At 60.0% G+C, this 57,671-nt stretch carries 44 protein-coding genes and 2 pseudogenes (1 of these 46 running past the window's edge); 21 read left to right on the forward strand and 25 right to left on the reverse strand.

The window, feature by feature from the left end; genetic code table 11:
* Positions 1-284: 284 nt before the first annotated feature.
* From DJ74_RS17440 to DJ74_RS17450, 3 genes are all read left to right on the forward strand, one after another.
* A complete protein-coding gene (locus tag DJ74_RS17440) occupies positions 285-815 on the forward strand; it encodes a DUF5817 domain-containing protein (RefSeq protein ID WP_094525061.1) in 531 nt (176 codons plus the stop codon).
* Between the two features lie 83 nt (positions 816-898).
* Positions 899-1,912, forward strand: coding sequence for a PGF-CTERM sorting domain-containing protein (locus DJ74_RS17445; RefSeq protein ID WP_094528068.1), 1,014 nt, complete (start codon positions 899-901; stop codon positions 1,910-1,912).
* Positions 1,909-2,355, forward strand: coding sequence for a hypothetical protein (locus DJ74_RS17450; protein ID WP_094528069.1), 447 nt, complete (start codon positions 1,909-1,911; stop codon positions 2,353-2,355). The genes DJ74_RS17445 and DJ74_RS17450 overlap by 4 nt, the downstream gene beginning before the upstream one ends.
* A 49-nt stretch (positions 2,356-2,404) precedes the next feature.
* On the opposite strand, the gene DJ74_RS17455 is transcribed toward DJ74_RS17450, so the two are convergent.
* The gene (locus DJ74_RS17455) at positions 2,405-2,776 is read right to left on the reverse strand and encodes a hypothetical protein (protein WP_094525064.1); all 372 of its coding nucleotides are present in this window, start codon (positions 2,774-2,776) and stop codon (positions 2,405-2,407) included.
* Positions 2,777-2,884: 108 nt separating this feature from the next.
* Positions 2,885-3,727, reverse strand: a complete 843-nt coding sequence (locus tag DJ74_RS17460) for a cytochrome B (RefSeq protein ID WP_094528070.1) — start codon at positions 3,725-3,727, stop codon at positions 2,885-2,887.
* Positions 3,728-3,981: 254 nt separating this feature from the next.
* Between DJ74_RS17460 and ppc the strand changes: the two genes are divergently transcribed.
* Positions 3,982-6,684, forward strand: a complete 2,703-nt coding sequence (gene ppc / locus DJ74_RS17465) for a phosphoenolpyruvate carboxylase (protein WP_094528071.1) — start codon at positions 3,982-3,984, stop codon at positions 6,682-6,684.
* A gap of 86 nt (positions 6,685-6,770) precedes the next feature.
* Here the strand turns inward: ppc and DJ74_RS17470 are convergent, their stop codons facing one another.
* Entirely contained in the window at positions 6,771-7,631 is an 861-nt protein-coding gene (locus tag DJ74_RS17470; RefSeq protein ID WP_094528072.1) for a hypothetical protein, read from the reverse strand.
* Positions 7,632-7,798: 167 nt separating this feature from the next.
* Here DJ74_RS17470 and DJ74_RS17475 point away from each other — a divergent pair, with 167 nt between their 5' ends.
* Both DJ74_RS17475 and DJ74_RS17480 read left to right on the forward strand, forming a co-directional pair.
* Positions 7,799-8,218, forward strand: a complete 420-nt coding sequence (locus DJ74_RS17475) for a hypothetical protein (protein ID WP_094528073.1) — start codon at positions 7,799-7,801, stop codon at positions 8,216-8,218.
* Positions 8,219-8,251: 33 nt separating this feature from the next.
* Positions 8,252-8,794 carry a hypothetical protein gene (locus tag DJ74_RS17480; RefSeq protein ID WP_094528074.1) on the forward strand — a complete coding sequence of 181 codons (543 nt, stop codon included), beginning with the start codon at positions 8,252-8,254 and terminating at the stop codon, positions 8,792-8,794.
* 122 nt (positions 8,795-8,916) lie between these two features.
* Here the strand turns inward: DJ74_RS17480 and DJ74_RS17485 are convergent, their stop codons facing one another.
* Positions 8,917-9,333, reverse strand: a complete 417-nt coding sequence (locus DJ74_RS17485; protein WP_094528075.1) for a hypothetical protein — start codon at positions 9,331-9,333, stop codon at positions 8,917-8,919.
* Between the two features lie 496 nt (positions 9,334-9,829).
* Between DJ74_RS17485 and rfbC the strand changes: the two genes are divergently transcribed.
* Positions 9,830-10,387 carry a dTDP-4-dehydrorhamnose 3,5-epimerase gene (gene rfbC, locus DJ74_RS17490; RefSeq protein ID WP_094528128.1) on the forward strand — a complete coding sequence of 186 codons (558 nt, stop codon included), beginning with the start codon at positions 9,830-9,832 and terminating at the stop codon, positions 10,385-10,387.
* A 71-nt stretch (positions 10,388-10,458) separates the two neighbouring features.
* On the opposite strand, the gene rfbB is transcribed toward rfbC, so the two are convergent.
* From rfbB to DJ74_RS19790, 3 genes are all read right to left on the reverse strand, one after another.
* Positions 10,459-11,388, reverse strand: a complete 930-nt coding sequence (rfbB, locus tag DJ74_RS17495; protein WP_094528076.1) for a dTDP-glucose 4,6-dehydratase — start codon at positions 11,386-11,388, stop codon at positions 10,459-10,461.
* 542 nt (positions 11,389-11,930) lie between these two features.
* Positions 11,931-12,902 carry a DUF1616 domain-containing protein gene (locus DJ74_RS17500; protein ID WP_094528077.1) on the reverse strand — a complete coding sequence of 324 codons (972 nt, stop codon included), beginning with the start codon at positions 12,900-12,902 and terminating at the stop codon, positions 11,931-11,933.
* Between the two features lie 239 nt (positions 12,903-13,141).
* Positions 13,142-14,158 carry a hypothetical protein gene (locus DJ74_RS19790; RefSeq protein WP_094528078.1) on the reverse strand — a complete coding sequence of 339 codons (1,017 nt, stop codon included), beginning with the start codon at positions 14,156-14,158 and terminating at the stop codon, positions 13,142-13,144.
* A 903-nt stretch (positions 14,159-15,061) separates the two neighbouring features.
* Between DJ74_RS19790 and DJ74_RS17510 the strand changes: the two genes are divergently transcribed.
* Entirely contained in the window at positions 15,062-16,357 is a 1,296-nt protein-coding gene (locus DJ74_RS17510; protein WP_094528079.1) for a DUF563 domain-containing protein, read from the forward strand.
* A gap of 136 nt (positions 16,358-16,493) precedes the next feature.
* Here the strand turns inward: DJ74_RS17510 and DJ74_RS17515 are convergent, their stop codons facing one another.
* Entirely contained in the window at positions 16,494-17,501 is a 1,008-nt protein-coding gene (locus tag DJ74_RS17515) for a sulfatase-like hydrolase/transferase (RefSeq protein ID WP_217900356.1), read from the reverse strand.
* A gap of 898 nt (positions 17,502-18,399) precedes the next feature.
* Here DJ74_RS17515 and DJ74_RS17520 point away from each other — a divergent pair.
* Positions 18,400-19,662, forward strand: a complete 1,263-nt coding sequence (locus DJ74_RS17520; protein ID WP_254922197.1) for a glycosyltransferase family 4 protein — start codon at positions 18,400-18,402, stop codon at positions 19,660-19,662.
* A 122-nt stretch (positions 19,663-19,784) separates the two neighbouring features.
* Positions 19,785-21,515 (forward strand): alginate lyase family protein, encoded by a 1,731-nt coding sequence (locus DJ74_RS17525; protein ID WP_141212749.1) that lies wholly within the window; start codon positions 19,785-19,787, stop codon positions 21,513-21,515.
* 66 nt (positions 21,516-21,581) lie between these two features.
* Here DJ74_RS17525 and DJ74_RS17530 read toward each other — a convergent pair whose 3' ends face one another.
* A complete protein-coding gene (locus DJ74_RS17530) occupies positions 21,582-21,863 on the reverse strand; it encodes a hypothetical protein (protein ID WP_141212750.1) in 282 nt (93 codons plus the stop codon).
* A gap of 269 nt (positions 21,864-22,132) precedes the next feature.
* On the opposite strand from DJ74_RS17530, the gene DJ74_RS17535 reads away from it, so the two are divergent.
* Complete coding sequence (locus DJ74_RS17535) at positions 22,133-23,929, forward strand: hypothetical protein (RefSeq protein WP_094528087.1); 1,797 nt, start codon at positions 22,133-22,135, stop codon at positions 23,927-23,929.
* Between the two features lie 332 nt (positions 23,930-24,261).
* On the opposite strand, the gene DJ74_RS17540 is transcribed toward DJ74_RS17535, so the two are convergent.
* From DJ74_RS17540 to DJ74_RS17555, 4 genes are all read right to left on the reverse strand, one after another.
* A complete protein-coding gene (locus DJ74_RS17540) occupies positions 24,262-25,416 on the reverse strand; it encodes an NAD-dependent epimerase/dehydratase family protein (RefSeq protein WP_321166860.1) in 1,155 nt (384 codons plus the stop codon).
* A gap of 120 nt (positions 25,417-25,536) precedes the next feature.
* Positions 25,537-26,748 (reverse strand): glycosyltransferase family 4 protein, encoded by a 1,212-nt coding sequence (locus tag DJ74_RS17545; RefSeq protein ID WP_094528091.1) that lies wholly within the window; start codon positions 26,746-26,748, stop codon positions 25,537-25,539.
* 149 nt (positions 26,749-26,897) lie between these two features.
* Entirely contained in the window at positions 26,898-27,827 is a 930-nt protein-coding gene (locus tag DJ74_RS17550) for a polysaccharide deacetylase family protein (protein ID WP_094528093.1), read from the reverse strand.
* Positions 27,828-27,910: 83 nt separating this feature from the next.
* A complete protein-coding gene (locus DJ74_RS17555) occupies positions 27,911-28,993 on the reverse strand; it encodes a GNAT family N-acetyltransferase (protein WP_176451382.1) in 1,083 nt (360 codons plus the stop codon).
* Positions 28,994-29,383: 390 nt separating this feature from the next.
* Here DJ74_RS17555 and DJ74_RS20085 point away from each other — a divergent pair, with 390 nt between their 5' ends.
* The 4 genes from DJ74_RS20085 (at position 29,384) to DJ74_RS17575 (ending at position 32,083) form a co-directional block, all read left to right on the forward strand.
* Positions 29,384-29,662 (forward strand): hypothetical protein, encoded by a 279-nt coding sequence (locus DJ74_RS20085; protein ID WP_176451383.1) that lies wholly within the window; start codon positions 29,384-29,386, stop codon positions 29,660-29,662.
* Positions 29,607-30,074: a hypothetical protein gene (locus DJ74_RS17565; RefSeq protein ID WP_176451379.1), complete on the forward strand. Its 468-nt coding sequence runs from the start codon at positions 29,607-29,609 to the stop codon at positions 30,072-30,074. The genes DJ74_RS20085 and DJ74_RS17565 overlap by 56 nt, the downstream gene beginning before the upstream one ends.
* Positions 30,075-30,279: 205 nt before the next feature.
* Positions 30,280-30,999: a hypothetical protein gene (locus DJ74_RS17570; RefSeq protein ID WP_094528101.1), complete on the forward strand. Its 720-nt coding sequence runs from the start codon at positions 30,280-30,282 to the stop codon at positions 30,997-30,999.
* A gap of 124 nt (positions 31,000-31,123) precedes the next feature.
* A complete protein-coding gene (locus tag DJ74_RS17575) occupies positions 31,124-32,083 on the forward strand; it encodes a glycosyltransferase family 2 protein (RefSeq protein WP_094528103.1) in 960 nt (319 codons plus the stop codon).
* A gap of 126 nt (positions 32,084-32,209) precedes the next feature.
* Here DJ74_RS17575 and DJ74_RS17580 read toward each other — a convergent pair whose 3' ends face one another.
* Positions 32,210-33,664, reverse strand: a complete 1,455-nt coding sequence (locus DJ74_RS17580) for a right-handed parallel beta-helix repeat-containing protein (RefSeq protein WP_094528105.1) — start codon at positions 33,662-33,664, stop codon at positions 32,210-32,212.
* Between the two features lie 282 nt (positions 33,665-33,946).
* Between DJ74_RS17580 and DJ74_RS17585 the strand changes: the two genes are divergently transcribed.
* The 4 genes from DJ74_RS17585 to DJ74_RS17595 all read left to right on the forward strand — a co-directional run bounded on the left by DJ74_RS17585 (position 33,947) and on the right by DJ74_RS17595 (position 41,028).
* A complete protein-coding gene (locus DJ74_RS17585) occupies positions 33,947-35,182 on the forward strand; it encodes a glycosyltransferase (RefSeq protein WP_094528106.1) in 1,236 nt (411 codons plus the stop codon).
* 732 nt (positions 35,183-35,914) lie between these two features.
* Positions 35,915-36,139, forward strand: coding sequence for a twin-arginine translocation signal domain-containing protein (locus DJ74_RS18910; RefSeq protein WP_141212752.1), 225 nt, complete (start codon positions 35,915-35,917; stop codon positions 36,137-36,139).
* The gene (locus tag DJ74_RS17590) at positions 36,136-38,958 is read left to right on the forward strand and encodes an Ig-like domain-containing protein (RefSeq protein WP_094528108.1); all 2,823 of its coding nucleotides are present in this window, start codon (positions 36,136-36,138) and stop codon (positions 38,956-38,958) included. The genes DJ74_RS18910 and DJ74_RS17590 overlap by 4 nt, the downstream gene beginning before the upstream one ends.
* A gap of 351 nt (positions 38,959-39,309) precedes the next feature.
* Entirely contained in the window at positions 39,310-41,028 is a 1,719-nt protein-coding gene (locus DJ74_RS17595) for an asparagine synthase-related protein (protein WP_217900357.1), read from the forward strand.
* Positions 41,029-41,078: 50 nt separating this feature from the next.
* Here the strand turns inward: DJ74_RS17595 and DJ74_RS17600 are convergent, their stop codons facing one another.
* Positions 41,079-42,131: a hypothetical protein gene (locus tag DJ74_RS17600; RefSeq protein ID WP_217900358.1), complete on the reverse strand. Its 1,053-nt coding sequence runs from the start codon at positions 42,129-42,131 to the stop codon at positions 41,079-41,081.
* A 519-nt stretch (positions 42,132-42,650) separates the two neighbouring features.
* Between DJ74_RS17600 and DJ74_RS17605 the strand changes: the two are divergent.
* A pseudogene (locus DJ74_RS17605) lies at positions 42,651-43,237 on the forward strand (IS5 family transposase); the annotation flags it as partial.
* 84 nt (positions 43,238-43,321) lie between these two features.
* On the opposite strand, the gene DJ74_RS18915 reads toward DJ74_RS17605, so the two are convergent.
* Positions 43,322-44,092, reverse strand: a complete 771-nt coding sequence (locus DJ74_RS18915; RefSeq protein WP_141212753.1) for a hypothetical protein — start codon at positions 44,090-44,092, stop codon at positions 43,322-43,324.
* Between the two features lie 120 nt (positions 44,093-44,212).
* Positions 44,213-45,037 carry an IS5 family transposase gene (locus DJ74_RS17610; RefSeq protein WP_094528113.1) on the reverse strand — a complete coding sequence of 275 codons (825 nt, stop codon included), beginning with the start codon at positions 45,035-45,037 and terminating at the stop codon, positions 44,213-44,215.
* Positions 45,038-45,214: 177 nt separating this feature from the next.
* Here DJ74_RS17610 and DJ74_RS17615 point away from each other — a divergent pair.
* Positions 45,215-46,044: pseudogene (locus DJ74_RS17615) on the forward strand (IS5 family transposase).
* Positions 46,045-46,363: 319 nt separating this feature from the next.
* Here DJ74_RS17615 and DJ74_RS17620 read toward each other — a convergent pair.
* From DJ74_RS17620 to hmgB, 8 genes are all read right to left on the reverse strand, one after another.
* Positions 46,364-48,163, reverse strand: coding sequence for an ABC transporter ATP-binding protein (locus DJ74_RS17620; RefSeq protein WP_094528115.1), 1,800 nt, complete (start codon positions 48,161-48,163; stop codon positions 46,364-46,366).
* A 478-nt stretch (positions 48,164-48,641) separates the two neighbouring features.
* Positions 48,642-49,544 carry a glycosyltransferase family 2 protein gene (locus tag DJ74_RS17625; RefSeq protein WP_094528117.1) on the reverse strand — a complete coding sequence of 301 codons (903 nt, stop codon included), beginning with the start codon at positions 49,542-49,544 and terminating at the stop codon, positions 48,642-48,644.
* A gap of 4 nt (positions 49,545-49,548) precedes the next feature.
* Positions 49,549-50,787, reverse strand: a complete 1,239-nt coding sequence (locus DJ74_RS17630) for a glycosyltransferase family 4 protein (RefSeq protein WP_094528119.1) — start codon at positions 50,785-50,787, stop codon at positions 49,549-49,551.
* A gap of 681 nt (positions 50,788-51,468) precedes the next feature.
* Positions 51,469-52,206 carry a hypothetical protein gene (locus DJ74_RS17635; RefSeq protein ID WP_094528121.1) on the reverse strand — a complete coding sequence of 246 codons (738 nt, stop codon included), beginning with the start codon at positions 52,204-52,206 and terminating at the stop codon, positions 51,469-51,471.
* A 446-nt stretch (positions 52,207-52,652) separates the two neighbouring features.
* Positions 52,653-53,621, reverse strand: a complete 969-nt coding sequence (locus DJ74_RS17640; RefSeq protein ID WP_094528122.1) for an NAD(P)-dependent oxidoreductase — start codon at positions 53,619-53,621, stop codon at positions 52,653-52,655.
* A gap of 477 nt (positions 53,622-54,098) precedes the next feature.
* Positions 54,099-55,172, reverse strand: coding sequence for a glucose-1-phosphate thymidylyltransferase (locus DJ74_RS17645; RefSeq protein WP_094528124.1), 1,074 nt, complete (start codon positions 55,170-55,172; stop codon positions 54,099-54,101).
* A gap of 782 nt (positions 55,173-55,954) precedes the next feature.
* The gene (locus DJ74_RS17650; protein WP_094528126.1) at positions 55,955-56,410 is read right to left on the reverse strand and encodes a 30S ribosomal protein S19e; all 456 of its coding nucleotides are present in this window, start codon (positions 56,408-56,410) and stop codon (positions 55,955-55,957) included.
* Between the two features lie 135 nt (positions 56,411-56,545).
* A protein-coding gene (gene hmgB / locus DJ74_RS17655) for a hydroxymethylglutaryl-CoA synthase (protein WP_094525095.1) crosses the window boundary here: on the reverse strand, positions 56,546-57,671 show its 3' portion. The gene runs 218 nt beyond the window's last position; 1,126 of the gene's 1,344 nt are visible here — the last part of the coding sequence; its start codon lies off the right edge, out of view; the stop codon is at positions 56,546-56,548.

The following is a 57,671-nucleotide window of genomic DNA, read 5'->3' on the forward strand; positions in this document are numbered from 1 at the left end:
CACGACGACCTCACCGACGAGCAGCGCGAGTACATGGACAGCTGGGAGCACGGGACCTAACGCGGCGGCGGCGTTTATAATCAGATTTGTGCGGTGGCGCGCGCCTCCGAGTGGCCGACAGGCCACGAGGAGCGCGTGCGAGGGACGCGGCGACCGGAGGGAGCCGCGAGGCTGGGGAGGCGTGTGGTGCGGTCGCGGCTGGGGCTTTGGAGGCGTTCACCGGTGATCCAGTATCGATCACGTACAGCCGAGGGTTCAAATCCGACGCCGCCGAACGCCGCGACATGTACGCGGTCGTCGGCTGCAACGAGTGCGCGGCCATGTGGCTCCTCTCTGACCCCCGGACCAGCGACAGCGCGACCTGCCCGCGCTGCGGGAAGACGCACCGGACGGCGAAGCTCAAGCGGTTCTTCGAGTCTGAGGACCGGGCGGCGGCCCGCGAGGCCCGGGCCGCCCTGCTCGCGAAGAAGCGGGACGAGAGCGCGGCGTTCGCCGAGATCGACCACGTCTCGGAGCTCGAACGCGCCGTCGACGACGCCGGGGTCGGCGACCGGGAGTACCTCGAGGCGAGCGGGATCGACGCCGACGCCGTCGACGAGGCCGGCGCCCGCGCCGAGGGCGGCGGGTCGAGTTCGCGGACGCGGACCGAACTCGTCCGCGACGCGGTCGAGGCCGCCGCGGAGCCGACCGAGGAGAACGTCGTCGCGCACGCGAGCGAGCGCGGCGTCCCCGCCGAGACGGCCCGCGAGATCCTGACGAGGCTGACCCGACGGGGAGAGCTCTCCGAGTCGCGGGGCCGGTACAGGGTGGTGTGAACCGGCCGCGGCGGCGGTCGGCGACGCGGTCGAGCGGTCCGAACTCGACAAAGCACTTATATCGCCGGTTTGACGTTCGGCGTATGGACACGCGAACTGCCCTCCTGGCGGCCGCGGCCGCGGTGCTCGTCGTGAGCGCGGTCGGGGTCGTCGCCGCGCCGGACGCCCTCGACGATCCCCGCGAGGAGAACGAGCGCCCCGGCGACGTCCGTATCGCCGGCATCGTCGTGTCGCCGGGCGAGGTGCGCGGCGAGACGGCCGAACTCCGGCTCGGCGTCGATCTCCGACACCGGGGGCCGACCGTCGAGAACGTCACCGTGCGCCACCGCGCGATCGGCGCCGACTCGGGACTGCTCGTCGACGAGACGACGGTCGACATCGGCGAGGTCGACGGCGGCGGCGAGCGGACGATCAACGGCTCCGTCGACGTGGAGCGCGCGGGCGGCTACCGGATCGAGACCGCCGTGTTCGCCGACGGCGAGCGCGTCGAGACGCGGACGACCCGCGTCGGCGGCGTGGCCGCGCTCACGCCCGACTACGCCGACACGCGGGTCGGATTCACCGACGGGAACGTCTGGCCGACGGTCGCGGTGAGCGTGCGCGAGGCGGACAACGCCACCCCGACGCTGTCGGTCTCGGTCTCGGTGACCAACCGCGGCGACGCGGCCTCCGACCCCCTCGATCTCCGGCTGTTGATGCGGCAGGCCGAGTCGAACGTGATCGCCGACGAGGCCCGGGAGACCGTCGGGTCGGTCCGGCCCGGCAGGACCGAAACGGTGACGACCACCGTCGAGGTGCCCGCGAACTACAACTACTACGTCGACGCCGCGCTGTGGAGCGACGACGTCCTCATCGACGAGACGCAGGGCGTCGCCAACCTGAACCCGCGAGAGACGATCGACGCCGACGAGAGCGTCGAGGAGGTGGAGTTCTCGGTGGAGGACTTCGCGGACGGCGGTGCGGGCGGCGACGACGGCGCCGACGGTGAGCGGCCCCGCGACGACGGGAGCACCGACGACGGCACGCCGGGCTTCGGCCCGGTCGCCGCGCTCGCCGCGCTCCTCGCGGCGGCGCTGTACGCCCGGAGGCGGCCATGACCGACGACGAGCGCCCCGGCCCGGCGGAGGGCGAACGGACGACCGAATTCGACGACGACCGACCCGCGACCGACCGCGACGACGACCGACCCGCGACCGACCGCGACGACGACCGACCCGCGACTCAACCCATGACCGACACCGACGACGACACGACCGAACCGGGCGAACCGATCGCGGCAGCCGGATCGAGCGACGAGGGGATCGGGCGGCTTCCGACCGAGCGCCTCCGCGGGATCCTCGACCGCGTCGGCCTCGCGGCGCTCGTGCTCCTGGCGCTGATCGCCGGGTGGGGCTTCTACAGCCAGACGGGCGTCGCGATCCGGACGTGGCTCGATTCGGCCTACCAGCCGATCGCGCTGGCGGCGTTCAACCTCGCGATACTCCTGATCGCGCTCGCCGGCGTGGCCCACCAGCTCTCGCGCATCCGGGCGAACGAGTAGTCGAGACGTCGGGCGGTCCCGGCTCGACGGGTCACGGGCCCGTCGCGCCCTACTCCTCCGGAAGGTCGTCCGTGCTGGCGGGGATCCGCTCCACCTGCCCCGCGAGCGTCGCCGCGTCGCCGGCGACAGTGGAGGCCTCGACGCCGGCCTCGTTCGCGACCAGTCGCACGTGCGCCGCGAGCAGCGCGAGCGCGCGGAGCCCCTCGCCCTCGGGGCCGTCGTCGGCCCGCTGCGCGAACGTCGTGTCGACCTCGCCGTCGCGGACGACGCCGACGTGAACCGCCTCGACGTCGTCGCCGTCGAGGAGCGCGCGGGCGCGGTCGAGTTCGGCGGCGAACGCGTCGCCGCCGGCGGTCTCGTCGCCGGCGGACGCGCCGTCGCCGGACGGGGTCCCGTCAGCGGGCGTCGTGTCGTCGCTCATGGAGGGACGTACGCGGAGCCGAGGCAAAAGCGCGGCGTTCGCGCACCCGTGAGCGCTACTGAACGGGAGCGTCGAAGCACGAAAAGCGGCGGCGCGCGGGGTGAGGCGTTACTCGTCGGGGCGCGGACGGGCGATGAACAGCGCCTCCTCGAGCGTGAACGGGTCGTACACCGACTGGTGACAGACGCAGTAGGTCCCGTTCTCGGCGTCGTACCGGGCGGACTCCTCTAACACCTTGTAGTCGGGAATACAGCAGAAGTGCGTGCAGACGTTGAGGTATGCGATGAACCCCTGGTCGGTGGACGCCTTGAGCCACTCGTCGTCGGAGTTCTCGACGGCCTCCTCGATCCGCGGCGAGCGGATGACGATCGCGTTCAGGTTCGTCTCGGCGTCCTCGGACCGCCACGTGACCGAGGCCGGCTTCCCGACGCCGTCGTCGCCGATCCCGTTGCCCCACGTGTCGTAGTTTCCGAAGTCGTCGACGTGGATCTTATCGCCGGCCTCGTACGTATCGTCCTGCCAGTCGTACTTCCCGGGGGCGGCGCGGAACAGGTTGTCCGACTCGAAGTCGGGCGCGATGTTCTCCTGGGACTCGACGCCGCAGTACTGGAACCACTCGCCGGAGTACGTCTTCCCGCCGAGGTCCTGCTGTGCGACCTGGATCTCCTGTCCCTCCTGCGTGACCGTCGTCGTCTCGGGCCAGATGCCCTCGATGTATCCGTCGTCGGTCACCTGCAGGGGAATCTGCGGGAGCCCGCGCGGCGCCGGACCGCCGGTCTTCGCGATCGTCGTCGCGACCGTCGCACCGCCGCCGACCCCACCGGCGGTGGTCAGCGTGTTCACGGTCGCCGACCCCATCGCCCCGACGCCCGCGAGGGCCGCGCCCCCGACGACGCCCTTGACGAAGCGCCGCCGGCCGGACTCGGCCGGATACTTGTCGGACTTACTCATACGCGAGGTTCGGGATGGATCGGTAAAAAGGGTGACGAACCGGCCACCGAAGCGGCGGATCGGTCGGCCCGACCCGAAGCGGCTCCTCCGGCCGAGCGGAATCGACCGATCCGAACCGATCCGCTCCCCCGAGTGTCGCGACGGACGACCGCTCGCCCGATCGGCGCACGATCGATCGGGATATTCACTCGGAGCCGAGGCAAACATTCGTTCAGACATCGCCTTTAACCCGCGGCGACGGGTGTAACTGTGGTATGGAGTTGCACAATCGAGACGTACGGACGGACGTCCGGGAGCTCGGCGCGCTCGTGGGGGACGTCCTCTCCGCACAGGCCTCCACGGAAGCGTACGAGACGGTGGAAGACCTCCGGAACGCGTCGATCCGATACCGCCGCGGCGACGCGGAGAGCCGGGCCGGGCTCCACGAGTCAGTCGACGGGCTCTCGTCGAACCGCGAGGAGATCGTCGCCCGCGCGTTCACCACCTACTTCGAACTGATCAACCTCGCCGAGGAGCGCGAGCGCGTCCGCGCCATTCGGAACGCCGACGACGAGGGCGCCCTCCACGACTCCTTCGAGGCCACCGTCGAGGAGTTCGCGGAGCAGGGAGTCGGACCCGAGGAGCTACGCGAGCTGCTGGAGGACGTGCTCATCGAGCCCACCTTCACCGCCCACCCGACCGAGGCCCGCCGGGCGACGGTGAAGGCGAAGCTCCGGTCGATCGCTAACCACCTTGAGGAGCTCGACGAGCGCAACCTCACCGAGCGTGAGCGAAACGCGATCTGGCGCGACGTCACCGCCGAGGTGACGAGCCTCTGGGGCACCCGACAGGTTCGCCAGCGCCGCCCGGAGCCCGAAGACGAGGCCCGAAACGTCGGCTGGTACCTGGAGAACACCCTCTTCGATGTCGTCGGCGACGCCTACGAGGAGTTCGAGGAAACCATTTCGAGCGAGTACGACGACATCGACTGTCCGAAGCTCTTCGAGTTCCGCTCGTGGGCGGGGTCGGACCGCGACGGCAACCCCTTCGTGACGCCCGAGGTCACCGACGAGACGCTCGAACGGCAGCGGTCGGTCGCCATCGAAAAGTACCGCGACCGGTGTAAGCGGCTCTCCGCCGTGTTGAGCCAAGACGGCGAACGGTACGCGATCGACGACCGGCTCACGGAGTCGCTCGCGGCCGACGCCGAGCGCTTCCCGACCGTCGTCGAGGAGGCCCGCGAGCGCTACCCCGACGAGCCGTACCGCCAGAAGCTCCGCCTGATGCGCGAGCGACTCGACCGCGTCGACGACGTGCGCCCCGGTGAGTACCCCGACGGCGACGCGTTCCTCGCCGACCTCGACGTCATCGCCGAGTCGCTCCGGGCCGACGGGCAGGACGCGGTCCGCGAGTCGTTCGTCGAGCCGCTCCGCCGACAGGTGGACACGTTCGGCTTCACGCTCGCCTCGCTCGACCTCCGCGACCACCGCGAGAACCACACCGAGGCCGTCGCCGAGGCGGTCGCCAGCGAGGGCGTCGACTACCGCGGGATGGACGAGGACGCGCGAGAGGAGTTCCTCACCGAAGCGATCCTCCAGGACGACCCCGTCGTCGACACCGACGAGCCGGGCGACATCTCCGACACGACGGAGCGCGTGCTGGAGCGGTTCAGCGAGCTCGCCGAGTGGCAAGACGAGTACGGCCAGCAGGCGATCGACACCTACTGCATCTCGATGACGGAGGAGCCGAGCCACGTGCTGGAGGTCCTGTTCTTGGCCGACCAGGTCGGCGCCGTCTCGCTGCCGGACCACTGCGGGCTCGACGTCGTCCCACTGTTGGAGACCGAGTCCGCGCTCAACGGCGCCGAGCGCATCCTCGGGGCGCTGTTCGACAACGAGGCGTACGCGACCGCGCTGGAGGTTCGCGGGGACCTGCAGGAGGTGATGCTCGGTTACTCCGACTCCAACAAGGAGAACGGGTTCCTCGCGGCGAACTGGGACCTCTACGAGAACCAGCGCCGGATCGCGCGGTTCTGCCGCGAGGAGGACGTCACGCTCCGGCTGTTCCACGGGCGGGGCGGCTCCATCTCCCGCGGCGGCGGCCCGATGAACGAGGCGCTGCTCGCGCTGCCGAACGAGACCGTCACCGGACAGGTGAAGTTCACCGAGCAGGGCGAGGCGATCGCCGAGAAGTACGCCAACCCGCGGATCGCCGAGCGCGAGCTCGAGCAGATGCTCGACGCGCAGATCCGCGCCCGCCACGAGGCCAACGAGGAGCCCACGGAGGACGTCCCCGAGGCGTGGGTCGACGCGATGGAGACGATGGCGCCCGCGGCCCGCGAGACGTACCGCGACCTGCTGAACACCGACGGGTTCGTCTCCTACTTCGGACAGGCGACCCCCATCTCCGTCGTCGAGGACCTCAACCTCGGCTCGCGGCCCGCCTCTCGCTCCGGCGAACGCACCGTCGAAGACCTGCGCGCCATTCCGTGGGTGTTCTCGTGGACGCAGACGCGGCTCATCCTCCCCGGCTGGTACTCGCTCGCCTCCGGCATCGACGCCTACCTCGACGAGGTCGGCGAGGAGGCGGGGCTCGAAACGCTCCGCGAGATGTACGACGAGTGGCCGTTCTTCCGCACCACCCTCGACAACGCCGGCCTCGCGCTCGCCCGCACGGAGCCGGAGATCGCCGCCGAGTACGCCGACCTCGCCGACGACGAGCTCCGCGAGCGCTTCTTCCCCGAGCTCATCGGCGAGTACGAGCGCGGGCGCGACCTCGTCTTGGCGATCAGCGGTCGCGACCAGCTCCTCCGCCGCGAGTGGCTCGAGGAGAGCCTCGACCGCCGGAACCCCTACGTCGACCCGCTGAACCTGCTGCAGGCGAACCTGCTCGGACGGACCCACCGGACGGAGGAAGAGGAGCGCACCCTCCGGCTCACCGTCAACGGTATCGCCGCCGGGATGAAGAACACGGGATAGGGCCGCACCCGACAGCATCGTCCGCACACGACGTTCGTCGGCGTGTTCACCCGTGTGCGACGATGGTCCGACGGACGGCTACTCGTTCAGACGAGGTCGCACAGGTCCGGGTGATCGCCCACCGACTCACGCAGGGCGGGATCCGTACCGTCTGCGAGCTCACGGCGGATATCCATCCACTTCGCGTGTCGCACGAGGAGCGTCACGGAGATCTCGTCGAGTCTTAGCGCACGTGCAATCGCGTACCGGTGTTTCCCGCTCACGAGGAGGAGATCACCGTTCCGCCCGACGTCGACGACGATCTCGTGTTGCATGAAGCGGAGGAACCCCTCTACACGCCGACTCGGCGGCGTCAGCTCCCGCTGACTGAGACAGCCGTGACGCCGCATGCTCTGGTGTATGTCCTCGAGTCGACGGCAGCGTGCGAACACGTCCGCTCGGGAGGAGCAATCTCGCCAGACGAACTCACGGCCGTCGTCAAGGTACTCGATAACACGTTGTACGAACCGCGTGTCCTCCCACGAGATTCCGTCAATAAAATGAGACTCGATCGCCTGATACAACAACCCCGGTTCGATCCGATCCGCGTAGAACAGATCCATCGGCGGCCCGCCGTGGTACGGCGTTTCGTCGTACGGCCGCCAGTCCCAGTTCCCGCCCTCGACCCGTCCGAACGACGCCGAGCGGTCGTGCCACGGCGGGTACACGCGGGGGGGGGTAAATCGACGGATTCGGCGCGGATCGACGCGTTCGATTTTGAACTGGTCGGGAGCGGCCGCCGGGTCCTCGAAGTCCGTCGGCGAGAATCGTCGGAAGGTCGCCGGCGCGACGGTCCAATAGAACGGTCGAGTGAGACGCCCACCGACCGGCGGATCAGCGGTCCACTCCAGCGCCCTCTTCCCGGAGAGCCGGAGCGTGCTAACGAGATTGCGAAGAGTGACGGTCATCAGCGTGATATGTCTTAACGCGGTTCATATCTATCAGTAGTGTAATTGTATTAACCTGATACGGAACACGCACGTCAAAACCGCTCGACCGCTGATTTCTCCCGACAGAGCGCGGGATATCCATTTAGCGGTACATATTAAAGTATGCTACAGGGGTATACGAGTCGATGCAACTGATCCGTCAGATGCTTGCAGTCGCCCGTGACGACGGCGTCAGGCATCTGTTAGCGCGGGACCGCACTCGCGGCCCGGCGATGGTCGGAGCTGAATTATCAAACGGGGTCCAACGAATGAATTGGATCAGGTACAGGGCAGGGGAAGGGGAAGCTCGAATCACGGACGCGGACTGGGACCACCTGATGCTCCTCGATGCCTGTCGGTACGACCAGTTTCAACGTCTGCATACGTTTTCCGGCGAGGTAGAGCCGCGGGTCTCAGTCGGGTCTGCAACGCCGGAGTTCCTCGACCGGACGTTCGAGGGTGAAACCTGTTTCGATACGGTGTACGTGACTGCCAATCCGATGTATCGACACGTCGGCCTCGATCAGGTGTTCCACGCGGTGATCAATGTCTGGCAAGCACACTAGGACGAGGAACGACGGACCGTCTGGCCCGAAGCGGTGTTCGAGGCGACGCAGGAAGCGCGCGAGACGTATCCGAGCAAGCGAATCCTCTCCCACTTCATGCAGCCACATTACCCGTTCCTCAGGGAAACGGGTCGGGAGATATCGCACGCCGGGTTCGAGTGGACGAAGCGCATCGTGGAGGAAGGAGAGTCATCCCGAGACGACCCGACAGTGTGGGCCCTCGCCGACGGTGAGGTCAGCGACGAGAGCGTTCGGGTCGCCTACGACGAGAACTTGGAGTTGGCGTTACCGTACGTCAAAAAGCTCGTCGACACCACCGACAGGCGTACTGTCGTGACCTCGGATCACGAAGATCTCCTCGGCAAACAGATCGCTCCCTTCGACGGAAAGCGGTATGGACACACCCCAGGAACGGACGTAGACGCCCTGCGAAAAGTACCTTGGCTCGTCATCGAAAACGGTGACCGTCGCCGGATCAAACCGGGTCCGCCCGAGAGCAAAGGGGTGGTCGATCAGACCACGGTGCGGGACCGGCTCTCGCATCTCGGCTACACGGATCCGGCAGAGGGTCTCTGAGGTCTTTGCCCGTGATTTCGGTCGTGCATCGGATCGCTCATAGATGCGTAGCGTCTGCTACTCGCGGTGCGCTGCCAATCTGTCTTTAAATAAGAATCTTCTCGAGTACGCGCAAAGGTGTGCTACGGGACGATAGTTTCGCCGTCGAGCGAAATCACTGCTTCGCCTCTCAACGAGAGCGCACGGAGGTTCCCGGTGAACCGGTACCGTCTGCTCCCGTCCGTGACCGCGCCCTCAGCGTTACACCCTGAGATACAGGCCTCCGCATCCGCTCGTGCGTCGATACCCGGTTCCAGATGTCCATCAACCGTGAACTCGTACGTGGAACCGGTTCCCACCCCGTCGATGAGCAAGCTGTGCTCATCATCGACGCCTTGACCGGGGTCCTCATCGGTGGCTCCGGCGGCCCGACCCGCTGAAAAAATCGGTAGCACCGCCATCGCACCGAACCGTAAGTACTGCCGCCGTTCGATCTCGTCGGTCGGTGGGGGGTTCGATTGTGAGTCTCTATCGTGTACTGCCCTCTGTTTGTGTGCCATACCTCCGTTAATGCGTACTTAATCGTAATAAGTACTTTGTTTTTGATATATTCACGGAAAAGAGAATATGTACAGGATCGAAACGTGTACGTGGAGCCCGAATCGGAAGAATGGGAATTCCGAGACCAGTTCGGCGTTCAGAACGGATCGGTGGCGCTTCGATGGCCTGTACTATATTAGTAATCTCCCAGGGGTGGGCACGGGCCGCGACACCGTGTGAATCTGCCTTTGAAACCCGTCGGTGGTGGGAGAATCGACATAGCATCTAACCGAGACAGCGATGGGATTCGCTCGTTTCGAGCCGCGCTTGGAGCGTAACAGATTCACCGATCCGTTGGCACAACTCCGTCGGAGTGACTGGACTCATGCTCTGTGTCGGTATCAGTACGGTACTCGATTCGTCTCTCCTTTCACGCTCGTGCGACGGCGGCCGACAGCTGACGGAGTCGTTTAGATGCGTTATTACAATATTCAAATGAATGTCTATATCGTTACCGTGCCATTCGAATTTTCCGATACTGATCTGCGTGGCGTGAAAATTATCAAGCCGACGGTGTTCGGGGACGAGAGGGGTCAGTTCATGGAGGTGTACAAACGAGAGGCGTTCAATGAAGCGGGAATCGAAGAGGAATTCGTCCAGGATAACTGCTCAAAATCAGAGGCGAACGTTCTGCGGGGACTCCACTATCAGCGAGGAGACGCTGCACAAACCAAGCTCGTCCAGTGCTCGGGGGGTGCCATCTTGGACACCGTCGTGGATCTGAAATATGACTCCGACACCTTCGGACACTCTAAGTCGGTGATCCTCTCGGAGCATAACAACCGAATGCTGTACGTTCCGCGGGATTACGCCCATGGGTTCCTCACGCTGACCGATAACGCGACGGTTCGCTACAAGGTCGACAGCAAGTACAGCCCAGAGGACGAGGCCGGCATCATCTGGGACGATCCGACGTTGGAAATCGACTGGCCCGTCGACGATCCGAAACTGTCCGATAAGGACACCACGTGGCCGACGCTCGAAGCGGCCGTCGAGAGAGATCTGGTCTTTTAACTGAATCTCGTCGGAAAAAAGAGTCGATTAGCGGGAGACACCGCCGCGCGGGCTCGACGGCGATTGCCGTGTTAGACTGGACGGTAATACTCGATCGTCTCCCTGATCCCCTCTTCGAAAGACCACGTCGGCTCCCATCCCATCGATTCCAGTTTGCTCGTATCCAGCGCGTATCGTTGGTCGTGTCCCGGTCGGTCCTCGACGAGAGTGATCTGATCCCTGCTTGCATCGACGACGTCAACGATGGTCTTGGCCACATTCAGGTTCGTCATTTCTTCGCCCGTGCCGATGTTGTACACTTCCCCGATCTCACCGCTCCGGAGCACAGTGTCCAGCGCTCGGCAGTTGTCCTCCACGTAGATCCACTCGCGGACGTTCGAGCCATCACCGTAAATCGGGAGTCGGTCTCCCCGAACTGCGTTCCGTATGAGTTTGGGGATGAGCTTCTCCTGATGCTGTCTCGGACCGAAGTTGTTACACGTCCGTGTGATGACCGTCGGGAGGTCGTGCGTCTCCTGATAGCTTTGTACAAGGAGGTCGGCACCCGCCTTCGTCGCGGCGTACGGGTTCCGAGGATTCAGTGGGTCCGTTTCGCCGAAGCTTCCGTCGAGAATCTCCCCGTAAACCTCGTCCGTGGAAACCTGAAGGAACCGATCGAGGTCGGCCCCGACCGCCGCGTCGAGCAGCACTTGCGTCCCCTCGACGTTCGTTTTGACGAACGGCTTCGAGTCGTTGATCGATCTGTCCACATGCGACTCGGCAGCGAAGTTCACGACTGCATCAACCCCGTCAACGAGGTCAGCGACCAGCTCACGGTTGCAGACATCGCCCTCGACGAATCGGTGACGAGCGGTATCGAGTGTCCCTTCGAGATTGTCTCGTGAGCCGGCGTACGTCAACGCATCCAGAGTGGTAAGCTGGACGTCGTCGTACGTCTTCAGCATGTAGTGGACGAAATTCGAACCGATAAAACCAGCACCGCCTGTGACGAGAATCTCCATGGGAGAGACAGGGTGGTGAACCATTTGTATATGAACGATCTAATCGGCGATATCTATCGATCCCGCCGTTCGTCAAGCGAGTTCTAGAGGGTGTGTCGCACGCTCAGCCGTTTCGTTGAGGCCGAGATACCGTTTTGACTTACGGCACCCACTCTGTAGTCATCGGGGAGTAACGGCGGAGCGCACTCTGTCCACGAGCAGGAAGATCGGGACGGATAAGACTACCTTAGATTGCCGGAAAACTACTAAAACAGAATAAGTGTTCGAGCCGGTACAAGAAGGCGGATATACCGTACTACCCCGTGCGATGTCGCCGACGGCTGGAGACGGTAGATGCGGACGACCGGTCCGGATCGTCTGAACCGTTTCAGATTCAGCGTAGTGTCGTGCAGAGCGCAGGGCGGACGGTCGGTCGGGTAGAACCGTTCAGCGACGGGGAAGTCGGGCGTTGTGTGTGGAACTGCCTGTGGAGGCGGCGTCGAAAAAGGTCGTGCCGCCGTCGGAGAACAGGTGAAAGTGCTACTTGCGTCGTTAAATCGCGTTCAGTTAGTCTCCGAGGCGGGACCGTCGATCCAGAAGTGAGCGTGCCGGTAGGCGGTCTCAGTTCCGATGGGTTCGTCCGCCGGTGGGGAGCCCTCGTACAGGAGGTAGGTCACCCGAAGATCGTTTCCGGTTACGTACGTATCCAACTCGTGAGGCTCCGTCAGCGTTTCTCCAGGTTGGAGGGTCATCGAAAAGGTTTCGAGCGTCCGCTCGCGCACCATCAATCGTTCCCGCTCCCCCTCAAACGACTGGAGGAGAACCACGACTGTGTACTCCACCGTCTCACCCTCTTTGTTTGCGATACCGATATGAACGGGTTCGGCTCCCCCGCCGACCTCGTCGGGATAGTCGCCGGCAACGAGATCGCTCGTTTCGGAATCTTCCGTCAAGATGTAGAATTCGGTGAACTGTTCGCCGCGATCTGTGGACACGGCCGCGAACCCTACCCCGCTCGCGGCTACGAGGAGTCCGACGATCAGCAGAACGTTCAGCGTGGACACCGAACGACCGGTTTCGTCCCGCATGAGACCGGTTATCGCATCGCCAGCGTTCCGCGGGTCGAATCGGTCGTCAGGCGGCAGTCGTAGGCGCCTGACCGCCGCGACGGCGACCAGCACGACGCTCAAGAGACCGATTATCAGTACGAGTTCGTCAGGCCTGATCGACCTGGGCGAGTAGTCCAGTCCCAGTCCGACCAACGGGACGAGACAGACGCTCAAACCGATGGCAAGGACCGATCGTTCGACGAGGGTGAGGGACCCGTCGTCCTGACCGGTGCCCGGGAATAGCACTGCAACGAGGGCGTATCCCGGAACGAAGGCCATCGCGACCAGTCCGAGAACGCCTTGTCCGGGCAGTCCGGTGAAGACGCCGAGCGAGCTCACGACTGTCCACAGGGCGAGCAGCAGTGTACAGGCGAAATCAAGCAGGAATGCGGGTGAGTCCGACTTCGCTCTCGAACGGGCCGACATAGAACCTCAGATGGGACGGACAGTAATGACTAATGGGAAACTAATGGCCTGAACCGCGGCGAGAGCGGGTTCTCTCGAAACGAAATTTCTTCGGAGATGCCGATTGATCGTGGATTGGAATCAGCATACGAATAGATTGCACTAACTCGAACACTTCCGGACGTTCTCATCGAAAAATGAGTGGGAGTGTGAGGATTTACCGCAGGAGATTCGTCGTTGATCTCGAAGCGATGTCCTACTCACATCTTGTATCCGAGTGCCCTCAGCTGATCGTCGGCCGACACCTCAGTCTGTTCAGCAGGTTCGGTCTGTGGTGAATACGAACCCGTATCGCTCGCCGACGTAACGACCCAGGGAACGAAACGGATTTTCGGGTGAAAACTCCCCGAATGGTGCTGGTACACCCCGAACTCACCGAACGCCTCGCCGTGATCCGCGGAGATAACGACTTTGTCGGCGTCGATGTTGGAGAGGAGAAGCTCGATGTCGTCCAGAACGTACCGCAGTTCGTCCAAGTAAGCGTTCCACACTTTCTCTCTTTCCCCCCCTTCTTTGAGGAAATCGCTGGGGTACTTGTGGAAGTACTCGGACTTCTCTCCAGCCCTCAATCGGTTGGTGTACGGTGAATGGGGTTGCATGTAATGCAATATCAAACGGTCGTAGTCGAACTCACGCCCCACGGCTATCGCTCTGTCCGTCACGTATCGGGGCGGAGCACCCCCCTGTCTGAGTTCCTTAGGGTCGCTCTCCTCGCCTAATTTCTCTTCTTGTGGAACATACTTCCAGACCTTTTCTAACCGGCCCAGCTCGGCGGGGTCGATCAAATCCCACTCGCCGTTCTCGCGTAAACTACTGAGAATGCGGTAATTGTGATACTTATCGTTCGGCCGGAGTCGATCCTCTAACACCTTTTCGATCCACGCGTTCGATGTTATGTACGCCGTGTTCTCCAGTTCGTCTTGGAATGCAGACCTGAAACTGTGAGCCATCCATTCCGGGCTGCTTCCTCCTCGGGACACGATGTTGTCGACGCCGTCGACGTACGAATACTTGTCCGAGATTTGCCGGATCGCGTCCACCCTACATGTATCGAGGAGAATACACACGTCCCAGTCGCGACTGAATATCGACGTACCCAGCGGGACCTTGGAAGTCGCTGCGACGACCGCATATCTGTAGCGGTATGGCTTGAACAGATGCCTGAACGCGTCGTCGGGGTTGTGTATACCCTTAATTAATTTCTCGCTGAATGGCATTCTTATAATGTTGATTTCTTCTCCAGACCCATGATTATAATTTGGCTAACATGATCATTTATCTTTAATAGTAGCTTAGTAATGTCTCTCGGACAGCCTCAGGAGTCCGAACCCGTGTCTGCCAGGTGGTTCTGACGAAACCTCTCCTCCCGACGAGCGACGAAACCTCCACTCCCGATGAGGCATCTCCGTCTGCTGCTACTCACGGTGGTGACCACCGTACAGCGGCGGGGTGGGAGTCACTCCGAGCCGGAAGTATCACTCGTCGGTCGCAGACGAGACCGGAACGGTCGTCGACGGGACGCTGTTGTCGTCGCGTCGGAATCCGACACACCGACGTGAGGAGACGAGCCGTTCACGCGGCTACGAGTCGTCAGACAGATGCAGTACGACCACCGTGACCGTGCGCGGTCGTTCCGACCGGGGCAGACCTCCGAAAACTTCTCTACCGTGACGACCCTATCTGAGCAACTGCGTTAGTGAGGATCAGTCATCACCACCGAGATTGTGACCCTGCGCAACGCGTGGGACCGAAATCTCGATTTTAGTCATTTATTGTATCGTGGTGAGATTTCATAGACACGTCATAACTATACTCGTATATTCAGTGGAGATAACAATGTCACCCAAGTCGCTTGGCGCTGCACTGCGCGGTCCGGAAACCGGGTTCGTTCCTCACTCGAAGGCCACCGGTCTTCGGGAACACAGCCATCGAAGAGGCGATATCACGCCGGCGAAGATGCCCCTTCGGTGTGAGCGGACGAAACGGTGGAACGGCTCAGCGCTGACTGCCGGCTGGTCGCCTGGAGGTGCCGATTCGAGAGATAGAACCATGCCCTGGACAGGATTCGAAGGTGCCGTCGAGACCGGGGTCTCATTATAAATGTGATTTCGGCGATATCAATGGTCCCGAAGAAATCGTCTGCGGTCGCAGACGCTGCCGTTGAAAAAATAAAATACGACGGGGTGATTAGCTTCGTCGAGGCGGCGGCGAACCGCATATACTACGATCTGATCGTTTGGGTTTTTCACCTGATATTCGGTTCTATCAGTCGCGAGAAGATGATTCAGCAGGCGAAAGAGAGCGGCCGGTACTGGGAATACGGTTCGTCTGAGAAGATCGAAATACGGAACGACGAGAGCGGAGACGTCCCTTATCTGTTCGCGGAATACGCGGGGACGTACGACGTGAGCCGGCCGTTCGTCTGTGAGCTCGACGGCGGACTCCTGATCGGTGGCGACGACCCGCTCGTCTTGACGCGAAACAGAAAGTTGGTCATGGAGACCGAGAAGCCGATATTCGGCCCCCGAAAGGGCGCTGCGCAGGCCGATACGCCGTTTCACAAGCGGACGGGGTATTCGGATCGCACGACGAGCGATAGGATGAGACAGCTCTGTGGGGGGTGCGTTCAGTCGTACAATCGATTCAATGACGTGCCACAGTTTGAATCGGTCTTCCCGATATGCCGGAGGGCACCGAGCTACGGCCACTGGCTCCTCGACCAGTTGCCGAAGATCCGCGGGCTCGAACGGTACAAGGAGGCGACGGGTCGCGACCCGACGGTAATCGTCGAGTCGGATCCGCCGGGGTGGATTCAAGAAACGCTCTCCTTAGTTGGTGTCGACGACGTCATCCCGTTAGACATGCCAGTCGCGAGGGCAAATAGTTTGATCGTTTCGCCATCTCGCGAGTCAGTCCCGAGAAACCAGCAGGTGTACGAGCCCTCGAGGGAGGACGTCGACTGGCTGAGGCGCGAGATGAAGTCACGAGCGCCGGCCCCGTCCGAGGAACTTCCCGACCGAATCTACATCTCGAGAGAGAACCTCGATGGTCGCGGTCGGTACGTCACCAACAAAGAGGAGCTGAAAGGTGTGCTCGAAGAGTTCGATGTCGAATGGTGTACGCCGGAGACGCTCTCCGTCGCCGAACAGGTCAGACTCTACGAAAACGCGGAGGTCATCATCGGGCCCCACGGAGCGGGGCTGATAAACATGGTTTTCGCCAGAGAGGCACACGTTATTGAGCTTATGAACAAGCCGTACCCCATGTACCAACACTTAGCACAGCTCTGCGGTCACGAGTTCAAATATTTGCGGTGCGGGGGTGAAGGCGATCACAGCAGCCCGATCGAGGTGGATACGACGGATCTGAGGGATATGTTGGCGAACACCGAGGGAGTAGCCGCTTCCAAACCGTGAGTGCCGTACACTCGACTTCGATCGTATGAACAGTCGGTAGCTGCCCGAATCCGGACGGAGCCACCGGAGCGCTTACGAACAAGCCATCAGCGCAATCGGGAGTATCGTCTTTTCGTGATTTTCGGACACGTTGAATTCACTTGTATCCGAGGTTGCGGAGTCGCTCCTCGAGTTCCTCTTCCGAGCCGGAATACGATTTGCTTTTGTGCGAGTTGGACGGGTCCGTCTCGTTCGACTCCGTATCCAGTTCGTCCGACGACACGACGAACCACGGGACGCGTCTGACGACGGTCGAGTCTTCTTCGTGTAGGTAGCGCCCGCCCTCTCCGAGATGTTCACCGTGGTCTCCGGTGATCACGACCGGACAGTCGACGCGGTGAACGAGCCGTTCGACTTCGGCGAGTACGTATTCCAAGTTGCTCCGGTAGGCCTCTTTCAGCTCGCTGTCGCTCACTTCCCCGTTGTAGATCTTATCGAGAACGACTTGCGTCGGACGTTTGCGGTCCTGTGCGAGAACGTCCCGGAGCTCCGCATCTTCCCCGAGTGCTGTCTCATCGGTAGACCAACTACCGATCGTTTTCTCGCCGACGTACGGGACGTGCGGCTGCGCGTAGTGAGCGACGATACGCGTCGGCCCGTCGGCGTTCGCACGTCGCAAGGCTTCGTTCGTGATTTCCTTCGCGGGTGTCGTACCCAACGAAGCGTCCCACTCGGACTCCCAGATGTGCGTGAGATCCTTTATGTGTTCACTCGGGCGGAAGTCCATGTCGCGGAGTTCGAAGTAGAAGTCGGAAAACACGGGCATACTGTTGACGTAAACTAAGTCGTACTCCTCGGTCCACGTCCGACTACAGTACTGTGCAGTCCATCTGCCGGAAGCCCACACTTCCGTTAGCTCCCCACTGAGGTAGTCCTGATACGCTTCGCTGAAGAAGTCGTGTCGACAGGCGTCCAGAATCACCAGCACGAACTCATCAGTATCAACGAGTTCGTGAATCAATGGCTTCTGTCGGGCTATCGAATGCCGCCGACGATACGCTTCGAGTTGAGCCGTCTGGGCTACGGACCGAAACTTTCCACCGAGATAGGAAGGTATCTTTTCGGGTGAACGCAGCCCTTTCTTGATAAGTTGCGCGGAAGTCATCGTAGACATCCGCTGTTCAGCGACTGATAAACACTTTCCAACATCACGGCGTCCCGATATCTCGACACCGAGCGGCAGTCTGACGGTAGAATGTTCATGGCCAACGGTTTGCGTGGAAGTTATTCACAGTATCGTTTCAGTAGAACAAGAGGTAACGGGTCGGACCGTCCGCGTTTCGTAATCGAATAGCACGTGCGTGAGGATCGGTGGCTGAGACGACTCGGATGCAGAATTCATGCCCGACGATGGCCGCCCCGGTGGTCGTACAGACGACGTCAGTGTAGAGACCGCGAAGCGTTTCTCGTCGACCCGGCGAGTGGGTACGGTACCTGGACGTCGCGCTCCTCTGCGGGCGTGTTCGCCGTAGAAACCGAATCGAGCGCGAGTCGTACGGATTGCTTACTCCCCACCGCCCACTTGGTCACCGCGAGCTGGGTCCGCCCCGTGAAACGAACCCGAACGGCGTCGGCCGGTTTGACGTCTCCGTCTACCGCCCGGTAAGCCGTCCATATCCGAGACACAAGACGAGCGTTATATCGATTGTAACAATGTCCGAATCTGTCGAACGGTCGGACATCAGCAGGCTGGGACGACGGTTGAGCGAACGAATTCACCGTGAACGAACACATCCTATACAGCAGTCGAAAGCGCCACTCCAGTCCATCAGAACGGATTCCGTTTCGCGTTCCGAGAGCCGTTTCTTTAGGCCGGACTCGAAGTGTGAGTGCTACCGTCGAGATGAGTACTCCGGCCGATGAGATGGAACTCGTTGCCGAACAGACAGCGGTCGATCGCCGTCGCGAGAGGGCGGACAGACGAATCCGTCGGCGACTCCGACACGGAGTGACGGGCTCACCCAGTCGGTCCGTCGTAGTAGCCGAAGATATGGAGCTGTTCCGTGGACTCACGCTGGCTCGGAGGCAAGACGCATTTTATAAGGATAATGAGTGACCAGAACGCTCAACGCGTCGTCGTCGCGTCTCAACACTACCCGCCGGATAAGTCGGGGAACGCATCGAGAGTCAGTGACACGTGTTCTCGCTTAGCCGCAGAGGGGTGGGAAGTGACTGTTCTCGCACCCCCGCCAGCGTTTCCCCACGGACAGTTCGATCGGAGTTGGGATCGAAAGACGACGGACACCAGAGACGGCGTGACCGTCCATCGACTGTGGGCGTGGCAGCCAACGCTCGAAGACCCCGGGTTCATCAGCCGAATGGCCTACTATCTCCTGTTTCCGATTCACGCGTTCCTCTGGTTGCTGTTCAATTATCGAACGTACGATGCCGTGATCACCTCATCCCCTCCCATATTTACCGGAATGGCCGCCCTCCCGTTCGGTCTCCTTTCTCGGAAATCGTGGATCGTCGACGTGCGGGACCTGTGGATAGACGCGTCGGTCGGTCTCGGATTCATCGAGGAAGGTGGAGTGCTCGAACGGATCAGCCGGGCCTACGAACGAGTCGTCCTTCGGACAGCTGACCGGGTGACGGTAACGACCATGATCCTCGGTGAGCGCCTCGAAAGCCAGTACGGGATCGACGACCGGAAGATCGTCCACCTGCCGAACGGCGTCGAGACCGCCGAGTTTCGACCGACGGACGGCGAGTCGGAGTCGACCATCGTGTATGCGGGTAACGTCGGTCACGCTCAGGACCTCGAAGCCTGCATCAAGGCCCTGTCCGAGATGGACTCCGACACCGCGACGCTTCGGATTGTCGGTGACGGTGACATAAGGAACGATCTCGAGGAGCTCGTCTCCGAGGAGGGACTCGACGACCGAGTCGAGTTTACGGGACTCGTACCGAGAGAGGAAATTCCCGGGATACTCGACAACGCCGCAATCGGCGTGGCACCGCTGAAAAGCGACGACGTGTTGGAGTACGCGGTTCCGACGAAGGCCTACGAGTACATGGCTTTCAGACTCCCCGTCGTGGCGACCGGGATCGGCGAAATAGAGGTTCTGATCGATGAGTCTGAGGGAGGCGTCTTCGTCGAGAACGACCCGCAAAGACTCGCGGAGGCACTCGACACCCTGCTGGCAGATCCCGAAAGACGCGAGCAACTCGGGAGGAACGGACGAGAGCACGTGGTAGAACGGTACGACCGAGGCGTCATCGCGGCTCGACTGAGCGCCGTACTCGATGAGGTCGTCGTCTCGTGAACGACTCTTTCGACGATAGATCGATCCCCCGTGCGTTCGAGCCGAGCGGCTCGTCCGACGGTCGGAGCGAACCGCTCACGACGCCGAGCGACTGGCCGCTGTTCTATCACACCGCGAGAAACATGACGCTCGCACAGTTGACGGGAATCGTCGAGCGGAGGCTGCGTCACGCCGTCGTCCCCCGTCTCCCGGTCGATTTCGACTCGCGGTACGAGCGCCTGATCCCCGCGGAGTTGGTGGCTCGGACGGGACCGGTACAGCGAAACCTAACGAGGCTCAGACGGAGCCTTTCCGACGCGAAACGCGACCACAGTCGGAATTTGGCCTCCGAGGCCGCTGCCGGGGAGTTCACGTTTATCGGACGAACGATATCCTTCGGTGACGAGATCGATTGGGACCACGAGAAGCTCGACGAGTTTCCGCTCCTCTGGCGGTTGAAGCTCCAGTCGTTCGAACACCTGGAGTGGTTGGTTCTCGGCGATGAGCGCTCGTCGAGCGACGATTCGATCCGATCGACGTTCGAACCGCAGGTCCTCTCGTGGGCGAGCGAAAACCCCATTGGAGAGAGGCAGTACCTTCGTCGCTCTTGGATCCCGCACTCGGTCTCGTTGCGGATACTCAATTGGGGCCGATACGCGGCGTGGTGCGAGGAGGACGGTTCCGACTCCGTTTCTGAGAGCGTGTACGAGGCGATATACAAGAACGCGTTATTTCTCGAGAATCACGTCGAGTACGAGATCGACGGAAACCACCTGATAGAAAATGCCATCGCGTTGATAATGGCCGGCGTGCTCTTCGATCATCACGACACGGGCTGGACCGAGAAGGGGGTCGACATCCTGGAGCAGGCCGCCGAGACGCAGTTTCTGGCCGACGGAGGCCACTTCGAGCGGAGTCCGATGTATCACATCATGGTACTCCGGCGATACATCACCGCCCACGACCTCCTCACGGAAACGGGTCGCCCGAGCGAGACGATCCGAGAGACCGCCGAGCGGGCGCTCGGATTTCTCGCCGAAGTGTCGGAGCCAGGCGTCGGAATACCGCTGTTGAACGACGCCGTCCGGGGGGAACAGCTTGAAGCCGGCAGTTGTCTCGCGTACGGAGCGTCCTGTTCGCTCGATCGAGAGACTGTTCAGTTAGATCATCCCGGGGGGTCGGGGTATCAGATGATACCCTCTGCCGGGGGAACGATGCTGATCGACGTCGGTGACGTCGGACCGGCTCATCTCCCTGCACACTCACACAACGACCATCTGAGCTTGCTGCTTTGGATAGACGGAACGCAGGTGCTCGCGGATACGGGCGTGTACGATTACGGCGGCAACGAGCGGAGGCAGTATTCGAGAAGCGTCAGGTCTCACAACACAGTCCAGTATGCTGACGCCGAGCCGATACCCATCGGCGGGAGTTATCTCATGGGTAGACGAACCGCCGTAGAGGTCCTCGAGCGGGGGACGAGCGGAGTCGAGGCGACGTATTCGAGAGACACGACGGTCGGTCCGCGCTACGAACACCGACGAGAGGTCGTCGCGACCGGGTCCGGGTGGGAGGTCGTCGACAGCGTCCGGTCGGAGGAACCGGGCGACTACACCGTGAGATATCACTTCCACCCGTCAGTCGACGTTTGCGAGGCCGACGGACCCGACCACGGGTTCGTGATCCGCGGAGATGGCTCCAAGCTGGCGAGGTTCGGCTTCACGGGCGGTTCCGAACACCGGCTGGTTCTGACGCCGTATTTCGAACGGTTCGGACAGGAACAGTACCGGCCGTCGATCGAGGTGGAGTCGGACACTGGCACCGATGTCCGTACCAGAGTAGACGTTCTGCGGGGAGAGACGACGGGTACGTAGAGGGTGAGCGGCCCGTCTACGCGTCGTCCAAGCCGTGGAACGACGCGAGCTCGGCGTTGAAAGGAACTACGCGAGCACGGCGTTGAAACGCTCGGTCACGATGTAGATCACGACGATCCATCCCCAGAGCTTGATCCATTGTATCCGGCTCCACCACGTCGTGCCTTGTATTTCCGGGCCGAATACCTCACTCGCGATCAGGAACCAACAGAAAGAGGAGAGCAGGTACGCTCTGATCGAAAGCAGGTTGAGCAGCAGCATAACGATCGGAGAGATCACCAGATACGCTATGAAGACCACAAGGAACAACTGAAGCTTTCCGTCGTTTGCTTTCGGATCCGTGTTCACTCGGTTCCGAAAGGACCACGTCGACATGGTCTACACTCCGTCGCTGTGTGCATAGTAAGGAGACAGATACGGTCTCCGACCGAAGGTATATGATGGACATAACAATTCTACAGTAGACACGCCGTGCGGTATGGAACGGGGGAACTCGGTCGGTTTTCGAGCTAGCGGCCATCGGATAGCGCTTGCGGGACGTATGTGTAGCCGCGAGAGCGAGCGGAAAGCACCTGAGGGGTCAACGACGGGCCGCCGAGTCGATCTCTGTCCCTGATATGCATCGCGAGACACGCAGTGAGGATACGCGGCTCGAAAAGGGTGCGCTGGTCGGCGTAGCGCTGCTTATCGCCGCCGTCGCGATCGCCATCATCGTCCCCCCGGCGGAGCGGTACGAGATATCCGTATACGGAGCGTATCCGTTGTATTTCTGGGCTTGTCTCGTCGGCGCCATGCTCGTCGGTGCGCTCGTTATCCTCGGAAGCGCAGTCCGGTCCACCGGCCGCTCGTGGATCTACGGGCTGTGCTTGATACTCATTTCGAACGCGTTACTCCTCTCGTTGCCGTTCGTCCGAGGCTACTTCATGTACTTCCGCGGCGACCCGATGAGCCACATCGGATACACGATTGACATTCTGAACACGGGAGACGTGCTCGGTAACATTTATCCGCTGATTCACCTCCTCACAGTCGCGCTCTCCGCTGCGACCGGCTGGGAGCTGCGGACGATAGCCATGCTTCTGCCACTCGTCGGTTCGGTGGTCTACTTCGGCTCGATGTTCTACTTGTTGCCCCGCCTGTTCGAGTCTCGACAGCATATCCTGATGGCCCTGCCGTTCGTGATGCTCCCAATCCTCAGGCGTGCGCACACGGAGTACCGTCCGTTCGGGCTCGCCGTGTTGCTTCTCCCGCTCGTGCTGTATCTGTTCGTCGCGAGCCAGCGTACGCCCGCGGTCGGGTTCCGGGCCATGTTCGTTATCGCGCTCCTGTCGATGATACTGTACCACCCGTTGGTCGGTCTCTTCGCCGTCGGTATCTTCCTCATCTGGTTCTTGGGTCGGTACGTCCCCAGGATCCGCACGGAGGACCTGCGACCGACGAGCGTCGTGTCGATCTCGGCGGTCGTGTTTCTGACTTGGTACTCGAATTTTACCGGGATAATCGTCCGTTTCGACATCGTGTACGAAGCGATCTTCGGGATCAGCGGCGGCGAATCCCCCGCAGACAATTACACGCAGACGGTTCAAGAGAGCTCTCCGCCGCTGATAGACATTCTTAGGGTTGCGGTGTTTCGGCTGGGCATCGAGTTTCTGCTGTTCGCCCTCGGTTTCGCGTTTATCGCGGTGATGACCTATCTGTTGTTGAAGGACCGCACCAGGATTGACACGTTCGTTTTCGCGTCCGCAGCGACGCTCGCGGTCTTCAGCCTGGGCGGCGTCGCGTTCCTGTTGATAGACCTCATTGTCCCCCACGAGCGGCCGTTCCAGATCGGGAAGATATTCTCGATCATCCTCATGGGCGGCCTGTTCTATCTCCCGTTGAAACGGATCGATTGGCCTCGGCACGAGTCCAAACTCCGGGCGATCGTCGGTGTCTTCCTGGTCGTGACGTTATTGCTGCTTACCGGTCTCTCAGTCGCCGGTGCGCATCAGTCGCCCGCGGAATCCGAGAGCAACCACCAGATAACGGAGATGGGCTTCACGTCGGCCACTTGGCTGTCTCAACACGGGACTGCCGCTGACAGGCACTTAGAGGCCAGCTATTCCTATCAGCGCTACTCCCACGCGCTGTACGGGCTTCGGACGGGGCCTGACGACATCCCTCCGTCTCGGTCGCCTCCCGCCCACTTCGGTTACGACGAGAACTCGTTCATGGGAGAGAGCCTCGCCGACGATCAGTATCTCCTCGTCAGTCATCGCGCGCGAATCTTTTACCCGGAGGTGTATCCGGACTACCAGGCGAACTGGCGGTACACGCCCGAGGAATTCGATCGGCTCGAACGGGACCCGACAATCATGCGGGCGTACGACAACGGCGACCAGACGCAGTACCTCGTCAACGGGACTGCCGAGTGATCGCCCGCGCGGATCGCTTCGGTTCGCCTGCGTTCGCATTGAACGATCGTTTGACGCCGTGAAACCCGACAGTGCCACACTGTACTCTCGCGTAGGAGAACGACTCGTGTCGCCCCTATTGCCGTAGGCGGCACGGGGAAGGGCTTGGATACAGGTCACCGTAGTCAGAGAGCGATTCGGCTCCCTCACCGGAGCGGGACGTCGACGGATCGTCAGCTCGTTCGGGCTCGAGCACGCTCACAGGGGGTTGTCCCCGCCGAGGTTGGACCCTTCCTCTGTGTCGCACGGCGTAAGGGGCATCGGCTGTGTCGCACAGCGAAGGGGGGGTCGGGTTACTCGCCGAGATACGCCTCGATTCCCTCGTACACATCATATTCGGGGTCGTATCCCAGCGTCTCGCGTGCGCGAGAGATGTCCGCGACGCTCTCTGCGATATCCCCTTCCCGGGTTTCGAGGTGAACGATCTCGCTGTCAGAGTTCGTTGCCTCCTTGACCGCCTCGGCGAGTTCGCGGATCGTAATCTCGGTGCCGGTGCCCACGTTGATTCCCTTTCCGGGGGCGTCGTCGGCGGTCGCTGCGAGGAGGTTCGCCTGCACGACATCATCGACGTGCACGAAGTCGCGTGTCTGCGTGCCGTCGCCCTCGACCGTGATCGAGTCGCCGGCACGGGCCTGTTCACGGAAGATAGAGATGACGCCCGAGTAGTCGCCGGCCTGCTGACGCGGGCCGTAGACGTTGAAGTAGCGGAGCGCGACCGCCTCGACGTCGTAGAGGTCGTGATACAACCGACAGTAGTGATCGGCGGTAAGCTTCTCGAGGCCGTACGGGGAGTTCGGCTCCTTCGGGTGGTCCTCGTCGATCGGCGTGTACTCCGGCTCGCCGTAGATGGCCGCGCTGGACGCGAAGACGACGCGAGTGTCCGAACCGCGAGCGGCTTCGAGGATCGTGAGGATCGGGTCGAGGTTCGTCTCGTGGCTGGGGACGGGGCCCTCGATAGAGCGCTGGACGCTCACCTGTGCGGCTAAGTGGAATACGATATCGGCTCGCTCGACGGACGCAGTCAGCCGCTCCGCGTTTTTGATTGTGTCGTTGCGAAGCGAGACGTCAGGGTGGAGATTCTCCGCGTGCCCGGTCGAGAGGTCGTCGTAGACAGTGACATCAGCGTCGTCGACGAGGGAGTCCGCGATATGGCTCCCGATGAAACCGGCCCCACCGATTACGAGGACATCCGTCGTCGACGGATCGAGTGTCATGCGTTCCATGATCACTCGGGCCGCATTTTCATACCGTTCCGACGAACTGTGTGTATTATCATGTGGCAGTATTGCGAAGCGGTACGGAACTATCTGACGGGTGCGTGTCTGAGTGCTCGTGACACGAGCGGCGCTGCCGGTTCTCAACGTGGGTGCGAGCGACTCGGGCTCGAACGCCGAGAAGGCGGTTCTACGGGGTATCAAACCTAGAAACACTGAGTGGACGAACGTCACGATCGCACACCGGTTGCGGTCTTCGGGACGTTGACCGCGTCGTACCGGCGAATAGCGGACGCACGTCGAATTTAAAAAGACACGCCGAATCCGTCGACGGTGACGGCTGACAGAACGGTGTCAGTGGGAAGTCGTGGTCGGCGACGCTCCGTTCTCGATCGCCTCGAGGTGGAGCTGTGTGACGCGGTCGGCGTGGTCTGCCCACGTCCATTTCTTCTCGTGTAGCCGTTCTGACCCCTTTTTTCCCATCTTCCGAAGCCGGTCGCGGTCTCCGGCCAGCGATTCGAGCGCGTTTTTCAGAGCGGCCGGATCTCGTGGCGGCACCAACAGGCCGGTCTCCCCGTCGACTACCTGTTCGGGAACGCCGCCGACCGTCGAGGCCAGCACCGCCGTCTCGCTGGCCATTGCCTCGTAGATGACCGTCGGCCGGCCCTCCGAATGGCTCGGCAGCAGCAGCAGGTCCGCGACGGCGTACCACCGTCGTAGGGCGAGCGGCGGCAGGCCGGCGTAGACGTGTCTATCGGAGAACGAGCTTTCACCGACGGTCCGCCTCAGTTCGGTCTCCATCTCCCCGCCGGTGCCGACAAACACGAACACAGTGTTTTCGAGGTCAACTTCGGGAAGCATATCGGTGATCTCGCCGACGCCTTTCGCCTCGCTGAACTGGCCGACGAAGAGGACAACGGTCGCGTCGCCCGAAATGTCGAGTTCCCGGCGCAGTCGCTGTTCCCGGTCGACGGGGAACCGTTGCGGGTCCGCGCCGATGGGGACGGTCGCCACCTTCAACGGGTCGGTGAGCCGGTTGGCTATCTCCGAGAGCTCGTCGCTGACGCAGAGAACGCCGGTCGCCGCCGAAAGCGTCTCTCGTATCTTCGATCTGACGCTGCTTCGCTGGCTCTCGAAGGTGTTGAGGAGCGTCCCGTGTGCGACGACGAACAGCGGGAGGTCGTGTTTCCGGGCGTAGGGCAGCATTCCGTAGCCGTCGGGGTAGATGTGACACGCGTGGACGACATCGGGCGGTGTGAAAGTGGCCTCGACGTACTTCGGGACTCGGTTGGCGTACGATTCGCCCGAGAGGCCGTAGAAGAGCCGTTTGGGCAGGAGGTACCAGAAGCGCGGGTGATGAACGGTGTACGCGCCCCAGTTTTCGGTTGCAGGAATGTTACTGTACGCGGAGTACGGTCCGAACGGCGGCGCGTAGGGACGGGGAGAGACGACATCGAGGTCGATCCCCGCGTCGGAGAGCGATTTGAGGGCCCGGTGATTGAATATCCCGTGGTAGGGGTTGATAGCGTCCGGATGGTTGATTGCGCTTCCGAGAACGGAGTACATTGAATAGGTTCGTTACGACTCATCCCACTCGCCCGGCCAAAGTTATAAGCTATTTACTCGCGTGACAGCCCCTCGTATCGACTCCTGTGCGCCTCACCGTTCGGTCGAACGCAGAAGGTGTCGGGCGACGCCGACCGACAGTGTCAGCTTCAGTCTCTGACTCGGTCGGCGACCTCGCCCATGGTTTCGACGGTGACGCCGTGTCGGTCCCGGTACTCGGCGATCATCCCAATGACCGTTTCGAACCTGTCGAGCTCTCGTTGCGTGGTGATGTTGTTCGGGTGGAACCACAGGTGGAAGATGCCGTCCGGCGTGTCTTTCAACCGTTCGAGCCCGAGTTCGACCTGTCCGAGCACCGGGTTGTTCGTCACCGTCTCGATGGCGGCCCGGGCCGGACCTTCCAAGTGGTAAAGATACAGCGACGCCGGGACGTTCACTAAGCCGTGTTCGTCGATGGTGGGAGAGACGATGGGCGGCGTTGAGGCGCCGATCCCCCAATCGAGGAACTTCCCGGCCCGTCGGAACGGAGTGCGGTCGTACCAGCGGTCCGGCGTGGCGCCTCGATAACAGTCGAATCCGTGTTCCGCGAGCAGTTCTCGGTGACCGATGTTGTGCCGCGGATAGACGAAGGACGTCGGCTCGATGTCGTACTCCGCCGCTACCTCTCGGCTATAGCGGAGTTCCGCCTCGGCGATGGCCTTCGTCGTGCTCGGATGACCGAACTCGACGTGGGAAAACGAGTGCGAACCGATCTCGTGATCGGTGTCGCTGTCGCGGATCGCGTCCACCAGGTCCCGGCCGAACCAGTATGAGTCGGGCGTGTGGCTTCCGCCCGGGTCGCGAGCGAACCACTCACTGCCGGCAGAGTGATCGCTATGCGCTCCGTCGCACGCTTCCAGCATGAGGTGGCCGACGACCGCCCACGTCGCCGGAACGTCGTGCGTCTCGAAGCGGTCGAGGGCGGCCAGCCACGACTCGCGCGCGGACTCTACGCGGTCCATCGGAAGGTCGTCTAAGTCGTGAAACCCCCAGATCAGCTCGGCGTCGATAGAGATAACGACCGTTCCAGCCTCAGGCATTTTCGGTAGGTAGTGATGGTGTGATTATAATTATACGCGCGCTACCGCCTGACGCGTCGGGAGAGAGCATGCGACCCGCCGACTCAACTGGTGTCGTGCACGGCGAACGTCAGCTGCCAGTTGTCGGGATCGGTGATGTCGACCCCGTGAGGCTCCCATCCGTCGGTGAGGGCCCGAACGGCGTGGTTCGTCTGCGTGTTCAACAGCGACAGCGGGAGTGCGTCGTCTCGGCGGAACCCGAAGCCCCGGAGCACCGATTCGGTGAGCCCCTGTGACCGCGTACAGAAGACGTCGGTGTCGGACCGGTCGGTCAGAATGGCCTCGATCAGTGCCCTGTCGACGCTCTCTGAGGTTCTCTCCACGGGAACGGTATCCACGAACCGGGTGGTCGTGGGTCCCGAGTCGGTCGACGTTCCGACCACGATCGCCGCCTGTACGCCCTCGTCGGTCTCCGCCAGATAAGTGGTGTAGCTCCAGTCCGGATGCCCGAACCGCCACCCGTAGAATCGCTCGTCACGGACGACGTGGATTCCGTCGGGGACGGACGTCCGGTACAGGGCAGTGAGCTCCGCGGTCGGTATCTCGCCTTCGATCCTGACCGAGATCCCCGACGGCGACGGCGAGAGCGTCTCCCGGAACCGATAGTACCCCTGAGCGAGGACGGTCCCGAGTTCGCCCCCTATCCGAGCGAAAGCGCTGTCGCTCCGTGCCGCCGCCACGTGCCCGGGGTTCTCGATTCGGTAGTAGGAGACCAGCGTAGAGACGCTCCGCCACCCGAGTTTGCGGTTCCCGGACAGAGAAAGGTCGTTGGGGAAGTTGAAGAAATACCGACAGTCACCACCGTACCGCTCGATAGCCCGCTCGGTCATCCGAGTGAACAGCCCCTGCCGTCGGTGATCCGGGTGAACCATCGCGTCGCACGGCTGCAGCACGACGTCGTGGTTTCGATTACAGGACATACATAGCGCGAAGAACGGCCGCGCGCCGACGATCGCTCCGTCCGCCGTCGCGACCAGTATCGGGACGTGGTCCACGTACGGGTTGTTCTCGTACTTCCAAGCGAACCACTCCGCATCTTTCGTTCGCCCGAAGACGGCCTCGTAGAGCGAGAGAATCCCGTCTCTATCGCCGGGTTCGTAGGGACGGATATCGTATGTGTCTGTCACGGTACGCGTTTGATCTGTTTCGGCGGCCACTGTTACGTGTACGGCGAACGACGGGAATAGTTATACCTCGATTACCGGCCGTTCGTCGATCGAGACGGCGAACGAAGCCTGTGATTGATTCGGAGAATGATACGTATACCTATACGACGGACGATAAATTGTGGCATATGGTCGGTATCTGTGGAGTCATCGGCGGCCGCCAGCACGGCGCGGAAGCGATGGCCGGGCACCTGCAATGGATCGGCACGGAGTCGACCGGTTCGTACACCTCCGACTCGGTTTCGATTCATCACTCGTACCACGCCGACACTGCGGACCAACCAGCTCGGGCAGATGACGGAAACGTCCTGATCTGGGTATGGGGTGACGTCATCGGGCACGAAGCGGACGGTGAGTACTCTCCGAAAAAAACCCTCAGAGAGCGCTGCAACGTACTGTGCACGTCTTTATGAGGAGTACGGACTGGAGTTCGTAGATGGCCTGAACAGTAAATTCGCAGGGATCGTCTACGACACCGAAGACGACAGCGTCACACTCTTCGTCGACCGGCTCTCGGCGAGGCCGATATACTACGCGCACGGGGTCTTCGGTCGTCTTTTCGACGCAGCTTCAATTGCTTCCCGAACACCCAGACATCGACCCGACGTTCGATATGGTCTCCGTCTGTAGCTTCTTCCAGCTCTTCGGTCGAGGCGGAATTGGCACAACTTCCATTTTGGAAGGCGTACAGAGATTGCATCCTGGCTCGAAGTTTCGGTACGATATTACCGACTCTGAAACGGAAGAAGAAGTGTACTGGCGGCCGAAGTATGACCCGCTCGACCGGTCGTACAACTACTTCTTAGACCGGTTTTCGGACGTGATCGCAGACGCGGTATCCGAGCGAGCGCGGAACACCGAGGACGCGGGACTGTTCCTGAGCGGTAGAAGTGACTCGCGCCTCCTGCTCTCGTTTCTGGACGACGACGTCATGTCGTACCATGTGAACGAGTACATGAACACAGAGGCGAGGATAGCCGAGCAGGTGGCAGGGGAGGCCGGAAGCGAGTTCGATCTGCTCCAACGGGACCCGGATTACTAGATCGACCTACTGGACGATCTGGGGCAGATATCCAACGGCAGGGGTCGGCTCGACCAGGCCCACGCGCTCGGATTCAAAGATAGGATCCGATCCGGAGTCACGACCATGTTCAGCGGCCAGTACTCGGACACGATTCTCCTCGGGATGCATACCCCGAAACGTAACCGTTCCGAACATAAACCAGAGAGTCAAACTGCCGTTCGTCTTGGACGTTGACGAGGAGACGTACCTCTCGCTGTGGAAGTCCGGCTATTTCTGGGGGAGAGAAGAGCTCACGCCGTACTTCGACGCTTCGATCGACTACGCGGAGGAGTTCGACGCGTCCCTCGACCCGGGCCCCCGGCGATCGTTTTTCGACGTCGAGTACGACTCGATAGCCGATCTCGCACGCGCCGACATCTATGATCCGATAACCAATACCGCGACGTACCAGTTTTACTCGTCGACGTTGCAGACGCTGCCGATCACGTGTCCGTTCTTGGACAACCGAGTCGTCGAGCTATCGCTCCGGATGCCGAGTAAATACAAACTCAGACGCAACATCGTCGACGACCTACTCGAGAGGCAGAGCCCTCGGCTCGCCGAAATTAAGCATACGCAGACGGGACAACCGTTCGACAGAAACGCGACCGTTCAGCTGCTCTCCCACTACGCACACGGGCTCTACCGACTGCTCGGCGGCAGAGAAGAGCAGTCCGGATCGTGGCCGGACCACGTCAAAAACGTTCGCGAGCACGGTCGGATCCGCTCGATCATCAGGGAGAACGAGGCGTGTGAGTTCCTCGACCTCTCCGCGGTGTACGACTGTTACGCTCAGCACATGGACGGGGAAGACAGAGTCTCGGAGCTGTACTCGCTGGTCACGTTCCTCTCGACTCCGATGACCGAACGTGTCGTGATGGACGACGGCTCGGCCGATCGGTGACAAGAAGCGTGGCGTCCTGCCCGATGAGGGGATACGAGCCCCGCCGGGTGGACCGCGGTACGCTGTCGCAGTATTATGAAAGTATTACTCAAATGCGTGCGAAGACGAGAAATTCGAGAGACAAATGAGTACAGGACCGTCCACGGACGAGAGTCAACCGCTCGTAAGTGTCGTAATACCGACGTACAACCGCAGCGAGTATCTCTCGGATGCGGTCGAAAGCGTCGTCGAACAGACCTACGACAGTATCGAACTGTTCATCGTTGACGACGGATCTCCGGAACCGGTCGCTGAGACGTTGACCGACTGCGACCTCGACCGACTCGACTCGGTAACGTTCGTCCGGCACAACGAGAATAGGGGCGCAAACGTTGCCAGAAACAATGGAATTCGGGCATCGAAAGGAAAGTACGTCGCGTTTCTCGACGACGACGACCGCTGGCACGAGACGAAGATCAGCCGTCAGGTGGAAATGTTCGAGTCGTCAGCCCCGGAGGTCGGCGTCGTCTACACCGGCAAACGAACTGACAGCCCCAGCGGAACGACGGTCACCGCACCGACCGCCGAAGGTGACGTGGTTGAGGAGCTTTTGAAGGGGACCAATTTCGGGCAGTTTTCCTCAATAATGGTTGCGGCCGACGCTATTGATGCCGCGGGGCTCCCCGACGAGCGGTTTCCTGCTTGGCAAGACCGCGAATGGTTCTTCCGTCTCGCTAAGCACTGCCACTTCAAACCCGTCCAAGAAACGCTTACCTTCAGACGAGGCGGTGCCCCAGGCAACATCACGAGCAATTTCGAAGCTAAACGGGACGTAGCGTATCCGCTGTTCATCGATAAACACTATGCGTTCGCGAGAGAACACGGACTCTATCTCGCCCGGATGTTTCTAGCCTCAATGCGTCGGAACCTGGCGCGGTCTGCTATCAGAGCGGGACGCTACCGAGAGGCACGGAAATACTTCGTTTGGGCGTTCCTCGCGAACCCGCTGTTCCGGCCGGTGCACCCACACCTTGTTGCGTCGCTCGGGGGAAAATGGACGTACGAGTCCGCCTCATTGCTGCGAAGAACAGCTAAGAAGCTCTGAGCCTTGTTCAGTTAAACTCCGTAGGTGGCTGCAGTAGTGGGTTTAATCTCACTCCAGCTATATCAGAGAAGGACGCTATCCTCCTGACGCTCACAGGTCACCGTCCGGTCGACCTTACTATGAAACTCATTTAATATCCTCGGCGACACTGATGATCCCGACATCGTCTCGCGAGGGCGTTACCGGATCGAACGGTTCGGCACCGTTGTTATCGGATGCGATGCTAATATCACCGATCTTACCAAGATCTCCGTTTCCGTCCCTGTTGAGTATCCCGATTGTCCCGCTAGAGCTAGGCGTCCTAAAGATGGCACCATCAGTGTTGTGAACCGACAATGCTCCGATGTCGAAGTGAAACTTCGACTCCTTGTCAGAGTCGTCCCGGAGGGCACTATAATATGATTCGTATCCGGCGATGTCGCTGAACGCTATCGGTCCCTCCGTTCCTCCTTCGACGGCTAAACTGAAGCCTCTTCGAACCTGTAACGCGTGGTACGGCATTCCGTGAGCTTCGACGTCGTTCAAAACAAATCGCGGGAGATTCGACTTATCACCGCCGAGTCGATAAATAAAATTTCGTCCGTGGTGTTCACCGAATTCGGGTTCTGTCACAAGTGCGTCGGTCAGCTCCGGCGACGTGCCTTGGAAGGACAGCCGGGATATTCGCGTCGTTCCACCACCGTTCACTTTTATAAAGGCGTCACCACAGCCCCGCGCCCAGCAGTTCTCGAAGACAACGGGCCCTCTGGAACCACTGGCGAGATCAAGGCAGGTCCCGGAGACGAGTTCGAACTCAGTATTCGTGACGGTCAAATGTTGGTCGTTATCGATAGTGCCGGCGAGGTGGTGTCCGACTACGTCTCCGTCTTTGTTATTATGCCGTCCTATTGCGGTCCTGTAGAAGGTACAACGGTCAATTTCTATTGAGTACCCACCAGACGATGTACCGTGAATGCCGTTGGCGTGGAAGTTCTGGAACCGAACATTCCCGAAACGGAAGTTGCCGGACCCCCGGATGTAGATAGCCCACTGGCTCCGGTCTTCCGGGAGAGACAGTTCGTGTTCGTTCCCTTCATACGTCATGTCTCTCCACTCGACGTCGTCGTGGTCTGCCTCCTCGGAGTATCTGACCTCGATGTTCTTGCTCGTCCCCGAGACCTCGGGTGCGACGGTGAGAAACGACCGCGCGGGGCCGTCGCCGACGAAGCTTAGGCCGGCCGCGCCGCGGTCGCTGTCCGGATCGCCCGGATAGAGGAAAATTCCGGAGTCCCGCTGCCCGACGAACCACTCGCCTTCGGGAAGATAAACCGTGTTCTCGCTGCTCGCGACCGACGCCTGGTTGATCGCGGCGACGTTCACTTCCGCTGCCTCGAGGGACGGGTCGCCCTCGATGCCGCCGTAGTCGAGGATGTCCTCGGCGTCGGTTTCATCGGGTTCGTCGACGGGATCCGCGTCGTCGGTCGGGGATTCGGATTCGGTCAAGCTGTAGATACCGGCCCCGACGGCGAGAGCGCCACCGCCGAGGAGGGCCAGCGCTTTTCGACGGGTCATCTTCAGATCCGGAGGCTCCATGTCGGTCATGGTACACGGGCGGCTGCCGATACACCCATACAATCAGGCTCACTACGGGTCATTAGATACCGTATCCGAACCTCACAGTGGTAATGGTTATTGTTAATATTAGTATAACAGAGCGGTGGAAGGCCCGTGGATCGACCCCGGCCTCAGGGGCCACGTCGGGTTTATTGGCGGGCACTCGGGCGGTCGGACCGACCTTGCTTCGGGGAATCCGGTAGTTCGATTTGATCTGGGTTCATTTAGCTAACAAATAACGATATCCGGACCAGTGTATCCTACGAACAGATGCGAGAGACGATTACGCGGTATAAGCTGAGCAGTTCTCTAGCGTCAGATCCTCCCGCGGAACACTCTCCGGAGCTGGCTGAGAGCGGATCACTGGCGGACCAAGACGAGGGATCGTCTCCGCTCCTGTCGTTTTTTATTCCCCGTCTTGGACAGGGAGGCGCGGAACAGGTGGCGATAAACCTCGTCAACGGCCTCAGCGCCCGGGGATACAACGTCGAACTGCTCGTCACGCAGACCGACGGAGGCCTGCATTCCCAGCTCTCGAGCGACGTGAACGTCGTAACGCTCCCGCCCTCGAAGTCACCCGTTCTCGGCGTGGCGATGAATTTCCCGGCTCTCGTCGACTACCTCCGCAGGAAGGAGCCGGCGTTGCTCTTGTCGCACTTATCCCGTGCGAACGTGATTTCGATCGCCGCCTGCCGCCTGATCGACGCCGATACCGTGGTCGCCGCCACTCACCACGACGCGTTCGGAACCGGGACAGAGAACGGTCTGAAAGACCGGGCACTCAAACGACTCGTCCCGCTCCTGTACCCGTCGGCCGATCGAATCATCGCGGTCTCGGAGGGCGTCGCCGACAGCATCGTCGAGCGCACGAAGGTCAAACGGGACAACGTCTCCGTTCTGCACAACCCGATCGAGATAGACGCCATCAGAGAGCAGGCTCGCCGTGATGTCGAAGACGAGTGGATAACGGACGACGACCTCGACGTCGTCCTCTACGTCGGCCGGCACACGGAGCAGAAAGATCTAAAGACGTGGCTCCGCGCGTTCGAACGCGTTCAGGCGCAGAATCCTGATACGAGAGCGATCATCGCCGGGAAGGGTCCTAAGCGGGAAGAGATACAATCGTACTCGGAACGTCTCGGCTTGGCCGATGTCGTCTCCATCCCTGGGTACGTCGAGAACGCGTACGGCTACATGCACGAAGCCGATGTGTTTCTGTTATCATCCCGCTACGAAGGGCTCCCATCCGTACTGATAGAGGCGCTCGCTTGCGGCTGCCCCGTCGTCGCGACGGACTGTCCGAGCGGACCGAAGGAGATCCTCGACGACGGCAAGTACGGCTGTCTCAGACCCGTCGGAGACGCCAACGGCCTCGCTGAAGCCGTCCTCGAGACGCTGAACCAATCGACGCCTCGAGACGAGCTCATGAGCCGCGCAGACGGGTTCGCGACCGGGGCAGTGCTGGACAGGTACGAGCAGTTCCTCGAAGAGTACGTGCTTAGCTGAGGCGGGGATCGACGCAGGCCGTTGATCCGGCTTGGTTGAACGTCTCGGCTCTGCCCGGACATCTCCGGCAATCAGCGGTCAGGCATCGCCGGGCGAGTTTGCTGACGGGACACGAATGTTGATCACTGCAGCCGGCTTTTCGTGCCCCTTCGAACGCTGTACGACCGTACGGCGTGGCCGCTTGGAATTCGAGTCGGCTCGCGTGTCGTCGGTCGAGGGGGCTCCCCGTCAGTTCGGCCGATTTTCTCGGAGAGCACTATCCGGGCGTCTGCCGGACGACCGCCGACTGTCCACAAGGGGTCGCTGGTAAGTAACGAGGATGGAGTTCGAATTCGAGTAGCCACCGAATGGCTTCGACCCGGGACCGTGCGAGACTGAGATACCGCGTCCTCTCCGCACGGCTCGCTTTCAGATGAGAAAGCGACCCATCGACTCGTTCGCGGGGTAGGTGTGGGTATGTTTCTGAGTGCTGTGCGACGGCCGAGCAGTTACGGTGTTGATTCTCTGCAGTGTACACAGGTGTTTATTTCTGCAGTGTACACAGGTATTTATTGTATGTTTGGGCTCGCGCGCGCACGACAACGGCATCGCTCTCGCCCGCGGAACCGGTACGATCTCGCTGGTTCAGAATAGTGAAATCCATTACCAGAAAATAAAGCACATTCACAAAATCCGACCTATATGACAGATTAACAGAAGATTTATTATGATTATGATCTACTTACTGCATGCATGGCACACAAACTGGCGGACAGAGAGAGGCAGGAGTCGGCAGACTCCTACTCGGAGAAATCGGCGGCTTCAGGCGGTAAAGGACATCTTAATCGGCGTAATTTTGTCAAAGGAGGTGCGGCTGTCACGGCTGCGTTGCTCGGCACCGCACCGGGACTAACCGCCGCGTCCAGTAGCGATGAGAGTGTAACGTTCACGACCAACTTCGGGGAGTACGTGCAATGACGCTCCCGGATTACGTCCCGAGCGATGCCGAGGACATCACCGACCACGGCGCGGTCGCGAATCCGGACGACCCGGACGACCGCACCCCGTCGGCGAACCGGAGCGCGATCATGGACGCGATCGACGCGGCGGGTAGCGAAGGGGCAGTGTACGTCCCGAGCGGGACCTACTTCTTCGGTCAAAGCGACGGCAACTCGTGGATTCAGATCGGCAGGAACACGAACGCGACGGGCGTCTCATTCTACGGGGACGGCCCGGGTGAGTCCACGCTCGGGGTTACGAGACACACCCCCGAGACGAACATCGCGAGCGCGTTCCTGTACATCAGCGGCCAGTACGGTTCAACGTCGCATACGGTCACGTTCAGAGGCTTAGAACTCAACGGACAGTCCGATAAGCTGGGAGACATGGCCAGCAACAACGTCGGGCAGATAGGCGTCGAGGTTCAGGCGAATAATTCGGGCTTAAACCTGAATTTTGAGGATGTCTACCTCCGGAATATGTACAATTCCGGGATTCGCATGAGAGAGGGTTCCCTCGCGGTGAACCACTGCACCTTCGAGCGAATAGGGATAGATCTCAACCTCGACGCCGACGGGTCGCGAGTGGATCACTGTACGGTTCCGTCTCCCGAGGCGTCGAACGACGACACCGTGTTGCTGGAAAATTCAGTGTTCAAACTGTGTTCCGGCAATGCTACCGACCCGGGAGGTGACGGACACGTAACGATCCGGAACTGTTGGGCGGAGGGGCTCGGCTCCGCGCTGGTGAAACTGAACAGCAATTCGCTTACGATCGAGAACACCTACGCCCGACTCTACTCCGAGGAGTTGGAAAATAACGTAGTCACCTCCGTCAGACGACCGTTCGACGGACGAAATGCGCTGTATACGCATTCGGCCGACCCCGGACAGGTGATCCTCAACGACGTGAAGTTCGAGGACATGACCGAGCAGGGGATGTACGCGTACACGGACAGGAGTTGGACGATCGAAGGCGATAACCTGGTCTTCGACGGGGTCGGTACCAAACGAGACTTGCAGGGCGCAGCACTGCGTGAGAGCACCGGTGCGACGTTCGCGTGGGACATGAACCGGATGTCAGTCCACGGTGTCAACAGCACTTTCGAGGTGTTTGACACGGGTACTGGCGGGGGATCCATCCAAGACCTGCGGTGGGGAGGCGCAGATAGCCTCGGTAGTACCGGTGCCACGACGATCGACTCCGCGGTCGAAGGCGGGAGCGTCTTCGAGCCGAACGTTCCCTCGCAAGACGAGGTGGGTATCCGCGTTTCCGCTGACGGTGGCGGAGATGACAGCGTCGACGATACCGACACCAGCGAGAGCGACCCGGTCTTCGACGACTGGACACCGAAACGAGCGTCGTCCGAGTCGGACTGGGACGTGGCGGTCTCCGAGAGCAGCAAGCTCGGCGATGCCACTCTCGAGCTATCGCCGGAGAGCAGAGGCTCGCACGCCCTTTCGTTCGACGCTGCCGGTGAACACGCTGACTGCGACACGGTCGCCTTGTGTCGGATCCCGTCCGACAACGACGCGCTGAACTCGTTTGCGCGGCTCTACGCTCGGGGTGACGAGGACGTCGGGCAGTGGGGTTGGACATCGATCGTCACCAGCGGCGACGAGTACGCGATGCGACTCCGTATCAACGACGGGTCCCTCACCGACCTCGGCGAGGTCTCCGTCAAGAACACGGCCGCCAGTAGCGTCATAGACAACTGGTTCTACCGTCGGTTCGAGGTCACCGGAAACACGTGGCGGGTCCGGATGTGGGATTTCGGCGACGACGAGCCGGACGGGTGGGACATCGAGGCGACGACCGAGAGGGTATCTGATAGCGGATACGTCGGCGTGGGCGGGTACTCGACCGACACCCAGCAGTTCGATTACCTCAGCGTCGGCGCGGGCGGCGAATCCGCCGAGTTGCCAGGTTCTGATACGCCGCCGTCGCTGTCGTGGAAGAACCCGTCGGAGGGCGAAACGGTCAGCGGAACGACCACGGTCCAAATCGCCTCCGGCGGTTCGGAAGTCGTCGATTCGGTCGAATACCGTATCGACGGCGGCGCATGGACCGCAGCCTCCTATAACGCCGATTCCGGATGCTACGAAGACGCCTGGGAGTCCACCGCCGTTGCTGACGGGTCGCATACGCTGGAAGCCAGCGTCAGCGGGTACTCGGACACGTTCGCCGTCGAGGTGACGGTGGATAACGAAGCGGATGTCACGGTCGCAACGCTCGGCTCCCAAGACGTGACCGACTCGACCGCGACCCTGCTTGGTGAACTGACCAGCCTAGACGGAGCAGACGAGGCCGGCGTCGGATTCGAATCGCGTGAGTCCGGACAGGACACCTGGAATTTCGTAGGCGGACAGACGGTCGATACAGTCGGTGAGTTCAGTGCGGAGCTATCGGGGCTCCAAGCCGAGACCGACTACGAGTTCAGGGCGGTCGTAACCACGCCCGGGGAGGTCACGGGAGACATCCTCTCTCTGCAGACCGGCAGCGCGGTCGTCGAGAACGCTGCGCCGACCATCGACCGGTTTGAGGTCTCCGATCGAAGCAACCCGGTCTGGACTCGTTCCGACGTGGACTGGACGGTCTCCGACGCGAACGGAAATCTCGACCGCGTCGTCACGGAGCTCCGGTACGAGGGAGTGACCGTCGACGCAGAGACCACGAGCGTGTCGGGCGAGACGGACAGTTACACGCACACCATGCGTGTGCGAGGAGATATCGACGAGATCAGACTGTCGGTCAACGATATCAAAAACGCGGTCAACACCCAGAGCAAGAGCGTCTGAGCCCCAAGAGTTTTGAGCCGACGCTCTTCGCTACGTTTCGAGGGTCGATTTTTGAGTCGCTGTGTGAGCGGTATTCGAGATCGTAACGGGTAGCCGTCAGCCCGGCGAACGGGTGAGAGATCGGGCGTCCGCTTCGTTCCTAAATCCAGAGTACTACGACGCGATGCCGCCGCCCGCGTGGATTCGGCGACGTGAACAAGACCGTAAACAGCCGTATTAGCGGCGGGCTGAACAGACGAACGCCGTGAGACGTGCCCGTATTCGGGTTATAACAAACACCAAGCGACATAGTTACGCAAGCTGATGAGTGGAATATCCGGTGGGACCGTTTCTGAGGAATCGATTCGGGAAATGACGGAGGACATTGGGGGTCTCGCCGAGGAATCGACGTGTATACACGCCGATGCGGACGGTGGGATCGGTATCTCGTACCCGGTAGAGGACGAAAAGGGTGCCACGACGTGGACGGACGGAAAAAAATCTGGTGTGGTTTACGGAGCCATCACGAATCTATCCGAACTCGGGCTCTCCCACGCTGAAGTGTTCGAGAGTCTTCTCGAGCGTCCCGGAGAGACGGCCGCCTCTCTCGAGGGAGGGTTCCTCGCTGTGTGCCGAGACCGATCCGAAGAGAAGTACGTGGTCGTGACCGACAAACTGGGCTCGAGGCTGCCGTTTTACACGACGAGCGGGTCGTTTCGGTTCGCCACGTCGGTGAGTGCCATCCTCGAACAGATGGACGGCGGGCAACTCGACCTGCAAGCGGTAAGCGATATGCTGCTTATGGGCCATCTGTGGGGAGATCGAACGCTGATCAAGGAAATTACCGCAGTCCGTCCGTCCCACGTCCTCGAGTTCTCAGACGGAACGGTATCGACGCACCGCTACTGGGTCCCGGATTACGAGGAGCACGAACCGGGCGAAGCGTACCTTTCAGAGCTGGTGAAACGATATCGGCGTGCCGTCCAGCGGGGGCAAAAGACGTTTTCCGGTGACGCGGGGCTTTGGTTATCGGGCGGCCTGGACAGTCGAAGCACTGCTGCGGCATTAGCCGAAGTCAGAGGCGAGTCCGCGATCACGGCGTACACGTACGACGCGAATCCGCCGGTCGGAATCAACCCGGAGCTCGCCGCCGAGGTAGCCGCAGAGCTCGGGTTCGATCACCGAGAGATACCGCTTAACGCGGAGACGTTCAACGACGCCCTCGAGCGGTCGATCGAAGCGGTCGATGGGATGATCGCGTGGAACGATCTGCAGAACATTACGACCACCTACGGGGTCGAGCAGAGTCCGCCGGTGATGATGGAGGGGATGCAGGGCGAACTGCTGGGAGACCATCTCCTGCGACCCCACGTAGATAAATACGCCTCGGCGGTCGGATCGCAGTTCGCGAGCGAGGCGTCGGCCACGACCGAAGAAGTCGAACGGGTGTTATCACCGGACGTCGACCCGATGGTTACGTTCCGAAACGAGGCCGAGACCTCTCCGCCGTCATCGATCAAAGGTAAAATAAAAGATATCCACATACAGAACTATTACAGCAGAAGAACGCTCGCGAGTAACAAGATCATACGTGACGTGTCCGGAGAGCGGACGCTTCACGCGGACGGGGAGTACATTGAGTGGTGTGCGAAGCTCCCCCATTCGTACCGGAAAGGCGCCATAACGTGGGGCAACACCGATATCCCGTTCGAAACGACGAGAGCGAAGTTGGGACTGATTCGCCGCCTTTCACCGCCCCTCGCAGAGATCACCTACGAGCGAACTCGTCTCAAACCCACTCTGCCGTATCACGCACACGTGTTGGGGTTCTTCAGCTCCGTAGCGTTCGAACGCATGGTTTCGAAACCCACGTACGGGGGCGGGCAACTTACTGACCTCTGGATTCGCGACCGAGATTCAGAAATACACGAGACCATCTCGGGGCTCATCGATGATGCTCGTAACCGACCGCTGTTCGAGGGGAACGCGGTCACCGAGCTGTTCGAATCGCACATGAACGGCAGCAACGGAAGTGGGATGTTAGCCCGAATAACGACGCTGGAGCTGTGGTTACAGAATAACTTCGATTGAAAACGCGGTCATGGCGTCAATCGAGGAGTGGAGTCGAGTGCGGAGAAGCCTTAATCGATGTACCCGAGCGCGCGGAGCCGCTCGTCGGCCAGTTTCATCTCGTCGCGCTCCGTGTCCGTCGCCGGCTCCTCGACGGTGACGTCGCGCCGTGGGCCTGCGTCGAAGAAGTGCCACGGGACCTTCACTAGCTCGTCGGAGTAGATTCCCTCGGGATGCCCGTACTCCCGCATCGGAATCGGGAACGTCCGCTCGCCGAGCATCTGACCGTGGTCGGCCGTCACGACGCTTCGCCCCCCGAGTTCGAAGAGAAGTCGCTCAGCGGCGGGTAACACTTCCTCGAGATTCTCCTCGTAGGCCCGCTGAACGACGTCGCGCGGAACGCCGAGGTCGCCGCTCGCGAGGTCTTCCCACTGGAAGTCGAGTCGATCGAGGTCGAACTGCTCTTGGCCGGTCGGCCCGATGAACGGGTAGTGGGGCTGGATGAAATGAATCAGCAGCCGCTTGTTCGGGAACCGCTCGGCTGCGCGGAGCGCGGCCTCGGCCACGGTGTCGGGCATCACCGTCCGGTAATCCTCGTGCCAGCCGGAGTCCTTCCAGACCTCGAAAACCTCATGAAACCGGACATCAACGCCGTCACGGTGTCGGTACAACATCGGGCTCGCGGTGATGTAGACGGTGTCGAGGAGTCGTTTTCCCTCGAAGTTGCCCCGCAGGAACTCCCGCGTCGAGGAGCCTCTCGACTCGACGGCGGTCGTCTCTCCGGGGAGCGTGCTGACGCGGTCGAAGAGGTCGTACCGGCACGCGTCGAGAATCAGGAGATTATCCCAGTCCTCATCGAAGACGTCTATGCCTCGTGTGTTATACGACCGCGACAGTCGACGGTAGAATAGCCGGTTCGCCTCCTGTAGAATATACCGAGGGTTGCGAAGGCCCTTTTGTATGCCTTCAAGCGAGTACATACGGAGGGATACCGAGCGGGCGGGTATTGTTAGAACGCTCGTAACGCATCGTCGTCCACAGCCGTCGCTGCGGTGCACGCGTTCGGCTACGAGACGATGTCCCGAATGCCGGCAAATCCGCTCGGGGTCGTCTGAAACGGTCATTCCGCGACTGATCGGTTAGTCGAGCCCAATTCGCCGAAGAGAGGGACTGTTGGCTGAGACCTCAAAAGAAGCCACAACATCCGGAGAACAGTAATAGACGAGTCGGAGCGCTTCTGCAAGTGACGATGCTCATACGTTTCGTCGCAGGATCCGCGTAGAGACCGCTTCCCGGTACGAGCTGGGTTTCATATCCCGTCGCAGTGGTCGTTGAGTCGCAATCTCTCGACCAGCTCCGCTGGTCACGGGTTGGAGAGGGAGCCCTCCGTCGACGAGATGTTTCGATCGAAGCGATGCGCCATGAACAAGCGTTTGCAGTCAATTGCGGTCCTTCAGCTGCGACTCCGCAGGGGGTTCGTCCGCCCTCGGACCACGCGGTAGAAATCTGTGATACACTCGAACTCACTCGTTCAACAGGGAATAGCTCGAAACGTACGCTGTATACCATCGCGATAGGTCAGAGGGGCCGTGTTTTGAGCCTAATAGAGACGTTTTCTCCCGCAGGTATGAGTGGCTGTCCCCGTGGACGAACTCACGGACTGTACCACGGTCTGCACCAGAAAGGAGGATCTCAAGATGCGGATCTGGCGTGTCCTTCTGCAGGCCTCAGCGTCACCCCATGAGTTCGGCGAAGTGCAGGCAATCGACGCGACTCGCTTCCAGCGTCACGAAGCCAGCCGGCACTACGTGATCTGCGTCGGATACAATTTTGACGAGATCAAAACTACGACACTGGTGGACTGCAATTCGACAGCAATTATTGATGTTCACTTCTCGATGGAACAGCCACATGACACCCAGATTGGCAGGCAAGTACTCACCAGAAATTTAGACCAACTGAACACTGTCGTTGCCAGCAAAGGCTACGACTGGGACGCTCTTAGACAGCAACTCAGGACCCTAGCGTCCGTCCAGTGATTAAACATCGTGAGTTCTACGCGCTTGACAAAGCGCACCACGCGCGCCACGACAAAGACACCTACCACCGTCGCTCACTCGTTAAGGCGGTGTTCTACGCTTTGAAACGTCGATTCGGCGAAACGTTACGGGCCAGAACGTGGTGTGGACAGTTCAGAGACCTCGTCCTAAAGGCCGCGTCAGAGAGTTAGAACAAGGCGTCAGCCACTCAAGGTCGCGATCTTACGCGTCTAAACAAGCCCGAACACGCGAATTCATCACGAAGAGCGAAGAAGTCAATTAGGTATGTCATTAAAATCGGGGTGGTCATTTATGCCCTCACGCCCCTTAGAGAGGCCGTTGTTGTAAACCTCATCCCGGAGTTCTTGCCACTGCTTGTGTCTTACAAGAACGTTTAACGGGATTTTTTTGATGCCTGCGAACTCAGCCAGAGCTCGTCTGTGATTTCCCTCGTTAAGATGTATTTCTCCATTTCTCGCTATGGAGGCAAATGGCTCAAATGTATCCTTCCATTGTGTTCTTGTTTTCTTGTCAACTTTTTTGTGCCTATTCAAGCTGTACCCATTCTTCTTGAATTCTTCATAAAGTTCATCCAAGTAAGAGCATCTGACGTCCAAGAACTCCTCTATTGTGTCACAACCGCTTGCGCTTCCCGTTGACTCCAGTTTTTCCTCATATTTCTCGATATACAAGGTGTCCTCCCACTCATATCCGTCCACATATCTTTGTTCCAACCCCTTATAACGCCAATTATTTTTCCTATAAGGCGATTTGTTCCTGTCCCAATCACCTGGTTTAATTTGTCCAAGCCCGCATTCTTTACAAATGGAGCTGTTGGCGTAATTTATTTTTTCGGGTTTCAACCAAATTAATTTATTAGGTTTAGATGGTGCACAGTATTTGATTCGGTTAACATGGTTTTTAAGTGTTCGAATCTGGAACTTATGTTTCTTTGAGAAAATAGACGCCTTAGAACTCTTAGCAAGGGCTACAGGCCCCTCCTTCTGGAGTATTCTAAGAGCCTTCTTAGCGTAATTGGTGTCCATGTCTATTGTCTAAACAGTATTAGACAACTTTGTTATTTACTCCCTGAATAAACTGATCTGTGACTATTTTCTAAACAGAACCCGTTAGAAGTGCTGTGTTGAACAGATTCTAAGTCACGGTCACAGCGGCTCACACAGCGGTTCTATGTTGGTGATGGCGAACATCAAGACAATCTCACGGAACTGTCGATACCAGCCCAGCGCTCGCACGGCATCGCCGAGCGAGCGCTTCGTTGTCGAGTAGGATGTTTCGGCCATCCACCGCTGAGAGTAGCCCTTTGTCCGGTTGAGCGCGTTTTTCGCGGCTGCGTTCGCTGACGAGCCGCGATAATGAACGAGGTAATCGATGTCGTGTGCGGCGATTTCGTACTCGGTGTGCCAGTCTTGGAAGCCGTTGTCGGCGGCGACGGACTGCAGGTCGTCCGCGTTTCGCCGGACGACCTGCGGTCCAGTCTTCGTGTCGTGCTTCCACCGAGCTGCGATGTGAACGTCAAGAACAGCCAACGATTCCACATCAGTCAATGTCGTCACTTTCAGCGTCTGTATCGTCCGTCCTGCCCGCTGGCGAAAGTACGAGGACGCACGCCGCCGATCAAAGAACGTGCTGTCGAGCGCAGCGTGGCCGGACTGCGGGTGCTGCTGCGCGGAAACGCGCAGCAGCGCCCGCCACACCCACATTTTCAGCCGATCAAACGACTTGTAGATCGTCGTGTGATCGGGGAGATCGTCCCGATCTAAGTCGAGAGCGTCACGAATCTCAGTCATGTACTGTAGCCGATTCGGCGTTTCGCGGTAGCTGTGGCCGTCTTCGACCCGAAAACAGTGTAGAACGACATGGACCCAGCGGGCGAACCCGCCGCTGGCGGGCTCGCCCGCGTGCTTCCCCAACGCTTGTTTAGCTAGGTCACGACACTGCTCGATGAAGTCGAGGATATCGATTTCCATACCAACTTCGATTTCCTCGGCTTCACCCTTCTAAACCGCCGATATCGGCAGATAAGATCGCTATTCAACACAGCAGTTAGAAGGTGTCTTAGGATTGATTGGGTGTGTTAAATCGATATTCGCCAGCGAGGTAGGCCACTAAATCAAAGGAATTGAAGCGGGAAGATTCGGTTGTCTATGACCCAGATCTCCCGCTTTATCAGGGAAGTTGTGCCGGTTGCTCAAAGAGTTACTGGCGGTGGAGGCGAATCCACCGCCCCAAACGATGGCGGCGGATTCGGCGACTACGCACTCTTTTCCCTCCATTGTTTGCGGATTTACCTCGATACGTCGTACCGCATGACGATCGACTTGCTCAAATAGACATCATAAATAACCGGGGAAATCGGCCTCAACGCGGCCGATCTCCCCGCTCCGTCCACGTTTTGTAAGCCGTTCGACCGGATCAGCATGAGCGTCTGTCGAGTGCTGCTGTGCCAGTCGGCGCAGCTGCACAACCTCTCAGAATACACCGCGATCGACGCCATGTTCCGCGACCGTTCACCAGCCAGCCGCCACTACTGCCAGCGAATCAGCTATCGCGTCCAGAAGCTCAAAGTCACGAATCTCGTCGGCACAGCGTCTCAATCCGTTCTTGACGTTCACTGCTCAACGAACCAGGAAGGAATTGACGTAGACCTCGCCGAGCAGATCGCCCGCCAGAACGCGGGCGATCTGCGGTCTCTCGCCGCTCATAAAGGCTACGACAAGCAATCACTCCGTGAAGGTCTACGCAATCTCGGGATCAGACCGCTGTCAAGCATCGGATATTTGCTCCGTACGACCACGCACACAACGCCAGAATCGACGATAATCGCTACAACGAGCGCTCAATGACTGAAACCGTGAACTCGCATGTAAAGCGCTTGCACGGCGAAGCCGAGCGAGCGCGGTCGTGGTTTCGTGAGTCGCGAGAGATCGCGCTAATGTGTATCGTCTATAACATCAACCGCTTCGTCAAACAGTGAATCTCCACGCCTTACAGCGATTAAACACAGCCGTCAGAGGGGAGGATCCGAGTATCGGGCTTCACTGGCGGTGAAGTGTTGCATGTTAGCGCATAAAGCTAACTCGAACGAGTCGGCGTGCTCAGCGAAACAAGCGACTTCAGATGTGGCACACCGAGAGAGCTATTCACTGTGCCGTCCGGTCCCGGTCTGCCACTCCAATTAAACTGAGATCGCAGTTAGCGGTGGCCGGTCGCTAAGAGAGACGAATGGGGAATTCGATGCCCTACACTGTCAGAGGCGTTGGTGTATGCCCGACATGAGAGTGAGGATGGAGGTCCTATCCCAGTTGGACAGCGTACAGTTCGGCGTACTTCCCGCCGTTCTCGACGAGCTCGTTGTGTACTCCGCGTTCGGAGATCCGACCGTTCTCCATCGTGTAGATCCGGTCTGCGTTCTCGACGGTCGACAGTCGATGCGCGATCGTGATGATCCCGTAATCGCGGTCCATCTGCTCGATCGCGACTTGGACTTCCTTCTCGAGGTTCGTGTCGAGGTCGCTGGTAGCCTCGTCGAGGATCAGCAGGTCCGCGTCCTTCAGCAGGGCACGTGCAAGCGCGAGGCGCTGTTTCTGCCCGCCGGACAGTCTGACCCCGTCATCGCCCAACTGCGAGTCGTAGCCGTTGGGGAGGTCGTCGAAGAACTCGTCGACCTTAGAGATCTCACAGGCTCGGTCGAGCTCGCGCCGCGTCGCGTCCCGGTTCCCGACCGTGAGGTTGTATCGGAGGCTTTCGTTGAAGATGTACGGGCTCTGTCTGACTATCGCGATACGGTCGCGCCACTCCGTGGGGCTCATTTCGTCGATGGGGTCCCCGTTCGCGTAGATACGACCGCTGTCAGGCTCGTAGTATCGCGCAAGCAAGGACACGATCGTCGACTTCCCAGCGCCCGACTGGCCGACGAACGCGACGAATTCGCCTTTCTCCACCGTGAAATCGACGCCGCGCAAGACGGTCTCGTCCCCGTCGTATCCGAACTTGACGTCGTCGAATTCGACCGCGTTCACCTCCGCGGGGACGGGGCGATCCTCCCCGGTCGGCTCGTGAAGTTCATTGAGTTCGTTGACGAATCGCTGCGTCCGGACTAAGTGAGGGAGCTCGTTTTCAATTTTGTACACGCGCTCGTTGAGCTTGCTCACTCTCGGACCGAGCTGGAACATCGCGAAGAGGAACAGCCCGAGTTCGCCGAACGAGAGGTCCGCGAACCTGAGAGCCAGGTATATCAGCACGAACACGAACACGGCGACTGCGAGGTTGTAGAAGTTACTTATCGCTGCCTCGTTCCGCTTGAGTTTCACCTTGTTAGTCGTGAATTGGTCGACCGCTTCGACGAAGTTATCGTAGATTTCATCAGTGAGATTGAATATCCGAATGTCTCGTATTCCGATCATTCCCGCTTGAGCCGACTGATGACGGCGTTCGTTCGCGTCAGCGACGAGGTCACCGATCTCGTACCCCGGATTCACTGCGTACCGAAGTACGAAGGTGATCACACCGAGCACACCGATCGCAACGAGCGTGAGCATCGGAGAGATCCAGAGTGCGATGAACAGGTAGACGCTGGTAAGGAACACCGAGTTGAGCAGCTTCACGATACGATTTATCACCCCGGCGGCGGTGGACGACTCCGTGATGATCGTGTTGAGGATCTCGTCTGACCCCTCTTTGTCGAAGTACGCCATGCGAGCCTCCAGAGCGCCGTCGAAGGCGCGCTTCTGTAGGTGTCGCTGGTAATCATAGCGGAGTATTCGTCGGGACCAAGCGTACACGAAGCTGCCGGTGTATCGGAACGTCATCACCACGGCGACGCCGCTGATGACGTACCCGAGAGTGAACGGAATTCCGAAGAACTGGTACAGCGAGACGAACACGCCCATCAGCCCATCGGCTTGTGCCGCTGGTTGGTCCGCCTGAATTAGTTCGATCACCGGGATGATGAACGTCAGGCCCACTCCCTCGAGAACGGCGACGATGAGTCCCAATCCGATCAGTAGTACAGTGAATTTCGGATTGTAGCGTGCAGCGTTGAGGAGCGCGTCCAACTTTTCACCGCGAGAAACCGGTTCTTTGTCTTCGTTCATTTCAGACATAGCGGTTAGAAGTGTACCCCATCACTGGAACGCCTCCTGGAGACATATCTCGTACCGAGCAGCATACGTCATTTTGACTGAGCACTATCGATAGGAGCGTAGGAATTCTTTTTGTTATATACGAACTACCACATCTGTTTCGGCTGATTTTCTGTTGGTTTATGTGTTGGATAAGCGCCCTACAGGGCTGAGGACGTTCAGAACGGCAGTACGGGGGCCTGAAGACAGTCGATACTGCTTTTGCCGAAAAAGAGTCGAAACAGGGGTGGGGAGCATGTAGCGTCTCAAACGGGCCGACATCGGTCAACAAATGGCGAAGACGATCCAGCGTGCCGGATTGGCTGGACCCCGTCATATGGGCGTACTCAGCGAGTGCGTGAAAGACACGAACGAGGTGAGTTTGAGCGATACCGCCGTGCACTCGCGACAGCGACTGAGTACTGCTGTCGAAACCGCCGCACACCGAGAGTCAGCTCCCGAGAAGACGGTTTGCCCGCGCGGCCAGTACCACTCCCAGTCGCCCGCCGATGGAGGCGATGAGGGATCCGACGTGTTTCAGTCGCTCTTCGCGCCCGTAGTACGCGGACTTCGCGAAGCATAATGGCGCTTTTATCGTCCAAATGTTGTTTTGTAACTGGATGTGACCCTCGAAATAGTAAATAACGGTGAGAACTTCCCGACGAATATTCGGAAAGCTGTCGTACAGTTCACTTTCGGCCGAGAGGACCTCTTTCATGCCGTCGGTCTGATTGCTCCTGGTCCACATCTCACTCTCTTCTCTCCGGTAGAGCACCAGTAGTTCGTCGACGTACGTGAATTTGGTCCGCTTGGCCAGTTCGATAATGTAATAATTGTCATTCGCGGCAGTGAACTGGGGAAACGGCAATATCTCTGTTAAAACGTCACGCTCGATAAGCATCGAACACGTATAGAATGGAAACGTATTGAAGCGTAATGTCTGTTTAAGTACATTTACTTCCATCTCTGGGTCGGGATACTTGTGAGGTGCGCTATCTCGCTTCACACCGGTGTAAGCGGCACCGACGTCAGAATGCTGCTTCAACGCCGCGGCGGTTTTGGAAATCTTACCTTCCAACAGTATATCATCGTCATCGAGAAAGTGGACGTATTCGCCGGTTGCGGCTTCGACTCCGGCGGTGCGAGCCGGACCACAGCCTTCGTTTTCCTCTTTGACGATGCCCTTGACCTCGTCGTATCGCTCTATCACCGACTCGGCGTGACCGACGCCGGAGTCATCGACGACGATCAGTTCGACCGGTTCGTACTCCTGTGCTAAGACGCTCTCTATCGCCTCTGTCAGTAGTTCGTTCCGATGATACGTCGTGATGACGACCGATATCGTTGGGCTCATAGCATCATTCCGGGTGGGCGCTCTTGCCGATCGCTCTCGTGGGTTGGTCGGTCGGCGAGCGACGCCGAGCCGCCTCGAACGTCGTTAGGAGCCCGTCGACCTGCGTCTGGACGCTGAATTCGTCGAGGATCTTCTCGCGTGCTCGGTGTGAGAATTCGCGCCACTCGGCGTCGTTTTGCAACAGACGGAGCACCGACTCCGCCGTCGCGTCAGGATCGCGCGGAGCCGTTAACAGACCGTTCTCTTCGTGGTCAACGAGTTCGGGAATCCCCGAGGTCGTCGTAGAGACCACCGGCGTGCGCATCGACATCGCCTCCATAAGCGAGACGGGGATCCCGTCTCGTTCCCCCGACTCGGTGATGACACACGGGAGGAGGAAACAGCGAGCAGCTTCGAACTCGGCGACCAGTTCCGCGTCGGAAACGTCGTTGAGAAACGTCACATTCTCTTCGATTCCCAGCGAAGAGACGCGGTTCGCGAGTTCGTCGTACTGAGGCCCGGAGCCGACGATGTGGTATTCGACGTTCGGAACCTCCTGGGCGACGATGGCGATGGCCTCGAGCGCGGTCGTGATTCCCTTCTTCGGGTGGAGCCTCGCCACGGTCAGGACTCGCCGATCCTCGGCCGGAGCAGTCGTGTCGAACTTATCCGATCTCACGCCCGCGTGGACGACGTCGATCGGAGTCTCGAATGTAAAACGGTCTCGCATATACTCGCGGTTGTACTCGGATATCGTAACGACCCGATCCGCGCTGGAGAGCAGTTTCTCGGTGTAGTCGCCGACCGGTTCTTTGAAAATGTCATGTGCGTGTGTCGTGATGGTAAACGGAACGCCGTAGTAGGTGCTGAGATACGAACACGGTAGCGGGTACGGCGTAGCGAAGTGAGAGTGTATACAGTCTAGGTCCCAATCGAGGTCGTCCAAGAACTCGATGCACTGGCCCGCCCAGAGGACATTTCCGACGTTGGTTTTCAGTGGGACATCCGTTGACAAAATTTCGAAACAGGAGTGTGCCGTAAGCGTAGAAACGAACGACTTCGCTGCTCCAGCGGGGTCCGGAACGTCGGCGTATCCCAGCGGCACGTCCAGCGTATCGAACTCGTCGTGCGTAATCGACTTGTGGCCGCCACCGATCGCGAATACCGCAACGTTGTGACCGCGCTGTTTGAGAGCGTAGATCTCGTTAAGGATAAATGTCTCCGAGAGCTTCGGGAACTCCCTGAGATAATACAGGACGTTCATTTACGTTCGAATATATCAGAATGAGATGACTTTGTTAGTTGCTTGTTTCCACGGATCAAATAGCAAACCTCCGGACGGGCTCAGAAGAGACCGGCCCGCTACGACCGCGATTGATCGCCCGTATCGGAGCAGCGACGGACGTCTTGAATGCGTACCGAAGTCCCGACACCCGAGTTCGCCCCGACCGGACGAGTAACCGAACCCGAATCACAACGCTCCGCCTAACGTGACGCCGCTATCGATCGAACTCGTTCACGTATCTTCTGACGGACGGGGTGCCCCACGAAATGCTCACGGGTCGGGATGCGCATTAGACTCCTCTTAAGCGCAGTAGCGAGACGTCGGCTGCGGCGTATTACGCCGTTTTCGTCCGCTACGCATCGTTTAATACGATTCATCGGATGAACGCCGCGAGATGCACGCGCCACGGAGAGTAGGAGTTCAGTCATCTCACTGCTCTGCTGATTCCACAGGAGACAGGAGAGAATCGAGTTGAAATCGATCGCCGCCGTCGCGGATCCAGTTGCCGTGCCGATGAGGACGGCGGCCTCGGAAGGAGACGGGCCGTTACGTCTCTAGTGGGCCGGTTTCGCCGGTACGTGGCGGATGCAGTGCATCCCACGGCCATGCACGCGTGTCCCTCTCGATCTCGACCGTCGGATATACGGTGCGTCGAGGAGGTCACTGCGGCGTGACCTCGGGGAGGTCCGGATGAGAGCGGAACGCTTCGTAGTCAGAGAGCTCGTCCGGGGAGTCCGCTTCGTAGAACCGCCGCCTTCGAGCCTGCCACTCGGCGTGTCGATACTTGACTCTAACCCGGACGGACTCGATGCCGATCACGCTCGCGATTATCCGACGATGATTTCCTTGGCCGACGATCCACTCGCCGTCCCTCCCAATGTGGACGATGATGATCGAGGACGGTTCGTAACCGTTGTGCTTCATGTCCTCGTACAGCTTATCGAGATTGTCGAGGTACGACTCGAAGTTCGCCTTCGTTTGGGGGCCGTCCAGGTATCCGACCGATTCGCCCGACTCAATCTTGTTCACAGCATGCTGATAATACGTCGTCTCTTCCCAGGGAACGTTCTCTGCGAACCGATCCCGTAGTCCCAACCAGACCTCCCACTCCCGCCACGCGCCTTTGTGTTGATCCCACGACCCGTCGAGAACGCCGTACCTCGGGTACTTCCTGTCGTAGCCGTACAGGCCGCCGGCGGGGATCGAATAATCGAGAACCGTCGGATCGACCCACAGTCGTTCGTCCGGCTGCGGCGCGATTGCCCCGTACTCGAGCTTGTATTTATATTTAAGCCACTGGTCTTCGAGCGCCGCGGAAGCGTACTGCTTCAGTGACCGCGCCAAAAACAGTATACCCTCCTCAGATAGAATACTGCGAGCACGCATCGCTGTTTCCATGATAAGTGAACAGATCGGCTACAGAGATTGTACGTATATAGTTAGTTACTACCGAAAATAATCACGTAACCCAAAGGCCTCAATTTCGGACGCCCTTCTAACCGATTTCTTAAAAAATACGTAGCGGCTCCCCGGGGCCAGCGTCCGGAAACGTGTGTCCCCGCTCGTCGGTTCGCGTCGCGTGAGCCGCGTTCGACGGCACTCCGATTCCCGAGCGTGACGAGCCGGTCGACGGGTCCGATTCCGCGCGGTAGCAGAGACTCGGGCAGTTCAGCTCCGAAGGTGTCGGCTGTGATCGCGTCGCGAAACTTGAGCACCGCGGTAGTGAGTTCACTGTCGGACGAAGTAGTCAAGCAGTAATGCACCAGTCGAATTGAGAAATCAGCCGACCGATCGTACAGAGAGTGGTTGCGAGCGGTCCGATTCGCCGAACGCGTTCAGATCACCTACAGATACTGGTCGTTCTCACGGTAGAATTCGAACGTGCGCTCGAGCCCCTCTTCCAGTTCGACATCCGTCGACCAGCCGAGCTGTTGTTCGATTTTCGACGGATCGGTGGCGACGTCCCCGCGTCGGATCTCTTCCCACGATTCGGTCCACTCGACGAGTTCGATCGACCCGCTACCTGCGATGTCGACGACCATCTCAGCGGCCCGCTTCATCGTGAGGGGCCTCCCGGTTCCGAGGACGTAGCACTCGCCGAACGCGTCTTCGTTTTGGCCGATGTGGAGCAGGGCACTCACCATATCGCTTATGTAGAGGAACTCACGGGTGTCGCTCGGTTCGAAAACTGAAAGGGATTCGTCACGAAGGGCTTGTCCCACGAACTGGTTGATGATGCCATACCCGGTGGCGTACAACGGGGCGTGTGGTCCGTAGAGGTTTGCAGGTCGAACGGCAGTCGTCGGAACGCTTTTGATGCGCGTGTACAGTTTGAGGTACTCCTCGACGGCCTTCTTGTTGATTCCGTATATGTCGACGGGATTCGGTACGGTCTCCTCGTCGATCGTTTCCGTGACGTTGCCGACCACGGCGAGGGAGCTCGCGTAGACGACGTGCGGCGGATCATCGCAAGCGGCCGCGGGCTCGAGCACGTTCAGCGGCCCGGTCCCGTTGATCTCCAAGTTCTCACGCGGATTCTCGTTCGCGCCGAGGCGACTCGTTTTCGAAGCGAGATGGTAGACGACATCCTGATCGGTCACGGCGGCCGCCACCGTTTCGGAATCACGGATGTCCGCGTCGATGACCTCTACCTGATCGCGGATGTCTCTGATACTGTGTAGCTTCTCTTCGCTGCGGACAATATCGAGGATGGTGACGTTCGCGCCCATCTCGACCAGTTCGCGGGCGAGATTGCTTCCGGTAAATCCGAGACCACCCGTAATCAGAACGTCTTGGGACTCTGAGTCGGCCATGAAATCACGAGAGTCTGCTATCTATATTATTATAGATTGTTTAATAGGATCTCTGCCGCCTCGTTCGGTCGCACAGGTGTTCGAATCGGTTGGATACGGTCAAGACAGTCCGTTCGTCTGGAACTAGATATTTCGCAGAAGGCGCCGGCAGCCGAGATTCCGACACGAGTCGGGTGTAGTCACGGGAACTGCCGCCCGCTCAGATGTGGATGCCAGTACTGAGAACAGTGTTCGATTTGATATAGGTCAGGGCGTCAGTCGTTCACGACGACGGGCGGCGGTCGGCCACAGTCACGGCGCCGATTTCGAACTTCTCCCGTTACTCACCTTTTATTCGAGATTTTTGCTGTATGTCCTCGTACGAGAGAATCTCGTCACATCGGAAGTGGGGACAGTTCATGATTCGTTCTGTTTCGAGAACGTTCTCTGCGACGATCGTCCCGCAGTTCGTGCACGTGAGTGTTATAATCTCCATTGTTACAGCTCCAAGCTCGAGTCTTCACCGACGACGAGCCGGTGGCCTTCCGGCTTTTTTTCTTTCCCGTTTTTCACGTCCGTGCCTTGACCGATGAGGCTGTCAATGATCGTGTCGTGCGTCTCGATCGTCGACCCGCCCACTACGACGCTGTTTTCGATATGCGTGTTCTCGATCGTCGAGTCCGGACCGATCGAGGTGTACGGCCCTACGTAGGTGTCTTCTTTTATAAGGGTATTCGCGTCGATTGAGACGGGACCGCGGACAGCTGCTCCCGACTCTATCGTCGCCGTTTCATGAAGATCGATTTTTCCCATCGTTTTCGCGCCCTCTTCTATCGTCCCGTCGGCCGTGGTGTCCAAGTTACCCAGTATCAGACGGTTCGCCGAAACGATGTCTTTTGGCTTTCCGGTGTCTTTCCACCAGTCTTCGACGGTGTGAGAATCGACGTTCATCTCGTGGTCGATCAGCCACTGGAAGACATCGGTGATCTCCAGTTCGCCCCGCTCAGAGGGAGAGATCTCTTCTATCGCCTCGAACGCCACCGGAGACAAGACGTATATACCGATAATTACGACGTTACTCACCGGGTTATCGGGCTTCTCGACGATGTGAACGACGTTTCCGTCGTCGTCCAGTTCGGCCACCCCGAACTGTTCGGGGTTGTCCACTCGTTGCAGGGCGACACCGCCGGCGTAGTCGCCCTCTCGGAAGCTGTCGATTAGTGGTTTGATCGGCTGCCTGATCACGTTGTCACCGAGGTAGATAACGAAGTCGTCGTCACCGACGAAGTCTCGCGCACATCCGACCGCGTGCGCGATACCCAACGGGTCGCCCTGGAAGATGTACGTTATCTCCACACCGAACTGTGAACCATCCCCGAGGAACTGCTGGACCTCTTCTTGTCCCTTATTGCCGAGCACGACGCCGATTTCACTGACCCCGGCCTTCTTGAGGTCTTCAATCGCGTACTGCAGTACCGGCTTGTTTGCGAGAGGGATGAGCTGTTTTGGTCCAGTGTGAGTGATCGGGCGGAGGCGGCTTCCCGTCCCGCCTGAGAGGAGGATCCCTTTCATAGGCAACCACCGGGAGAGTGCTGACTCAAGCTATTCGTCCGCGCAATCGAGGTGTACGGATCCTCAGTCCCTTGCTCTCTGTCTAATAGCATTGAATCTACGATACTATTACGTCATTATTACTAAGCAGTCCATAAACCGCGGAACGCGGTCTGATGCCGTGTTAATATAAATAAACGTCTATACAAACAGTGCATACGTCCGCAGTGCCGCAGTCGTCGGTCGGCGTTGGTAAAACGGCTTGAAGTAGAGGAGCGCCGTCGTGGTACCGTTCGTGGCTGTTCTGAGCGACCTGCGAGATCGGCAGTTTCGTCGGGGAGAGGCGTATCGAAGGGCGTCATGTCCAGTCCCCGGCGCACGCTCGACAGTCGCTTCATAGCCGGTGGAAGTCTTGAGCGACAGCGTGCAATCGGACTCGGGATCGACACACGCACGGTCAGTACGTGGGTCAGTGCACTCTGAAGGATCTCGGGGCGGTCGTCGAACCGTCTGTAAGTCGCGTCTGGGTCGCTCGTGAGGAGCGGCCTAGAAAGTGTTCGCGTGCGCGGCAGCGCTGTTGAGGTCGTCGCTGAGGCGACTCCCGATGCGCGCTCCGTAACCGCGAACCGTTCGGGGCGTCGCCGAGTCAATTTCGTATAGCGACATGAGATTTACACCGCGAGAGCGGCCGGCGCGTCGCTCAGCGTGAGACTGTCGAAAGAGCGGCTGAAACGGACTCAGTCGGCAAAATCTGCTCAACGCAGCTGCTCAGCGGGCAAGCGAAACGAGAAGCGAGTGTCGATCTACGCGTAGCGTTCGAGTTCCGGACGGTCGAGGTCCTCGAAGACGTCGGCGGCGACCTCGGAGAGGAACGCCTCGCCCTCGTCGGAGACGCGGCGCCCCTCGCCGGCGGCGGTCGTGACGAGTCCGTCCTCTTCGAGCGCCTGCAGCGACGCGCGGATCAGCTTACGGGAGCCGGCGGAGTGGCGGCCCGGTCGAACGATGTACCGGTTCGAACCGCGCTTCTTCGAGCCGTACTCGGTGGCGAGCCGCTCGATGCCGATCGGCTCGTTCTGGGCGACCTTCCGGAGGAGGCTCGCGGAGCGCACGTACCAGAAGTCCTCCTGCTCCGGCGGGAGCTCCTTGCCCGAACCGCTCTTGGCGAACTCGACCCACTCGGGCTCGTCGATCCGGTCCTCGAGTCGCGCGGCGACCTCCTCGATGAGAGCGTCGGCCGGCACGTCGTAGATGGTTACCATTGAGTACCGATTCACCCTAGCGTCGTTTAAAACCATCGTATCGGGAGAGCCCCGTGGTAGCCGTTTTCACGGGGTTGCGGCCCTCTACCGGGTCCTCGGCCGACGGGACCGAAGGCGGGCCGCAGCCGGGACGCGCTACTCGACGTACTCGTACTTTCGCTCGTTCATCCGACCCCAACCGGTGAAGACGAACTCCCCGTCCGGCTGGGTGAACTCCTCGATCTCGCGTTCCACGTCCATGTCGTACTCGTGGACGTCGTGGACATCCTCGTACTCGTCCCACGTGAGGTCGTAGCGGGCCGCGAGCTGATCGTCGATGTCGAGGCCCTCGATCTCCGCGCGCCACCCCTCTCGGACCGTCTCCGCGTGGATCTCCGCCTGCGCGCCGGAGCCGTATGAGGCGACGAGCAGCGTCTCGTCCACGAACGAGCGGTCGAGCGCCAGGGCGTCGCGCAGCGCGCTGACGCGGGCGATGTGGACCGAGCTCGTGTACCAGTTCCCGACCTCCCGAGAGAGGCCCAGCGTGGGCTCCACGACGGTGTCGTACCACGTCTGGTACTGCTCCGTCGTCTTCAGGTCGTCCATGTAGTCCCTGATGGCCCCCTCGTACGCCTCGCGGTCCGCGAAGTCGTCCTCGCGGGGTTGGCGGCCGATCTCCGCGGCGAGCTCGTCCTCGTACTCGGTGTCGCGGATGACGTGCCGGTACGCGAGCAGGGCCGCCTTCCGGACCATGCCCGGGAACGGCGTGTGGAACGGGGCGTACGCGAAGTCGTCGAGCTCGATGTCGTCGGTGACGGACTCGTAGTCTTCGAGCGCCTCCCGCATCCGGGCGAGATACACCTGCACGGAGCGTTTCCCGTCGACGCTGGGGAACTGCTGGTTCGGCTTCAGGAAGTCCGTCTCGTCTTTCGAGCCGTACCCCTGGTCGGTCGAGAGCGCGACGATCGAGGGGTCCTCGTCGATCAGCATCGCGACGGCGCCGGCCCCCTGCGTCGCCTCGCCGGGGTCGCCCCGGGCGTACAGCGCGGTGTCCGTCGTGATGACGAGTGCGGGCCGATTGCGGTTCCGCCCGGCGCGGATCCAGTTGTACGCGTCGTCTATCGCCTGCGTCCCCGCCAGACAGGCGAACTTACGCTCGCCCTTGTTGGCGTGGGTGAAGTCGCCGTCGTACACCTGCTCCAGACAGCCCGCGATGTACGTCGACACCGGCTTCGAGTGGTCGAACGCCGACTCCGTGGCGACGTCGATCCGGCCGACGTCT

This window comes from Halorubrum sp. Ea8 (assembly GCF_002252925.1).
Lineage (GTDB): Archaea > Halobacteriota > Halobacteria > Halobacteriales > Haloferacaceae > Halorubrum.

What these genes read in the sequence shown, in the direction of transcription:
- DJ74_RS18910 (WP_141212752.1), top strand. Translation starts at nt 35,915, where the DNA reads ATGGCACACAAACTGGCGGACAGAGAGAGGCAGGAGTCGGCAGACTCC.
- DJ74_RS17515 (WP_217900356.1), bottom strand. Translation starts at nt 17,501, where the DNA reads ATGACTTCCGCGCAACTTATCAAGAAAGGGCTGCGTTCACCCGAAAAG.
- DJ74_RS17650 (WP_094528126.1), bottom strand. Translation starts at nt 56,410, where the DNA reads ATGGTAACCATCTACGACGTGCCGGCCGACGCTCTCATCGAGGAGGTC.
- DJ74_RS17550 (WP_094528093.1), bottom strand. Translation starts at nt 27,827, where the DNA reads ATGCCTGAGGCTGGAACGGTCGTTATCTCTATCGACGCCGAGCTGATC.
- DJ74_RS17600 (WP_217900358.1), bottom strand. Translation starts at nt 42,131, where the DNA reads ATGACCGTTTCAGACGACCCCGAGCGGATTTGCCGGCATTCGGGACAT.
- ppc (WP_094528071.1), top strand. Translation starts at nt 3,982, where the DNA reads ATGGAGTTGCACAATCGAGACGTACGGACGGACGTCCGGGAGCTCGGC.
- DJ74_RS17450 (WP_094528069.1), top strand. Translation starts at nt 1,909, where the DNA reads ATGACCGACGACGAGCGCCCCGGCCCGGCGGAGGGCGAACGGACGACC.
- DJ74_RS17475 (WP_094528073.1), top strand. Translation starts at nt 7,799, where the DNA reads ATGCAACTGATCCGTCAGATGCTTGCAGTCGCCCGTGACGACGGCGTC.
- DJ74_RS17535 (WP_094528087.1), top strand. Translation starts at nt 22,133, where the DNA reads ATGCATCGCGAGACACGCAGTGAGGATACGCGGCTCGAAAAGGGTGCG.
- DJ74_RS17500 (WP_094528077.1), bottom strand. Translation starts at nt 12,902, where the DNA reads ATGTCGGCCCGTTCGAGAGCGAAGTCGGACTCACCCGCATTCCTGCTT.
- DJ74_RS17585 (WP_094528106.1), top strand. Translation starts at nt 33,947, where the DNA reads ATGCGAGAGACGATTACGCGGTATAAGCTGAGCAGTTCTCTAGCGTCA.
- DJ74_RS17640 (WP_094528122.1), bottom strand. Translation starts at nt 53,621, where the DNA reads ATGGCCGACTCAGAGTCCCAAGACGTTCTGATTACGGGTGGTCTCGGA.
- DJ74_RS17525 (WP_141212749.1), top strand. Translation starts at nt 19,785, where the DNA reads ATGACGCTCGCACAGTTGACGGGAATCGTCGAGCGGAGGCTGCGTCAC.
- DJ74_RS17575 (WP_094528103.1), top strand. Translation starts at nt 31,124, where the DNA reads ATGAGTACAGGACCGTCCACGGACGAGAGTCAACCGCTCGTAAGTGTC.
- DJ74_RS17485 (WP_094528075.1), bottom strand. Translation starts at nt 9,333, where the DNA reads ATGGCACACAAACAGAGGGCAGTACACGATAGAGACTCACAATCGAAC.
- DJ74_RS17630 (WP_094528119.1), bottom strand. Translation starts at nt 50,787, where the DNA reads ATGAACGTCCTGTATTATCTCAGGGAGTTCCCGAAGCTCTCGGAGACA.
- DJ74_RS17590 (WP_094528108.1), top strand. Translation starts at nt 36,136, where the DNA reads ATGACGCTCCCGGATTACGTCCCGAGCGATGCCGAGGACATCACCGAC.
- DJ74_RS18915 (WP_141212753.1), bottom strand. Translation starts at nt 44,092, where the DNA reads ATGGACACCAATTACGCTAAGAAGGCTCTTAGAATACTCCAGAAGGAG.
- DJ74_RS17545 (WP_094528091.1), bottom strand. Translation starts at nt 26,748, where the DNA reads ATGTACTCCGTTCTCGGAAGCGCAATCAACCATCCGGACGCTATCAAC.
- DJ74_RS17580 (WP_094528105.1), bottom strand. Translation starts at nt 33,664, where the DNA reads ATGACCGACATGGAGCCTCCGGATCTGAAGATGACCCGTCGAAAAGCG.
- rfbB (WP_094528076.1), bottom strand. Translation starts at nt 11,388, where the DNA reads ATGGAGATTCTCGTCACAGGCGGTGCTGGTTTTATCGGTTCGAATTTC.
- DJ74_RS17470 (WP_094528072.1), bottom strand. Translation starts at nt 7,631, where the DNA reads ATGACCGTCACTCTTCGCAATCTCGTTAGCACGCTCCGGCTCTCCGGG.
- DJ74_RS17645 (WP_094528124.1), bottom strand. Translation starts at nt 55,172, where the DNA reads ATGAAAGGGATCCTCCTCTCAGGCGGGACGGGAAGCCGCCTCCGCCCG.
- DJ74_RS17625 (WP_094528117.1), bottom strand. Translation starts at nt 49,544, where the DNA reads ATGAGCCCAACGATATCGGTCGTCATCACGACGTATCATCGGAACGAA.
- DJ74_RS17510 (WP_094528079.1), top strand. Translation starts at nt 15,062, where the DNA reads ATGGTCCCGAAGAAATCGTCTGCGGTCGCAGACGCTGCCGTTGAAAAA.
- DJ74_RS17440 (WP_094525061.1), top strand. Translation starts at nt 285, where the DNA reads ATGTACGCGGTCGTCGGCTGCAACGAGTGCGCGGCCATGTGGCTCCTC.
- DJ74_RS17455 (WP_094525064.1), bottom strand. Translation starts at nt 2,776, where the DNA reads ATGAGCGACGACACGACGCCCGCTGACGGGACCCCGTCCGGCGACGGC.
- DJ74_RS17635 (WP_094528121.1), bottom strand. Translation starts at nt 52,206, where the DNA reads ATGGAAACAGCGATGCGTGCTCGCAGTATTCTATCTGAGGAGGGTATA.
- DJ74_RS17620 (WP_094528115.1), bottom strand. Translation starts at nt 48,163, where the DNA reads ATGAACGAAGACAAAGAACCGGTTTCTCGCGGTGAAAAGTTGGACGCG.
- DJ74_RS17595 (WP_217900357.1), top strand. Translation starts at nt 39,310, where the DNA reads ATGACGGAGGACATTGGGGGTCTCGCCGAGGAATCGACGTGTATACAC.
- DJ74_RS17445 (WP_094528068.1), top strand. Translation starts at nt 899, where the DNA reads ATGGACACGCGAACTGCCCTCCTGGCGGCCGCGGCCGCGGTGCTCGTC.
- DJ74_RS17610 (WP_094528113.1), bottom strand. Translation starts at nt 45,037, where the DNA reads ATGGAAATCGATATCCTCGACTTCATCGAGCAGTGTCGTGACCTAGCT.
- DJ74_RS17460 (WP_094528070.1), bottom strand. Translation starts at nt 3,727, where the DNA reads ATGAGTAAGTCCGACAAGTATCCGGCCGAGTCCGGCCGGCGGCGCTTC.
- DJ74_RS19790 (WP_094528078.1), bottom strand. Translation starts at nt 14,158, where the DNA reads ATGCCATTCAGCGAGAAATTAATTAAGGGTATACACAACCCCGACGAC.